This is a genomic window from Roseivivax halotolerans (assembly GCF_900115815.1).
In the GTDB taxonomy this organism is placed as follows: Bacteria; Pseudomonadota; Alphaproteobacteria; order Rhodobacterales; family Rhodobacteraceae; genus Roseivivax; species Roseivivax halotolerans.
Genome location: NZ_FOXV01000001.1, coordinates 110,400 through 167,922, shown reverse-complemented (window position 1 = coordinate 167,922; position 57,523 = coordinate 110,400). Strand labels below are relative to the sequence as shown.

The window sequence follows — 57,523 nt, the reverse complement described above, 5'->3', positions numbered from 1 at the left end:
TCAGGACGCAAAGGGCGCGGATTCCGTGGCGTGCCGCGAGATTGTACAGCTCCGCGGCCTCCATCTCGACCCCGAGAATGCCATGCCGCGTCATCTGTTCATTCAGATCGGGCCGCTCGTCGTAAAAGACATCTGCCGAATAGATCCCGCCCACATGCACGGGGGCGCCTTTCGCTTCGGCTGCCGCGACCGCATTCCGCAGCAGGGTCCAATCGGCGGGGGGGGCGAAATTGAACTCCTTGAAGATGCCGCGCGACGGCGTCGAAATTGACGATGCCGTCATCGCGACAATGACGTCTCGTATCGAGACGTGAGTCTGCATTCCACCGCAGGAGCCGATACGGATTAAGGTCTTCGCGCCATAATCTCGAATAAGTTCATTTGCATAGATGGAAAGCGAGGGCATTCCCATGCCGCTGCCGTGAATCGTGACCGGGTTGCCTTTCCAGGTTCCGGTATATCCAAGCATGCCACGCACCTCGTTCACGAGGCGCGGATTGTCGAGGTAGGTTTCCGCTGCCCAGCGCGCCCGATAGGGATCGCCGGGCATGAGAACGGTTTCGGCGATGTCGCCGGGTTTCGCACCGATATGGATGGACATCAGATAGCGAGGTCGTCCAGGCTTTTCCCGGCTGCCAGCGCGTCATTCACCCAATTGGGCTTACGGCCACGACCCGTCCACGTTTGCGTCGGATCGGCGGGGTTTGCATACTTGGCAACACCCTTGTTGCCTTTTCCGGTCTGTCCGGCAACGAGATCGTCGAGAGAGAATCCGTATTCCCGTGCGGCCTGTTCCGCCGCGCGTTTCGCTTCGGCTTTCTGGCGTGCATCAACTGTCTTCAAAGCTTTGTCGACATCTTTCTTGAGCTGTTCCAGCTCTTCCTTCGACATCTTTTCGAGATCCATTCGTTTTCTCTCCATTTGTTTCATAATTTATTTGACGATAAATCATTTAAACGCAAGTGGAAATAAAGGTGGATCCGGAACGCGTGATTCGTCGCGCAACTTGCGCGTTAACGAATTGGACGGAATTGTCGTTAAGGATTATTCGGCAGCGACTGCTTCGGGGTCGGCAAGGGTCACGATATCCGTCATGATCTTGTTCAGGACAAAATCTTTCGGAGTATAGACACGGGCAACACCCATCGCCCTCAGGCGCTGCGCGTCGACGTCGGGAATGATGCCTCCAACAATGAGAGGAATGTTGCCGAGCCCGGCATCGCGCAATTTCGAAAGCGTGTCTTCCACCAGCGGCAAATGGCTTCCCGAAAGGATCGACAAGCCGATCACGTGTGGATTGTTCTCCAGAGCCGCGGATACGATCTGATCGGGCGTAAGTCGAATGCCTTCGTAATCGATGTCCATTCCGCAGTCGCGTGCGCGAAATGCGATCTGTTCGGCGCCGTTCGAATGCCCGTCGAGGCCCGGCTTGCCGATCAGGAAACTGAGGCGGCGGCCGAGCTTGTCGGAGATCGCATCCACCGCGTCGCGGATATCATCGAGCCCCTCGGTCTGGTTCGAGACGGATTTCGACACCCCGGTCGGGCCGCGATATTCGCCGTGGGCCGCGCGCATTTCCTCGGCCCATTCGCCGGTCGTTACCCCTGCCTTGGCGGCGGCGATGGAGGCTTCCATCACATTGCGCCCCTCGCGAGAGGCGCGGCGCAGATCCGCGAGCGCGGCAGTCACGGCATCGGCGTTGCGCTGCGCGCGCCAATCCTCGAGCCGTCCGATCTGGTCGGCCTCGACGGCGGGATCGACGGTCATGATGCCGCCATCCTCGCCCAGAAGCGGCGAAGGCTCGCTTTCGATATACCGGTTCACGCCGACGACCACGGTATCGCCGCGTTCGACGCGGCCCACGCGATCGGCATTGCTCTCAACGAGGCGGGATTTCATGTAATCGATGGCTTCGATCGCGCCGCCCATACCGTCAAGCGTCGACAATTCCGCCCGTGCGCCTTCTTTCAGCGCTTCGACCTTGGCGTCGACCGCAGGGTTGCCATCGAACAGATCGTCGAACTCCAGAAGGTCGGTCTCGTAGGCCATGATCTGCTGCATCCGCATCGACCATTGCTGATCCCAGGGGCGCGGCAAGCCCAGCGCCTCGTTCCACGCGGGAAGCTGAACCGCGCGGGCACGGGCCTTCTTCGACAGCGTCACAGCGAGCATCTCGATCAGGATGCGGTAGACGTTGTTTTCCGGCTGCTGTTCGGTCAGTCCCAGCGAATTGACCTGCACACCATAGCGGAAGCGGCGGAACTTGGGATCTACGATCCCGTAGCGTTCCTGCAGGATCTCGTCCCAGAGATCCACGAAGGCGCGCATCTTGCACATCTCGGTCACGAACCGGATGCCGGCATTCACGAAGAACGAGATCCGGCCCGCGAGGATCGGGAAATCCTCGGCCGGCACGCGCGGTTTCAGCTCGTCCAGCACCGCGATGGCAGTGGCGAGTGCATAGGCCAGTTCCTGCTGGGGCGTCGCGCCTGCTTCCTGCAAGTGGTAGGAGCAGACGTTCATCGGGTTCCACTTGGGAACGTGCTTGTAGCAGTACTCTGCCACGTCCCCGATCATCTTGAGCGACGGTTTCGGCGGGCAGATATACGTGCCGCGCGAGAGGTATTCCTTGATGAGATCGTTCTGCACCGTGCCCTGAAGCTTCGAGACATCCGCTCCCTGCTCCTCGGCCACCGCGATGTAGAGCGCGAGCAGCCAGGGCGCGGTCGCGTTGATCGTCATCGAGGTGTTCATCTGCTCGAGCGGGATCTCGTCGAAAAGCGTCCGCATGTCGCCGAGGTGGCAGACGGGAACGCCGACCTTGCCGACCTCGCCCTTGGCCAGCACGTGATCGCTGTCGTAGCCCGTTTGCGTCGGCAGATCGAACGCCACCGAAAGCCCTGTCTGACCCTTTGCAAGGTTCCCGCGATAGAGGGCGTTCGACGCCTTCGCCGTGGAATGTCCGGCATAGGTCCGGATGAGCCAGGGCTTGTCGCGGGCGGTCGCTTGGGATGTCTCGGTCATGAAAACCTCGGATCGGTCTGGCAATAAAATTGCGTTTGAGCACGAATATGAGAAAGATTGTGGCAATGTCAATTCGCTGCGTCGCGGCGCGAAGGTGTGCTTTCGGCTTACGATGCCGCGTTGCCGCCACGTCGCGAAAGCGGGCCTTCCGCCGGGCTGAGGCTTGCCGATGCCCGAGGCGGCTGCAAGTCTCGCCGGCATGACCGGCTCCGTCACGCTTCCTGTCTGGCTATTCGTACTGATCCTGCTCTTTGCGGCGGTGACTTTCGCATCGCATTTCCTGTTTCCCTCCGTGCGCTGGTTCTTCCGGCGGCGCGCCGAGAAGATCGTCGCGCGGCTGAACGAGCGCCTCGAGCGGCCTATCCAACCGTTCAAGCTGGCGCGGAGATACGATCTCATTCAGCGATTGATCTACGATCCCGACGTCACGGAGGCCGTGCTCGCCCATGCCGCCGAATACGGCCTGCGCGAGGATGTCGCCTTCCAGGATGCCCGCCGCTATGCACGCGAGATCGTGCCCGCATTTTCGGCCACGGCCTATTTCGGCTTCGCGATCCGCGCGGCGCGGTGGCTATCGAATGCGCTTTACCGCGTGGACGTCGCGGATATCGACGAGCGCGCGCTCGAGGCCATCGATCGCGACGCGACGGTCATCTTCGTGATGAACCACCGCTCGAACATGGATTACGTGCTCGTGACGTACCTTGCGGCGAATCGTTCGGCCCTGTCCTACGCGGTGGGCGAATGGGCGCGAGTCTGGCCGCTTTCGGCGCTGATCCGGGCGATGGGCGCGTACTTCATCCGCCGCAAGTCGCGCACCGCGCTCTATCGCAAGGTGCTGGAGAAATATGTGCAGATGGCGACGCAAGGCGGGGTCGCGCAGGCGATCTTCCCGGAGGGCGGCCTCAGCCTCGACGGCGCGCTGCATTCTCCGAAAGTCGGGCTGATAAAGTACATCGCGGAGGGCAGCGATCTGAAGACGCGCGACGTGGTCTTCGTGCCGGTCGCGCTCAATTATGACCGCGTGCTGGAAGACCGCATCCTGATCGATGCCGACCAGCGCGGCGACCGGCGCTTTCGCGCGGGTCTGTTCTCGGCATTCCGCAACGCGCTGGCGCTTCTGTGGCGACGCGCGACCGGCCGGTTCCGCAGCTTCGGTTTGACGGCAGTCAGGTTCGGGCGTCCGCTTTCCATGCGAGCGCAGCCCGAACTCGTCGCTCGACCCGAAGCGCTCGGCCGGGAGATCATGTCACGCATCGCCGATGCGGTGCCGATTCTGCCCGTGCCGCTCGTTTCGTATCTCTTGCTGACGCGCGGGCCGTTGACGCGGACCGACCTCGAAGTGGCCTTCCGAAAGGTCGAGATCGCCACCGAGTACCGCTTGTTCCTGCCGCGCCGCAGCCGGGGTTACGCCGTTCAGTTCGCGCTAGAGCGGCTCAAGCTTCGCAAACTCGTGATCGAGGATGGGGAGACGTACCGGCCATCAGAAAACGCGGAGCCGATTCTCCGCTTCTATGCGAACTCCGTGCGTCATCTCCTGACTGATTTTGCAGACGCAGCGTAACTTTCTGCAATTGCTCGGTCATAAAATTACAAACCGAACCTAAATATGATTGCATTGTTGCGCGCCCGGCTCTATCTCGGGTGAAGACGAACACCGCCGCACTGCGGCACGCGCATGAACGACAGGAGGCAGCTCATGGCTCTCGATACGCAACCCGGCATCGCGCAATACGATGCACCCGAGAAGGACCTCTACGAGATCGGCGAAATGCCTCCGATGGGCTATGTGCCGAAGCAGATGTACGCCTGGACGATCCGTCGCGAGCGCCACGGCGATCCCGACAAGTCCTTCAAGGTCGAGGTCGTGGACACGCCGCTGCCCGACAGCCACGAGGTGCTGGTTCTCGTGATGGCGGCAGGCGTCAACTATAACGGCGTCTGGGCAGGCAAGGGCGTGCCGATCTCGCCGTTCGACGTGCACGGCGCCGAGTTCCACATCGCAGGGTCCGACGCCTCCGGCATCGTCTGGGCGGTGGGCGACAAGGTCCGCAACTGGAAGGTCGGCGACGAGGTCGTGATCCATTGCAACCAGGACGACGGCGACGACGAGGAGTGCAACGGCGGCGACCCGATGTTCTCGCCCACGCAGCGAATCTGGGGCTACGAGACGCCCGATGGCTCTTTCGCGCAGTTTACCAACGTGCAGGCGCAGCAGCTCATGCCGCGTCCGCGACACCTGACCTGGGAAGAGAGCGCCTGCTATACACTGACGCTCGCGACCGCCTACCGGATGCTTTTCGGCCACCATCCGCACGAGCTCAAGCCCGGCCAGAACGTGCTGGTCTGGGGTGCGTCGGGCGGGCTCGGCTCCTACGCGATCCAGCTTGCCAACACCGCGGGCGCGAACGCGATCGGCGTTATCTCGGAAGAGGACAAGCGCGATTTCGTCATGTCCCTTGGGGCGAAAGGCGTCATCAATCGGCGCGACTTCAAGTGCTGGGGCCAGCTTCCCATTGTAAACAGCCCCGAATACACCGAGTGGCTCAAAGAGGCGCGCAAGTTCGGCAAGGCCATCTGGGAAATTACCGGCAAGGGCGTCAGCGTCGACATGGTGTTCGAACATCCTGGCGAGGCGACGTTCCCGGTCTCGACGCTCGTGGTCAAGAAAGGCGGCATGGTCGTGATCTGCGCCGGAACGACCGGCTACAACACGACCTTCGACGTGCGCTACATGTGGATGCACCAGAAGCGCCTTCAGGGCTCCCACTTCGCGCATCTCAAGCAGGCGGCTGCTGCAAACAAGCTGATGATCGAGCGGCGCCTCGATCCCTGCATGTCCGAGGTGTTCCCCTGGGCCGAGATCCCCGAAGCGCACATGAAGATGATGCGGAACGAGCATAAGCCGGGCAACATGGCCGTGCTCGTACAGTCGCCGAAGACCGGCCTTCGCACGCTTGAGGATGCGCTCGACGCGCGCTGAGCGCGGAGCCGGCCCAGGAGACGAAATTGCCGCCGCGCGCCATCTGGTGCGCGGCGGCTCGCGTCTGTAGGGTCCGCCCATGACGCTGCCCGCACTGACCTTTTCCGACGACCAGGCCCAGGCCTACGACCGCGTGGCCGAGATGTTGCGCGAGGCGGGCGTGGATCTCGAGGAGGGGCTCTGCTTGCCCGCCAAGGAGGGCAAGACGCGCGTCATGGCGCTTCTGGGCAAGGCCGGATCGGGGAAGACCATGCTTCTCGCCGAATTGGCCCGCGCGCTCGGTGAAGCCGGGGTCGAGACCGTCTCGGGTGACTACGAGAGCCGCCGCCGCAAGGATCGCCGGACCCTCGCCATCCTCGCGCCCACGAACAAGGCCGCGAGCGTTCTTCGCAATCGCGGCGTGCCTGCGACGACCATTCACCGCATCCTCTATACTCCGGTCTATGACCCGGAATACGAGAAGATCGCCGAATGGCTCATGGGAAACGGCGAGAAACCCGTGATCGAGGATCTGACCGAGGATGCGCTCGACCGGGCCTTCTCGGCCTACCAGGGCCACAAGTCGGTGCCAGCGGCGCTCGCGGCGGCCGGTCTGCGGGGCTCGGACTTCATTACCGGCTGGAAGCGCCGGGAAGAGCCGCTCGATATCGGCTTCGTCGACGAGGCCTCGATGCTGGACGAGCGGCAATACGAGGATCTGCAGGAGATCTTCCCGAACCTTCTTCTCTTCGGCGATCCGGCGCAGCTCGCGCCGGTGAACCAGTCTGGCGCAATGGTGTTCGACCGCATGAAGGAGAGCCAGAAGATGGAGCTGGCCCGCGTGCATCGCCAGGACGCGGACAACCCGATCCTCGATCTGGCTCACGCGCTCTCGGACCCTGACCTCACCTTCGAGGATTTCGAGCGGATGGTCGAGGAGACCGCCCGCCGCGACGACCGCGTCGTCTGGGGCCAGCGGGTCGAGGTCGATCTGATGGCGCGCTCGCCCGTGCTGGTCTGGCGGAACGCAACGCGCATCCGGCTCATCAACGCGTTCCGCGCGGTCTACGGCGCGCCGGAGACCGAGCTCCTGGAAGGCGAGCCGCTCATTTGCGACGGTATCGAGCTGCCGATGAAGCACCGCAAGAAGCGGCTGGACCTTGAAGCACGCGGTCTCATCAAGGGCGCGCAGGTGGTCTATCTCGGTCCCGGCCGGAAGCCCGGCTTTTCCCGGCTGCACGTGATGGGCGCGCCCGATCCACGGATCTCGGCGGCCTCCATCGTGAAGATCGAGAAACCGGACGAGGAAGAGCCCTTCATCCCCTTCGCCGCGCGCATGGGCGCGACCTTCCTGCACGGTGCGGCGGTGACGATCCACAAGGCGCAAGGGTCGCAATGGGATGCGGTGCAGGTTTTCGCGCCCGATCTTTACGCCGCCGCGCGGGCCGGACGGTCGGAGGCGGGGCAGCCCCTTTGGAAACGGCTTGCCTATGTCGCGATCACCCGCGCACAGGAGCGACTCTATTGGGTCGTGCGGAATCGCCTCGCGAAACCTTCCGGGCCGCTCGCGGTCGACGATCTGCGCGAGGTGGCGCAGCCGATGCCGCTGGAGCTTGCCGCAGAGGAGGACGAGGCCTGAAAAGCATACTCATAACGGGGGCCAGCTCGGGCATCGGCGCAGCGACCGCGCGGGACTTCCTCGCGGAGGGTTGGCAGGTCGGACTTCTTGCCCGGCGCGAGGACGCGCTCATCGAGGTCGCGGGCGGTCACCAGAACGCGGTCATCCTGCCCGCGGATGTCTCGGATGCGGACGCGGTGGACGCGGCGGCGGCGCGCTTTGTCCAGAACGCGGGCCGCATCGACGTGCTTTTCAACAATGCCGGGCTTTTCGGTCCGGCAGCCGAGATCGACGCGGTCGACGTCGCGGAGTGGATGCAGGTCTTGCAGGTGAACCTGACCGGCATGTTTCTCTGTGCCCGCGCGGCCTATGCAATCATGCGTAAGCAGGATCCCAAGGGCGGGCGCATCATCAACAACGGTTCAATATCGGCCCATGTGCCGCGCGAGAACTCCGTCTGCTACACGACCACAAAGCACGCGATCACCGGCCTGACGAAATCGCTCAGCCTCGATGGACGGGCGCATAACATCGCCTGCGGGCAGATCGATATCGGAAATGCGCGGACCGAGCTTCTGGACGGCATCATCGAAGGCAACCGGGCCAAGGACCTGCCAGAGCCGCCCACGATGGATGTCTCCGAGGCCGTGCGCGCCGTCCGCCTCATGGCCGGGATGCCGCTTGAGGCGAACGTGCAGTTCATGACGGTGATGGCGACCGCGATGCCCTATATCGGACGCGGCTGAGCCCTAGAGCTTGACCACCTGCTTGCCGGTATTGCCGCCTTTCAGCATCTCGATGAAGGCTCCGGGCGCGTTCTCGAGCCCTTCGGCGACGTCTTCGAGATAGTTGATCTCGCCGCCCGCCACGCGCGGGGCGACATCCTTGAGGAAGGCTGGGTAGTGGTCCCAGTGGTCGAAGATGATGAAGCCATTGACCGACAGGCGCTTCGTCAGGATCGACCGCCAGGCCATCGGCAAAAGGTTCGTCTCGCTGACATCGCCGGAATACCAGGCGACCGCGCCGCAGAGCGGGATGCGTCCGTGCACGTTCATCAGGGGAAGCACCGCCTCGAGAAGCTTGCCGCCCACATTCTCCCAGTAGATGTCGACACCGTCGGGCGCGGCCTCGGCGATGGCCTTACGCAGAGCGCGGGCATCGTCATGTGCGCGGTGGTCGATGGCGGCGTCGAAGCCGAACGTCTCGGTCGCAATCCGGCACTTCTCTGCGCCGCCGGCAATGGCGATCGTCCGAAGGCCCATCGCCTTGGCGAGCTGCCCGACCATCGAGCCCACGGGGCCTGTCGCCGCGCCGACGACCAGCGTCTCGCCGGATTTGGGGCGGCCGTATTCGTGCAGGCCCCGCCAGCCGGTGAAACCCGGCATCCCCAGCACGCCAAGGACCGCCGATGGCGGCGTTCCCTCGTCGAGCTTGCGGACCTCCTTGCCCGAAAGCACCGCGTGGCTCGCCCAGCCGGTCATGCCGGTGACGATGTCGCCTTCCACGAGTCCTTCCGCTTTGGAGGCGATCACGCGGCCGACGCCCTGCGCGGTCATCGTGCCGCCGATCTCTACGGGTGCGGCGTAGCTCTTGGCATCGTCCATTCGCCCGCGCATGTACGGGTCGAGCGACATCCACTGCACTTCGACAAGGACCTCGCCATCGCCCGGCTCGGGCATCGGGTCCGTCTCGAACGAGAAATCCTCGGTGGTGGCTGCGCCGTCCGGGCGGCGGGCCAGGGCGATGCGGCGGTAGGTGTCGGACATTGTTTGCCTTTCCGTGGGGTCGTCGGGGCTTAGCTGTTGCGGAAGCGTCGCAGGCTTCGCAGAGTGAGGTGGTGTTCGACGCGCAGACGGCAAGGGAGGGCCAGATGCACGGAATGATGATGAACCAACCGCTCTCGATTATCGAGATCCTGCGCTACGCGGCCGGGGCGCATCCCGGCGGCGAAATCGTCTCGGTCCGCACCGAGGGCGATATCCACCGCGAAAGCTATGCCGAGGCCTATGCCCGCTCGGGCCAGCTCGCCCATGCGCTGGCCGGGCTCGGTATCGGCGAGGGTGACCGGGTGGCGACGCTCGCCTGGAACGGCTACCGGCATTTCGAGCTCTATTATGGTGTCTCGGGCATGGGCGCGGTGTGCCATACGATCAATCCGCGCCTGTCGGCGGAGCAGATGCTCTACATCATCGGCCATGCCGAGGATAAGGTGCTGTTCTTCGACGTAACCTTCACGCCGATCATCGAAGGGCTCGCCGAGCACCTGCCGCCGGGCATGACGCTCGTCGCGATGACCGACCGGGCGCATATGCCGGACAGCAAGCTCGATCTTATGTGCTATGAAGACCTCATCGCGGATCAGCCTACCGAGTACGACTGGCCCGATCTCGACGAAGAGGCCGCCGCGGCGCTGTGCTACACGTCGGGCACGACCGGCAATCCGAAGGGTGCGCTCTATACCCATCGCTCCACCGTGCTGCACGCGATGACCGTCGCGATCGGCCTCTCGAAATCGCTGACCGAAGGCGCGCGCGTGCTGCCGGTCGTGCCGCTCTTCCACGTCAACGCGTGGGGTCTTCCCTATGCAGCGCCGCTGACCGGCGCATCGCTCGTCATGCCGGGGCCGAAGCTCGACGGGCCGTCGCTGTTCGATCTGATGGATAGCGAACGCGTCACGTCCGCCTGGGGTGTGCCGACCGTCTGGCTGGGTCTGAGGGCCGAGATCGACAAGCGCGGCAAGAACCCGGACGGCTTCGCGCAGGTGGTGATCGGCGGCTCGGCCGCCGCGCGTTCGATGATCGAAGGGTTCGAGAAATCGGGCGTTGAGGTCTGCCACGCCTGGGGCATGACCGAGATGAGCCCGGTCGGCACGCACGGTCTGTTGTCCGCGCCCATGAAAGAGCTGTCCTGGGACGACCAGATGGCGCTCAAGGCCAAGCAGGGCCGGCGGCTTTACGGCGTTGAGCTGAAGATCGTCGACGAGGCCGGCAATCGTCTTCCGCATGACGGCAAGGCTGCGGGCGAATTGTTCGTGCGCGGCAACACCGTGATCTCGGGCTATTTCGCCAATCCCGAGGCGACCGAGAAGGCTTTCGACGATGATGGCTGGTTCGGCACGGGCGATGTGGCGTCCATCGACGCGCAAGGCTTCCTCGTCATCCAGGACCGCACGAAGGATCTCATCAAGTCGGGCGGCGAGTGGATCTCCTCGATCGACATCGAGAATATCGTGATGGCGCACCCGAAGGTCGCGTCCTGCGCGGTGATCGCCGTGCCGCATCCCAAATGGGACGAACGCCCGTTGCTCGTGGTCGTGCCGGAGGGTGATGACAAGCCGACCCTGGAAGAGATCCACGAGATGCTGCTCGAGCACCTGGCCAAGTGGCAGCTGCCAGACGACATGGTCTTCGCGGACGAATTGCCTTTGACCGCGACTGGCAAGGTCTCCAAGCTGACACTGCGCCAGACCTACGCCGATCACACGCTGCCCGATGCTGGCTGACGCGTTTCGCAGCACCGAGCCCAAGGCGTCGCGCTGGTACCAGATCACCGCCGAGAAGGTCGCGGCCTTCGCGGATGCCTCCGAGGATTGGCAGGGCATCCATCTTGAAAAGGGCGCAGCGCAGGTGGCTGGATTCGATGGTCCCGTCGCCCATGGTTTCTTCGCGGTCTCGATGCTCTCGGCGATGCTCTATGACGTTCTGCCCGACCTGCCGCCGGGCGCGTGGTCGGTGAATTACGGCTTCGACCGCATCCGTTTCGTAGCCCCGGTGGCAGTCGGTAGCCGCATCCGCGGGCATTTCCAGATATCCGAGACGCAAGAGCGCGAGAACGGGGTGCTTCTGCGCTGGGACGTGAGCGTCGAACGCGACGGCGAGGACAAGCCCGCGCTCGTCGCCGATTGGCTGAACCTCGTAAGTTGGAAGGAAGAGTGATGGACCTTGGTGTCACCGAGAAGGTGCGCCCGCTGATCGACGCGGTGCGCCAGATGGTCGAGGAAGATATTGCGCCTCTCGACGCGGAGTTCCACGGCGAGGTGGGCAAGCATCCAGATGGGCGTTTCGCGCATACCGACCGGCAGCTCGAGATCCTGAATGGGCTGAAGGCCAAGGCGAGGGAGCGCGGTTTGTGGAACTTCTGGCTGACGGACAGCGAGCGGGGCTACGGGCTGACGACTGTCGAATATGCCTATCTTGCCGAAGAGATGGGCAAGGTCTCCATCGCGGCTGAAGTGTTCAACTGTAACGCGCCCGATACCGGCAACATGGAAGTGCTGGAGCGCTATGGCGCGGACTGGATGAAGGAGCGTTGGCTCGGACGGCTGCTCGAGGGTGAGATCCGCTCGGCCTACGTGATGACGGAGCCGGACACGGCTTCGTCTGATGCCGCGCAGCTCGTCTTCGAGGCGAAGCGCGATGGCGAAGACTACGTTCTCAATGGCGAGAAATGGTGGATTTCGGGCGCGGGCGATCCACGCTGCGGTCTCTACATCCTCATGGCCTGCACCGATCCGGACGCGCCCAAACATCAGCGCCATACGATGTTCGTGATGGACCCGGATCTGCCGGGCATCGAGGTTTTGCGCCCGATGAAGGTCTTCGGTGCGGACGATGCGCCGCACGGGCATATGCATCTGCGCTTCACCGATGTGCGTGTGCCGGCGAAGAATGTCGTGCTCGGTGAGGGACGCGGCTTCGAAGTGGCGCAGGGGCGGCTCGGGCCGGGGCGCATCCACCATTGCATGCGCGCGATCGGTCAGGCGGAGAAAGCGCTCGACCTGATGTGCCGCCGCGGGCTCGCGCGAGAGGCCTTCGGCAAGCCCCTCGTCGAGTTGGGCGCGAATTACGACATAATCGCCAACGCGCGGATGGAGATCGAGATGGCCCGGCTTCTCTGCCTCAAGGCCGCGTGGATGATGGATACGGCCGGTGTGCGCGCGGCGCAGCCCTGGATCAGCCAGATCAAGGTGGTCGCCCCGCTGATGGCCGGCCGCGTCGTGGACGAGGCGATGCAAATGCACGGCGCCGCCGGGATCAGCCAGGACACCGACCTTGCCTCGATGTGGACCCATATCCGCACGCTGCGCTTTGCCGACGGGCCGGACGCTGTGCACCGCCGGCAGGTCGCGCGGGCGGAGCTGAGGAAATACACCCAGAGAGAGGTATGATGTCCGATCTCGATCTGAGCGCGGTTTCGGCCTGGATGGCCGAGAACGTGGAGGGCTATCGCGGCCCGCTTTCCGCGACGAAATTCGAGGTGGGGCAGTCGAACCCCACCTTCCGTCTGAATGCCGGTTCGGGTTCCTACGTTCTTCGGCGGAAGCCAGAAGGTGCGCTTCTGAAATCGGCGCATGCTGTGGATCGGGAGTTCCGGGTGCAGAAGGCGCTTTGGGCCACGGATGTGCCGGTGCCGCGCGTGCTGGCGCTTTGCGAGGACGAGAGCGTGATCGGCTCGATGTTCTACGTGATGGAGCATGTCTCGGGCCGCAACATCGCCGAGCCGTCCATGACCGACCTCGTCCCCGGCGAGCGGGCGGAGATCGCCCGCGAGATGGCGCGCGTTCTGGCCGCGATCCACGATGTCGATCTCGATGCGGCGGGGCTTTCGGATTATGGCCCTCCGGGACATTACTACGCGCGCCAGCTCAAGCGCTGGGCCGGGCAATACGAGGCTTCGGAGACCGAGCATTTGCCTCAGATGGACCGCCTCATCGCCCGGCTCGGCGAAGAGATGCCCGAAGATGACGGCACCCGCACGCTTGTTCATGGGGATTACCGGATCGACAACCTGCTTTTCGAGCAGGAAGGCACGTCCTGCCGCGCGGTCCTCGATTGGGAGCTTTCGACGCTCGGGCATCCCTTCGCCGACCTGGCGGCGGTCATCATGCAATGGCAGATGCCGCCCGGCGCCGAGGGGCGGGGTCTTGCCGGGCTGGACCGTGATGCGCTTGGCCTGCCGTCCGACGACGCGTTCATCGAGATGTATTGCGAGGCGCGCGGCATCGCGCGGCCCGAGCGGTTCGGCTATTACGTCGCCTTCTCCTTTTTCCGGATGGGCGCGATCCTGCAAGGAGTGAAGAGGCGCGCGCTGGACGGCAACGCCTCGAACCCCGAAAGCGGGCTGAGGCTCGGCGCCTACGTGCCGCGCTTCGCCGAGATGGGACTCGCCTGGCTCGATAGCTGAGGGGGCGCTGCCCCCTCAGACACCCCCGAGGTATTTGGGCCAACCCAAATTGGGGTTGGATGCTAAAGAACAAAGTGGGAACATGCAGCGGAAAGCTGCCTGATTCCCTCATGTCCGTCGAACTCAGCATCACATCGAACTTCACCTTCCTGACCGGCGCGTCGCACCCTGAGGAATTCATGGAGCGTGCGGCGCTGGAGGGGCTGGAGGCCATTGCCGTCGCCGATGCGAACTCGGTGGCCGGGATCGTGCGCGCGTGGCAGCGCGCGCGGGAGATCGCGCGGATCGTGGCCGAACGCGCCGAAGCCGAAGCGGCGGACGGCCTTATCGGCCCGCCTGCGCCAGAGGGCTGCGAGGCAGGCCCGTCCCTTGCGATCCGCAACGTGCCGCGGCTCATCCCGGCGGCGCGGCTCGTTCTGGCCGAAGGGCTCGAGATCACCGCGCTCGCGGCGACGCGGGATGGCTGGGCGCGGCTGTGCCGGCTGATCTCCAGGGGGCGGCTCCGGGCGGAGAAGGGGGCGTGCGATCTGCGGCTCGCGGACCTGATGGAAGGGGCGGACGGGCTGGAGCTCGTTCTCTCGGGGCCGGAGCCCGGAGAGTTGGCGCGCTGGCAGCCGCTCGCCCGGAGGATCGTGGCGGGGCATAAAGGACGCATCCACATGATGCTGAGCCCGCGCTATGACGGGCAAGATGCGGCGCGCTTCGACCGGCTCGCGCGGCTCGCGGGCGGTCTCGGCATCGAGACGGTGGCGAGCGCGCGGCCCATCATGCATCACGGGCGGCGGCGGCGGCTTGCGGACGTGATGACCGCGATCCGCACCGGCATCCGGGTCGACGATCTTGGCCGCGATGCCTTGGCAAACGGCGAGCAGCGGCTGCGGTCAGCGCCCGAGATGCGCCGCCTTCTGGGCCCTCATGCCCCGGCGCTGGACCGGGCGGTGCGGCTTGCGGCGCGCTGCGATTTCGACCTTGGCACGCTCCGCTACGAATACCCTTCCGAGATCACGGATGGAGAGACTGCCGATGCGCGGCTCGCACGGCTGGCGCGGGCGGGGCTCAAATGGCGTTATCCGGGCGGCGCGCCTGAGAAGGTGACAAAGCTGCTCGAGCACGAACTGGCGCTGATCGCGCAGCTGGCCTATGCGCCCTATTTCCTGACCGTGCGCGATATCGTGGCCTTCGCCCGCGAGCGGGGGATCCTCTGCCAGGGGCGCGGCTCTGCGGCCAATTCGGTGGTCTGCTATTGCCTCGGCGTCACATCGGTCAGTCCCGAGATCGGCACAATGGTCTTCGAGCGTTTCGTCTCGGAGGCGCGCGACGAGCCCCCCGATATCGACGTCGATTTCGAGCACGAGCGCCGCGAGGAGGTGATCCAGCACATCTATGCGCGCTACGGTCGGCACCGCGCGGGGCTCTGCGCGACGGTCATCCATTATCGCGGCAAGCGGGCCATTCGCGAGGTGGGCGCGGCGATGGGGCTTTCCCAGGATACGATCGGGGCGCTCTCGTCGCAGCTCTGGGGCTTCTTCTCCACGAACGGGATCGAGCCGCAGCGGATGCGGGAGATCGGGCTCGACCCCGAGGATCCGCGGCTGATGCTGACGATGGAGCTGATCTTCGAGATCATCGGCTTCCCGCGGCATCTCTCGCAGCATGTGGGCGGGTTCATCGTGACCGAGGGGCGGCTCGACGAACTGGTGCCGATCGAGAATGCGTCGATGGAGGATCGCACGGTCATCTGTTGGGACAAGGACGATATCGATGCGCTCGGTATCCTCAAGGTCGACGTGCTGAGCCTTGGAATGCTGACCTGCATCCGCAAGGCGTTCGACCTGATCGCGCGGCATCACGGGGCGCGGCACGACCTGGCGACCCTGCCGCCCGAGGATCCGACCGTCTACGACATGCTCTGCCGCGCCGATTCCATCGGGGTCTTCCAGGTGGAGAGCCGGGCGCAGATGAACTTCCTGCCCCGGATGCGGCCGCGCAGTTTCTATGACCTGGTGATCGAGGTCGCGATCATCCGGCCGGGGCCGATCCAGGGCGATATGGTCCATCCCTATATCCGCCGCCGGAACGGAGAGGAGGACGTCTCCTTTCCCTCGGATGCGCTGGGGCAGGTTCTGGGCAAGACGCTGGGCGTGCCGCTCTTTCAGGAGCAGGCGATGCAGATCGCCATCATCGGGGCGGGGTTCACGCCCTCCGAGGCGGACCGGCTGCGCCGGGCCCTCGCCACCTTCAAGAAGCTCGGACATATCGGCGATTTTCGAGAGCGGTTCCTTAGGGGGATGCGCAAGAACGGCTACGAGGCCGATTTCGCGGAGCGCTGCTTTTCCCAGATCGAGGGGTTCGGCTCTTACGGGTTTCCCGAAAGCCATGCGGCGAGTTTCGCGCTCCTCGTCTATGCCTCGGCCTGGATCAAGTGCCACCATCCCGGCATCTTCGCCTGCGCGCTGCTGAACGCGCAGCCGATGGGGTTCTATGCGCCCGCGCAGATCGTGCGGGATGCGCGCGAGCACGGGGTCGAGGTCCGGCCCGTGGCGATCAATGACAGCTACTGGGACAACGTGATGGAGCCCGACGGACGCGGCGGACTCGCGCTCCGGCTCGGGTTTCGGCAGATCAAGGGGCTGTCCGAGGAGGACGCGGTCTGGCTGACCGCCGCGCGCGGCAACGGCTACCAGAGCGTCGGCGATGTCTGGCGGCGGGCCGGGCTCGCGCCTGCCCGCGTGGCGCGGCTCGCGGAGGCGGATGTCTTCGCCCCGCTCGGGCTCACGCGGCGCGCGGCGCTCTGGGAGGCGAAGGCGCTGGGCGGCGCGAAACCCCTGCCGCTGTTCTCGGGAGATATGGACGGGGAGGGGATCGTGGAGCCAGCGGCGCTCCTGCCCGAGATGAGCGAGGGCGAGGAGGTGGTGGAGGATTACGTCGCCATGCGCCTGACGCTACGGCGGCATCCGGTGGCGCTCTTGCGGCATGTGCTGACGCCGGGATGAGGGCGGCAAGTCCAGGGGCATAAGCGGCGCCTTCCCGCGCGGCATGGAACACATTATGACACCCTGCGAGGAGGCCGCCCATGATCGCGATCATTTTCGAAGTCATCCCCGCCAAAGGGCGCAAGGACGAATATCTCGACATCGCCGCAGAAATGCGCCCGATGGTGCATGAGGTCGAGGGCTTCTTAAGCGTCGAGCGGTTCCAGAGCCTCACCGATCCTGACAAGCTCCTGTCGATCTCATTCTTCGAGGACGAGGATGCGGTCGAACGCTGGCGGCAGCTTGCAGCCCATCGCGGCGCGCAGTCGAAGGGGCGGCGCGGCGTCTTTTCGGACTACCGGCTCAAGGTCTGCCACGTTCTGCGCGATTACGGCATGTTCGACCGTGCCGAGGCGCCGGACGACAGCCGCGCGGCGCACGACGCTCAGGAATAGGCGTAGACCAGAAGGGCGAGGCCGAGGATCACGCGGTAGATGACGTAGGGTGTGAAGCTGACGCTCCTGAGGAGCCGCATCATCAGCGCCAGAGCGGCGAGCGCGGCCAAGAAGGCTAGCGCCGCGCCGATGGCGGCATCGCGCCAGGGGAAAACGTCCGGCTCCATGAGCGCCTCTGCGCCGAGAAGCGCGCCAGAGGCAAGGATCGTCGGGATGGACATCAGCATGGCAAGCTTGGCCGCGTCGTGCCGGCCGTAGCCGAGTTGCCGTCCGCCGGTGATGGTGATGCCTGAGCGCGACGTGCCGGGAATGACTGCCAGAACCTGCCAGAGGCCCATGATCATCGCGTGTTTCAGCGTCCATTCGGGCGCGGTGCGAGTCTCAGCGCCGGTGCGATCCGCCCAGTAAAGAACGAGGCCGAAGACGATCATCGCCCAGCCGATCACCGCGACGGAACGCAGCGCGTCGTCGAGGCCGGTGAGGCGCAAGGCCAGGCCCGCGGCCATGACGGGGATCGTCGCGATCAGAAGGCACAGTGCGAGAAACGCGCCCTTGGTGTCGATCTTTCCTTGCGCCAGTCGCAGCGTGCCGCCGAGCGCCACCCGCACATCGGACCAGAAATAGAGGATCACCGCACCGAGCGTGCCGATATGCACCGCCACGTCGAGCGCCAGTCCCTGATCCTCGGCCCCGGTCAGGCCGGGCAGGAGAATCAGGTGGCCCGAGGAGGAAACCGGCAGAAACTCGGTGATGCCCTGGATGAGGGCCAGAAGGACGAGGTGCCAGAGGGACATGAGATGGCCTTGGATAACGGGACGCCTGCCTTCCCTATAATCAGAGTGATTCCAGAGGGAAGGGGGAATATATATCGCAAACCGGACCTAAATATGCTGTGTGCTGGTGTGCTTTTCGACTTCCCGAAGGCCGTTTTTTGAATATATGTCAGTATTGCTGACTTTTATTATTCCGAACGCAGCTATATGACGCCGACGAGAGGAATTCCGAGGACATTATCGACATGGCCAAGCAGCCGATGCTGAAATTCGTGACCGTTGGTCGCGACATGCCCGACAAGCGCACCGCAGAGGAGCGCCGCGAGGACTTCCAGGAGATCTATGCCGAGTTCGCGGAGCAAAAGGCCGCGGAGCAAGCCGGTCGCTGTTCGCAGTGCGGTGTGCCCTATTGTCAGTCGCACTGCCCGCTCCACAACAACATCCCCGATTGGCTGAAGCTGACCGCCGAAGGACGCCTGCAAGAGGCCTACGAGGTCAGCCAGGCGACCAACACCTTCCCTGAGATCTGTGGCCGGATCTGTCCGCAGGACCGTCTTTGCGAAGGCAATTGCGTGATCGAGAAATCGGGCCATGGCACCGTGACCATCGGCGCGGTGGAGAAGTACATCACCGACACCGCTTGGGAGGAGGGCTGGGTCCAGCCGATCGAACCTGCCGCCGACCGTCCCGAAAGCGTCGGCATCATAGGTGCAGGACCGGGCGGGCTTGCCGCTGCCGATGTCCTGCGCCGCGCCGGTGTGCAGGTCACGGTCTATGACCGATATGACCGCGCGGGCGGGCTGATGACCTACGGCATTCCCGGCTTCAAGCTCGAAAAGCCCGTCGTCATGCGCCGGAACGAGCAGCTCGAAGCGGGCGGCGTGACCTTCGTGATGAACTGCAATGTCGGCGAGACCATCGGTTTCGACGAGATCCGCGAGAAGCATGACGCGGTCATCATAGCGACCGGCGTTTACAAGAGCCGTGATCTCAAGGGGCCGGGGGCCGGTGCGGACGGGATCGTGCGGGCGATCGACTTCCTCACCGCGTCGAACCGCGCGGTGAATTTCGGCGACCACGTGCCGGAATTCGAAAGCGGTGAGCTCAACGCGAAGGGCAAGCGCGTGGTGGTCATCGGAGGCGGTGACACCGCGATGGATTGCGTCCGCACCTCTATCCGGCAGGGCGCGACCAGCGTGAAGTGCCTCTACCGCCGCGATCGTCAGAACATGCCCGGCTCTCAACGCGAGGTTGCCAATGCCGAGGAGGAAGGCGTCGAGTTCGAATGGCTGACCGCGCCGAAGGCCTTCAAGGGCGACCCGGTCAATGCGGTCGTCGTTCAGAAGATGCGCCTGGGCGCGCCCGACGCGACAGGTCGCCAAAGCCCCGAGCCCATCGAGGGTGCGGAATACGATGAGCCCGCCGACCTCGTGATCAAGGCGCTCGGATTCGAAGCCGAGGAGTTGCCGACGCTGTGGGGGCAGGAAGGGCTCGAAGTCACCCGCTGGGGCACGGTCAAGGCGGAGTTCACCAGCGGCAAGACCAGCCTCGATGGCGTCTATGCCGTCGGTGACATCGTGCGCGGCGCAAGCCTTGTCGTCTGGGCGATCCGCGATGGGCGCGACTGCGCCGAGGCGGTGTTGAGCCAGTTCGACGGCGCCAGCGCCATCGCTGCGGAATAGGATGGTCGGCGCCGAGACCTCCATGACCGGCGCGTGCCTGTGCGGCGCCGTGACCCTGAGCGTTGCCCACCACGAGGGCGGCGTTCACGCCTGTCACTGTCGCATGTGCCAACGCTGGACGGGCGGGGTCTATGTCATGGTGCCGGTCGCGCCGGAAGACGTGAAGATCGAAGGGCCGGTGCGCCGCTATCGCAGCTCGTCCTTCGCCGAACGCGCCTTTTGCGGTACCTGTGGCAGCCATCTCTGGCTGCGGGATGACGGGGCCGAATACGAATTGATGCCGGGGCTCTTCGACGCGGCCGCGTCGTTGCCGCTCACGAGCGAGATATATGTGGACCGGGCGCTGAAGGCGCTGAGCCTCGCGGGGGATCACCCGCGCCGCACCCGGGCCGAATACGAAGCTGAGAATGCCTTTGTGCCGAAGGAGAACCTGCCATGACCAAATACGACGCCAACTGGGCCGCCGAGATGGAGGCCGAGCGCCAATGGCTGGCCGAGAACGGGCTCTATTCCGAAGCCGAGGAGCATTCCTCCTGTGGCGTCGGCCTTGTCGTCTCCATCGATGGAACGCCCTCGCGCAAGGTCGTGGATGCCGGGATCACCGCGCTCAAGGCGATCTGGCATCGGGGCGCGGTCGATGCGGACGGCAAGACCGGCGACGGCGCTGGCATCCATGTGCAGATCCCGGTTTCCTTCTTCTACGACCAGATCGAGCGGACGGGCCATGACCCGCGCAAGGATGAGCTGATGGCCGTGGGCCAAGTCTTCCTGCCGCGCACCGATTTCGGCGCGCAGGAAACCTGCCGGACCATCGTAGAGACCGAAGTCCTGCGGATGGGCTATTATATCTACGGCTGGCGACACGTGCCGGTGAACGTCGACTGTCTTGGCGAGAAGGCCAACGCAACCCGCCCCGAGATCGAGCAGATCCTGATCTCGAACGCGCGCGGCGTCGATGAGGAAACCTTCGAGCGCGAGCTTTACGTGATCCGCCGCCGGATCGAGAAAGCCGCCGCCGCCGCGGGTGTGGCGCAGCTCTATATTGCGTCGCTCTCCTGCCGGTCGATCATCTACAAGGGCATGATGCTCGCCCAGGATGTCGCGGAGTTCTATCCCGACCTCCAGGATCAGCGCTTCGAGAGCGCGTTTGCAATCTACCACCAGCGCTATTCCACGAACACCTTCCCGCAATGGTGGCTCGCGCAGCCCTTCCGGATGCTCGCCCATAACGGCGAGATCAACACGCTCAAGGGCAACACCAACTGGATGAAGAGCCACGAGATCCGCATGGCGTCGGCCACGTTCGGAGACATGGCGGGCGACATCAAGCCGATCATCGCGAACGGCGCGTCGGATTCGGCGGCGCTCGACGCGGTGTTCGAGGTGCTGGTGCGGGCGGGCCGCAATGCGCCGATGGCCAAGACAATGCTGGTGCCCGAAAGCTGGTCCAAGCAGGCCGAGGAACTGCCGCAAGCGTGGCGCGACATGTATTCCTATTGCAACTCGGTGATGGAGCCCTGGGATGGCCCGGCGGCGCTCGCCATGACCGATGGTCGCTGGGTCTGCGGCGGCCTCGACCGGAACGGCCTTCGGCCGATGCGCTACGTGGTGACAGGCGACGATCTGCTGATCGCAGGTTCCGAGGCCGGGATGGTGCCGATCGAAGAGGCCAGCGTGAAGGAGAAGGGCGCGCTCGGCCCCGGTCAGATGATCGCCGTCGACATGAAGGAAGGCGCACTCTTCCACGATGTCGAGATCAAGAACAAGCTCGCGGCCGCGCAGCCGTTCGGCGACTGGGTCGGCAAGATCACCGAGCTTGACGAGCCGCTTTCCAAGGTCGAGGAGGCGCCGCTCTTCGAAGCCGGTGAGCTTCGCCGCCGCCAGATCGCGGCAGGCTATACCGTCGAGGAGATCGAGCAGATCCTCGTGCCGATGGCCGAGGATGCGAAGGAGAGCGTGGCCTCCATGGGCGACGACACGCCCTCCGCGGTCCTGTCAAAGCGCTACCGGCCACTGTCGCATTACTTCCGGCAGAACTTCAGCCAGGTGACGAACCCGCCGATCGACAGCTTGCGCGAATTCCGCGTGATGAGCCTCAAGACGCGCTTCGGGAACCTCAAGAACGTGCTCGACGAGAGCTCGGCGCAGACCGAGATCCTCGTGCTCGATACACCGTTCGTCGGTAACGCCCAGTTCGACGCGCTCAAGATTCATTTCAACGCCGAGATGGTGGAGATCGACTGCACCTTCCCTTCGGGCGGCGGGCGCAACACGCTCAAGGAAAACCTCGAGCGGATCCGCGCTGAAGCGGAGGACGCGGTGCGCTCTGGCGCGGGTCATATCACGCTGACCGATCACCATGCCGACGAGAGCAAGGTCGCGATGCCGATGATCCTGGCCACGAGCGCGGTGCACAGCCACCTGACGCGCAAGGGCCTGCGGACCTTTTGCTCGCTCAACGTGCGCTCGGCGGAATGCATCGATCCGCATTACTTCGCGGTTCTGATCGGTGCGGGTGCGACCGTGGTGAACCCCTATCTTGCCGAGGACACGATCGCGGACCGCATCCGGCGCGGCCTTCTCGACGGCTCGCTGACCGACGCGATGAAGCGTTATCGCGACGCGGTCGACCTTGGCGTCCTGAAGATCATGTCGAAGATGGGCATCTCGGTCGTCTCGTCCTATCGCGGCGGCCTCAACTTCGAGGCCGTGGGTCTCTCCCGCGCGATGTGCGCCGAATACTTCCCCGGCATGATTTCCCGTATCTCCGGGATCGGCGTCTCCGGCATCCAGAAGAAGGTCGAGGAGATCCACGCGCTCGGCTTCCGCGGCGGGCGCGACGTCATGCCCATCGGCGGTTTCTACAAGGCGCGCAAATCCGGCGAAACCCATGCCTGGGGCGCGCAGACCATGCACCTGATGCAATCGGCGTGTGACCGGGCCTCCTACGAGACATGGAAGCAGTATTCCAAGGCGATGCGGGCAAATCCGCCGATCCACTTGCGCGATCTGCTCGACATCAAGCCGATGGGGCCGAAGCTTCCCATCGAGGAGGTCGAGAGCATCACCTCGATCCGCAAGCGGTTCGTCACGCCGGGCATGTCCCTCGGCGCGCTGTCGCCTGAGGCGCATCGCACGCTGTCCATCGCGATGAACCGGATCGGCGCGAAGTCCGATAGCGGCGAAGGTGGCGAGGATCCCAAGGATTCAACGCCCGACGCGAACGGCGACAACCGCTCGGCCAAGATCAAACAGGTTGCATCGGGCCGTTTCGGCGTGACGGCGGAATACCTGCTGAATTGCGAAGAGCTCGAGATCAAGGTCGCGCAGGGCGCCAAGCCCGGCGAGGGGGGCCAGCTTCCGGGCATGAAGGTCACGCAACTCATCGCGAAGCTGCGCCATTCGACGCCCGGCGTGACGTTGATCTCGCCGCCGCCGCATCACGATATCTACTCGATCGAGGATCTCGCGCAGCTCATCTACGACCTGAAGCAGATCAATCCGGTCGCGAAGGTGACGGTAAAGCTGGTCGCCTCCTCGGGCGTCGGGACCATCGCGGCGGGTGTCGCCAAGGCCAAGGCCGACGTCATCCTGATCTCGGGCCACAATGGCGGCACGGGAGCGAGCCCTGCGACCTCCATCAAGTATGCGGGTCTGCCTTGGGAGATGGGCCTCACCGAGGCGCATCAGGTTCTGTCCATGAACAACCTGCGGAGCCGCGTGACCCTGCGTACCGATGGCGGTCTCAGAACGGGGCGCGACATCGTCATGGCGGCGATGCTCGGCGCGGAGGAATACGGCATCGGCACCGCCGCGCTTATCGCGATGGGCTGCATCATGGTCCGTCAATGCCAGTCGAACACCTGCCCGGTTGGCGTCTGCACCCAGGATGATCGCCTGCGCGAGAAGTTCACCGGCAATGCCGACAAGGTCGTGAACCTCATCACCTTCTACGCGCAGGAAGTGCGGGAGCTTCTGGCTGAAATCGGTGCGCGCTCGCTCGACGACGTGATCGGGCGCGCGGATCTTCTGAGCCAGGTCAGCCGCGGCTCGGATCATCTGGATGATCTCGATCTCAACCCGCTCCTGATCCGCGTGGACGGGGCCGACGAGGTGCGCCTCGACCGCAACGGGCCGCGTAACGAGGTCGACGACACGCTCGACTCCGAGATCGTGAAGGACGCCGCGCGCTTCCTGAACGAAGGCGAGAAGATGCAGCTGTCCTACGCGGTGCAGAACACGCACCGCACCGTCGGCACGCGGACATCGAGCCATATCGTGCAGAAATTCGGAATGCGGAATGCCCTGCAGCCCGATCACCTGCATATCAAGCTGACGGGGTCCGCCGGTCAGTCGCTGGGTGCTTTCGCTGCGCCGGGCCTCAAGATCGAGGTATCGGGCGATGCCAACGATTACGTCGGCAAGGGCCTTTCCGGCGGGATCGTCGTCGTGCGTCCGCCGATGGCCTCGCCGCTGGTGGCAGCCGAGAACACGATCATCGGCAACACAGTGCTTTACGGCGCGACGGCGGGGTATCTTTTCGCCGCGGGCCGGGCGGGGGAGCGCTTTGCGGTGCGAAACTCGGGCGCGCATGTGGTGGTCGAAGGCTGCGGCTCCAACGGTTGCGAATACATGACCGGCGGGGTCGCTGTGATCCTTGGCTCGATCGGTGCGAATTTTGGGGCCGGGATGACCGGCGGCATGGCCTATCTCTACGATCCCGACGGCGTCGCGCGGGATTATATCAACCCCGAGAGCCTCGTGATGGGGCCGGTCACGGTCGAGCATTGGGAAGCCGAGCTGCGCGGCTTGATCGAGCGGCACCATGCCGAGACGGGCAGCCGCAAGGCCGCCGATATCCTCCAGCATTGGGAGGAAGAGCGTGGCAACTTCCTGCAGGTCTGCCCGACCGAGATGCTCGACAAGCTCTCGCATCCCGTGGGGCTCGAGGCCGAGGCGGTGCCGGCCGAATAACCAGAAGGGGCCGGACACTGCGTCCGGCCCTTTTCACGGTCCGTCGCGGGTTTCCGGTGGTTATTCGGCGGCTTGAGGCTGCGGCGCGATGTCGGCAAACCGCGCCTTGAGCAGTGCTTCGTCGTATTCCGCCTCTGCGGTGCTGTCGTAGACGATACCGCCGCCCACATCGAACCGCATCGTGCCGTCTTCGTGGCAGGTGAGCGTCCGGATCGCGACGTTGAATTCCATCGTGCCGTCAGGGGCGATCCAACCTATTGAGCCGCAATAGACCCCGCGCGGCCCTGCCTCCAGCTCGGCAAGGATCTGCATCGCGCGGATCTTTGGCGCCCCGGTGATCGACCCGCAGGGAAAGAGCGCCTGAATGAGTTCGGGTAGCGTGACACCCTCGCGCAGCTCAGCTGTGACGGTCGACGTCATCTGGTGCAGTGTCGCGTAGGTCTCGATCTCGAAGAGCTGAGGCACGGCGACGCTTCCGATCCGTGCGATCCGGCCGAGATCGTTCCGCAGAAGGTCCACGATCATGAGGTTTTCGGCACGGTTCTTTTCGGAGCTTTGCAACCACGCCGCCTGCGCCGTGTCCCCCTCGGCGGTCGCGCCGCGCGGGGCAGTGCCCTTCATCGGTCGCGCGGTCAGGCTGCCGGACGCATCGCAGCGAAAGAACAGTTCGGGCGAGCGGGACAGGATCACCGGTCCACCAAGATCGACAAAGGCTCCGTATCTGACCGGCTGATGATGAAGAAGCGCGGCATAAAGCGCCTCGGGCGTGCCGTAGAGCTCAGTCTTGAAGGGGAAGGTCAGGTTGGCCTGATAGATGTCGCCCGCCGCGATGTAGTCCCGCACCTGATCGAACCGCGCGCGGTACTCGTCTTGCGACCAAAGCGGCACGGTCGCGCCGAGACCGAAGGGCAGCATCGCGCTGTGTTGCGACGGTGCCCGCGGCGCATCGAAGACACCGAACTGCAGAAGCGGCCCCGACCTCTCAGCGGGCATCGCATCGGCCAGTTTCGGCGTCAGCGCATATCCGGCCTCGTAGGCGACATGACCCGCCAGCCAGTAGCCCGCGCGTCGCCAACTCTCCATCTCTGCCAGCAGAGGTGCAACGTCTTCAGCATTCCACGCGGACAGAACGCGGAGCGGCGCGCGGAATTCCGTGCCGTGCCCCAGCGGGCCGGTATCGAAGCGAATGCTGCGGGCCGACATGCGGCTTAGAAATCCGCGGCGACCCGGGTGTCCCGAAGGGGCCGCACCGCGTCTATGGAGGATTGGTAGATCGGATGCGCCTTGTAGGCGTCGAATGCCGCCCGATCGGCGAACTCGGCATAGACGACGACGTCGACGTCATTCGCTATCTGGTCCATGCGGGCGCATTCGCGGACCTCGAAATGCGTGACGTGCGGGATATCGCCCAATTGTTTCAGCCCCTCGATGATACGGGGGATATCGGCTTCGTCCCTGGCGGTGAAAAAGACGACGTGACGGATGAAATCTCGCTGTGACATGTGATTCTCGGCACTCATTCAAAAGCTTGCCGTAAAAGGCACGTGCGGCGGCGGCAAGACCTGTCCCGTCCCGACTGCGCGTGACCTGTTCGCGTCAGACTTTCCCACGTCATGCAGAGCCGCTTTCCCGGTCGCCTACGGGGCGGTATCACGGCGTTATGGCGAAAAAGTCGAGCAAGACGAAAACGAAGATTCGGCCTGGCCGCTTCCTGGCGAAGTGGCTCTTCCGCGCCGTGCTGGCGCTGGCGGTGCTGATCGCTCTGGGGATCGGGCTCTATCGGGTCGTGGCCCCGCCGACGACGCCCTACATCATGTCCGAAGCGCGGCGTCTCGGCGGGGTGGAGCGGCAATGGGTGAATTCCGATGCCATCGCGCCCGTGATGTACCGATCCGCCGTCGCGGCGGAGGATGCCAATTTCTGCCGGCATTGGGGCTTCGACATGAGCGCTATCCGCGATGCGATCGAGGATGGCGGCAATCGTGGCGCCTCGACGATCTCGCAGCAGGTGGTGAAGAACGTCTATCTCTGGCAGGGTCGAAGCTGGCCGCGAAAGGCGCTCGAGGCTGTCATCACGCCCGGCATGGAGGCGGTCTGGCCGAAGCGGCGTATCCTCGAGGTCTATCTCAACATGATCGAATTCGATGAAGGCGTGTTCGGCGTCGAAGCGGCGGCGCGGCACTATTTCGGCGTCTCGGCGGCGGATTTGACTCCGACGCAAGCGGCGCGCCTCGCGGCCATCCTGCCGGACCCCAAGGGCCGATCCGCGTCCGACCCCTCGAATTTCGTGCGGCGGCGCGCGGCCTCGATCATGGACGGGGCCGCGACGATCCAGCGGGATGGCCGCGCATCCTGCTTCGAGCCGGCGTGAGCTTGCCCGCGCCCCGCGCTGACTGTTGAAGTCGGAGCGGTTGCGGGTCTAGAGACGATCACGCGTTCGCTTTCATTCATTGGATCTGCCCCAGATGGCCAAGCTCTATCACGTTCCCCTGTCCCCCTTCTGCCGCAAGGTCCGACTGAGCCTTGCCGAAAAGAAGATCGAAGTGGAACTCGCCGAAGAACGCTATTGGGAAAAGGATCCCGATTTCATCCGACGCAACCCGGCGGCGAAGGTTCCGGTCCTGAAGATCGACGGCAAGACGATGGCGGAATCCGCCGCGATCTGCGAGTGGATCGAGGAGAAATATCCCGAGCCCGCTCTGATGCCCAAAAGCGCCGATGCGCGCTTCGAAGTGCGCCGGCTGGTCGGGTGGTTCGATGACAAGTTTCACAGCGAAGTGACGTCGAAGCTGCTTTATGAGCGGGTGAACAAGAAGGTGATGAAGGCCGGCTTCCCGGACAGCACCAACGTGAAAGCCGGGGCCAAGGCGGTCAAATATCACCTCGATTACATGGCCTGGCTGCTCGATCATCGGCGCTGGCTTGCGGGCGACGTGATGACGCTCGCCGATTTCGCCGCCGCGGCGCATCTGTCTTCCCTCGATTATATCTCGGACGTGGACTGGAACCGGCAGGCGGCGGTGAAGGACTGGTATGCGAAGATCAAGTCGCGCCCGGCCTTCCGTTCGATCCTGGCCGATCAGCTTCCGGGCTTCCCGCCGCCGCCGCATTATGCCGATCTCGACTTCTGAAATCGCGGCGCCTCGTGGCATCGGACGGCCGCGGTATTTGGGCCAACCCAAAGAGCGTAGCTTTCGCGCATGTCCCTGACGGCGCGCCTCAAGGCCGAGGCGGAGGCCGCCGGGTTCACCATGTGCCGGATCTGCGGGCCGGGTGACATCCCGAAGGTGCCGGAGCGGCTGGGCGCGTTCCTGGAGAAGGGGCGGCACGGCCAGATGGGCTGGCTCGAGGATCGCGCCTCCTGGCGCGGCGATCCGCAGGTGCTCTGGCCCGAGGCCCGGTCGATCATCATGCTTGGGGAGAGCTACACGCCGGATCATGACCCTATGGCGATCCTGGGCGCGCCCGAACGTGCCGCGATCTCGGTCTACGCACAGAACCGGGACTATCACGACATCGTCAAGAAGAGGCTGAAGCGGCTCGGGCGATGGCTCATCGCCGAGGCCGAGGCGGCCGGCGAGGAGGCCGAGATCAAGGTCTTCGTCGACACCGCGCCGGTGGCCGAGAAACCTCTCGGGGAAGCCGCGGGCCTTGGATGGCAGGGCAAGCATACCAATCTCGTCAGCCGGGAGATGGGATCTTGGTTCTTTCTCGGCTCGATCTTCACGACGCTCGATCTGGAGCGTGACGCGCCCGAAACGGATCACTGCGGCTCGTGCCGCCGGTGCCTCGACATCTGCCCGACCGATGCGTTTCCGGCACCCTACCAGCTCGATGCGCGGCGCTGCATTTCCTATCTGACCATCGAGCACAGGGGACCCGTGCCCGAAGAGCTGCGCGAAGGGCTCGGCAACCGGATCTATGGCTGCGACGATTGCCTGGCGGTCTGCCCGTGGAACAAGTTTGCCGCCGAGGCCAGCGATATCCGCTATGCCGCGCGGGAGGACCTGCTGGCACCGGATCTTGCGGAACTGGCGTCGCTCGACGATGCCGGTTTCCGGGCGCGGTTCTCGGGCTCGCCGATCAAGCGGATCGGGCGCGATCGCTTCGTGCGTAACGTCGCTTATGCCATCGGGAACTCGGGCAGCGCGCGGCTGCGTCCCGCGGCGGCCGCGCTGGCCGAGGATCCCGACGAGACCGTCCGCGATGCGGCGCTTTGGGCCTTGGCGCGGCTGCCGGCGTGAGATGTGGCCTCCGCTGGGGAGATGCGGAGGCCACGCTCGACCCCCCGCCCGTCAGGCGCGGTCGTCGACCAGAAGCTCGACCCGGTCCGGGGCAGCGGCAAAGATGCCGATGACATCCTCAGCGGCGAAGCCCTGCGCTTCGAGCAGGTCCGCAAGCATGTCGTTTGCCGCGATTTCGTCCTGCATCGCGGCGAGTTCGCCCTCCACATCGGCCAGCGCGAGATCGAGACTTTCGCTTTCACCTGCCGCTTGATCCGGGATGTCGGAGAGAGTCAGCGTGTCGATGACATATCCTGTGTCGATCACGGCGGGATCCGCCATCTCCGGCATCCCCTCCTCGAAGATGGAGACGAGTTCACTGAAGGTGTCGGGCGCACCGCTCGTCATGCCCGGCGCGGCGGTGTCAGGGGTCATCCCGACCTCCGGGGCGGCTTCGAGTGCGGGCTCCGTGGGCGAGCCGCCTTCTTCGGGCGCGGTCTGAGCCACCGCCGCGACCGAAGTCGAGGCGGCCAGCAGGGCGGTCATGCTGAGGGTCTTGGTGCGCGTGCTCATCGAGGTCTCCTTTTCGCAATCTCGCACGGGGGTCGGCGGGCATTGCTGGGCGCGCCGACATGAGAGACATGGGGGCGTTGCGCGGCTTTGTCTGCGCGCTGCGCGCGGCGCACGAAGTATCGGCGGCGCCCGGCTCGACGGGGCGTCCGGGGCGGGCGATCCACCGCCGGTTCCCTGCCTCGAGTGGCATGCCGCGCTCCTCCGCTCATCGAGACGTCAGGGATGGGCGAGGGGTCGCCTGTCGCAGGACCGTTGTCTTTGTCGTCTGCATCCCCATCTTGAACCACAGACATTCCGAGCATGGAGAGCCACATGAGCGAGTATCGCAAAGACCCGGACGCGGTGGCCGCACTCGATCCCGAGAGCTATCGCGTCACGCAGGAAAACGGCACCGAGCGCCCCGGCACCGGGAAGTATCTCGAGAACAAGGCGCCGGGGATCTATGTCGACATCGTTTCGGGCGAGCCGCTCTTCGCGTCGTCGACGAAATACGAATCGGGCTGCGGCTGGCCGAGCTTCGTGAAGCCGATCGAGCCGGACAACATCACCGAGCTGCGCGACACCACGATGGGTATGATCCGCACCGAGGTGCGCTCGCGTCACGGGGATAGCCATCTTGGACATGTCTTCCCGGACGGACCGCCCGATCGCGGCGGATTGCGCTACTGCATCAACTCGGCCGCGTTGCGCTTCGTGCATCGCGACGACATGGAAGCCGAAGGCTACGGCAAGTATCTCGACCAGGTGGAGGAAAGAGCATGAGCGATCTGACACGCGCCGTTCTGGCAGGCGGCTGTTTCTGGGGTATGGAAGACCTCTTCCGCAAGCTCGACGGGGTCGAGAAGACACGTGTCGGCTATACCGGCGGGGACGTGCCGAACGCGACTTACCGCAATCACGGGACCCACGCGGAGGGTCTGGAGCTTTGGTTTGATCCCGCGCGGATCTCCTATCGCCGGATCCTTGAATATTTCTTCCAGATCCATGACCCGACGACGCTGAACCGCCAAGGCAACGACATCGGCATGAGCTATCGCTCGGCGATCTATTACGTCGACGAGGACCAGAAAGCGGTTGCCGAAGACACGATCGCGGATGTCGAGGCCTCGGGTATCTGGCCGGGCAAGGTCGTGACCGAGGTCGAGCCCGTGGATGACTTCTGGGAGGCGGAGCCGGAACATCAGGATTATCTTGAGCGGTTCCCGAACGGCTATACCTGTCACTTCCCGCGCCCCGACTGGGTGCTGCCACGGCGCGACGCCGCGGAATAAAGCTCTTGAACGCGCGCCGCGGTGTCGGGGAATCGCGGCGCGCGCCTCGCTTGGGGAAACGAGCGACCTTGCCTTTGGAGGTCGCGACAAATCTGCGCCGAAGACGTAAAGACTTGGTGAACGTCGAGCAGGCAAATGGACGGATGGCGTTAACGCCGAATTAAGCCTGCGTGCGCTAGCGTCCAGGCCATGATCCAGACCGGTTTTTCAGACGCGCAAGGCGCGCTTTTCGATCCGCCGCCGCGCGATACTGGCGGGCCGGTGGCACTTCCTTCCTACATTCGCGATCACCGCCAGCGTCTGCGCGACAGGTTCGTCTCCGGCGGCGCCGATGCCGTGCCCGACTACGAGATGCTGGAGCTTGTGCTCTTCCGTGCCATCCCGCGCCGCGATGTGAAGCCGGTCGCGCGCCGGCTTCTGGACGCTTTTGGCGATTTCGCGGGGGTTCTCTCGGCGCCGCGCGCGCGGCTTCTCGAGATGGACGGGGTCGGCGCTGCGGTGATTTGCGAGCTGAAGATCGTGGAGGCCGCCGCGCAGCGTCTGGCGCGTGGCAAGGTCATGCATCGTCCCATCGTCTCGAGCTGGCAAGCCTTGATCGATTACTGCCACGCGGCGCTCTCTCACAAGGATATCGAGGAATTCCGCGTCCTCTTCCTCGACCGCAAGAACGTGCTGATCGCGGATGAGGCACAGGCGCGTGGCACGGTGGATCACGTGCCCGTCTACCCCCGCGAAGTCATAAAGCGCGCGCTCGAGCTGAACGCCTCGGCGGTCATCCTCGTGCACAACCATCCCTCCGGTGATCCATCGCCCTCCGACGCCGATATCGCGATGACGAACGAGGTCGCGCGCGCAGGCGAGGTGATGGGCGTGACCTTGCACGATCACCTGGTGATCGGAAAATGCCGTGAACTCAGCTTTCGCTCTGAGGGGTATCTGTAGAGCGGATCAGTCGAGCCAGACCTCGACGCGGCGATTGGCCTTCCGGCCCCAGACCGTATCGTCGCAGGCCATCGGCATGGCCTCGCCGAAGCCGTCCGTGCGGATATCGAGCCGCTCGGGATCTGCGGCTTCGGCAGCGGAGATGACCGCGTCGCGAACGGCCTCCGCGCGGTTTCGCGCGATCACGAGATTGGCCGAAGCGGGTCCGGCCCCGTCGGAGAAACCGGCGAAAAGAATGGTCCTCGAATCGTAAAGGCCCGCCTCTATGTCGGCGGCCAGCCGCGCGACATTGGCGCGGGATTGCGCGTCGAGCTGTGTCGAGCCGGGTTCGAAACGGAACGACAATGTCAGGCGGTTGAGCGGGGCAAGCTCGGTACGCAGACGCTTGAGCTCTGCAAGACCTTCCTCGCCATCCGCGACGGCAATGGCGTTCGCAAGGCGCGAGCCCTGATGCGCGATGGGCACATCCTCCACGGCCTGATCGGTGAAGCCGACGCGCCGGATGACGTTCTGCGCGGGCTCCGATGCGGTATAGGCCAGAAAGTCGCGGCCGAGTTTCGGTAACCTGCGCGCAGGCAGGTAGAGGAACATCGGCGCGGTCAGCGGCCAGTCCTCGGTCTTGATCGTTCCGCGCTCGGCCGACAGGCTGAAGCCGCACGGACCGTCCACGGAAAGCGGCTTGGACAGACCGATCTCCGAAAAGCTCGCAATCCCAAGCCCGAAGGGGTCCACGGCCACGGAAGCCGCAAGCGCCTCCTGACTGTCATGGCGCAGCACCTGGCCTTCGGCGGCCTCGGGCAGAGCCCGCGCCAGCCGGTCTCCGATCGACTGGGCAAGTCCGGAGCTTTCCGTTGGCAGATGCAAGACGACAGGTGCATCGGGCCCGCCGAGTGCCTGCCAGTTCCTTGTCCGCCCGGCGAGGATGTCGGTCAGCGTCCGCAGGGAGATGGTCTCCACCGGGTTTTGCGATGAGACGACGGGCACCATCGCGTCTAGGGCCAACACGCGAGACCATTTCGCCTCCGTCAGATCGCCGAGCCCGGCGTCGCGCGCCGCTTCTGCCTCCTCGGCCCGGATCTCGCGCAGCGACATGACGAGGTCCGCTTCGTCCGCCAGAAGATCCGCAAATCCCGAATCGGAGGTAGTGCTCGAGATGTAGAACCGTGCGACGGCGCGCTCCGTCTCGGTGCTGGTCAGCGTGTAAAGCGTGGCATCCGGGCCGGTTTCCTCGCGCGAGGACACGTAACCTTCCCGCAGCGCGAAGCCTTCGATGAGAGCCGGCAAAAGAACCCGTCCAATCGTGGCGGAACCGGAGATCCGCAACTCTGCGACGAAATCTGTCAGCGATGGGCAGGCCACGCCCGCACAGGAGACGCCAGAGGCATCCACTGTCAATTCGCCATATTCGGAGTCGATGCGGTAGAACTCGCCGTCAAAGCCCAGAAGCGTGCCGGACAGCGAGACGCCCCCGTCATAGGAGCGTAACGTCACATCATCCGATTGCGCCACGGCAGGCAGAGACAGCGCAGTCAGCCAGAGACTGGCCGCAGCCAGGATGCGGCACGCAAGAACTCGTGTCGGTAGAATGACGGACCCCTCCGGTGCATGAAACACGCCGCGCGACTGTTCGTGCCGCGCGGCGAAATTTCAATAGCCGGAGCGTCGAGGGTCAGTTCGATGCGACCTCGATGTCGCGGACCATGGCGTCCAGCACCAGGAAGTCACCCACGGCATCGCATTCGGGCATGGCCAGTTCGATGTCCTGCACGCTGAGTGCCGCCTCGCCTCGCCGCTCGATCATCTGCGCGTCGAGATCCTGACCGCAATTCGATGCCGTGATTTCGGCTTCTACCGACAATGCGACCTCTGCCTCGGCCGGCGCCGTGCCAGCGGGGAAGGAATAAATCTCGGCGATCAAAGCTTCGGGCGCGTCGGTGTCGCCCAGTCGCGCCAGGAAGCCACCTTCGCCGCGCGCCGCAGCTTCGATCGTGCCGCGCGATCCCGCCCAGACATGGCCGTCGGCAAAGTAGTCGGCACCGGCTTCGCGGGCGTGAAGTCCAAGCCCCGAATCGCCCCGCCATTGCAGCGCCACGCGGTCGTAGAACGCCAGCGAGGAGACCTGAGCCTGCGCGATCGCGCCATCGCCGGAGCCGAAGGAGAAGATGAAAACCGCGGTTTCCGCGAGTGCGGGCACATCGAGGCTGAGCGTACCATCGGGCTGCACGGTCTCGGTGAACATCAAGCCGTTGTGGTGGACAGTCACGCGTTCCGACCCGTGGCATGGCGCATCAAGCGCGAGCGCGACCATCGCGGCCGCACCCGGTTCAGCGGTAGCACTGATCGCGCAGTCGAACCCGGCGCTCGGCACGTCCTTGGGCAGGATCGCGTCGCTTGCGCTCTGGCCTTCGACCGCCGCGACTTCGACACTCGCCCGCTGAAGTGCGGGGGCAGGACGCGACTCTTGCGGAAGGGTGGGGAACGCGCCCGCGGTCGCCAGGGCAGGCGCGCTGTCCTCAAGCCCTGCAGGCGCGGCGGTGTCCACGATCCCGCTGACTTCAATGGGTTCGGACGGGTCGCTTAAGCCGGGCAGGCCAAATTGCATCACGTAGCCGATCGCGAACGCGGTAAAGACTGTTCCGGCAGCGAGCGCATAGGTCTTGGGTTGGGCCATTAGAGCCTCCACCATACGGTTTCTTTCAACAATCGTATGATCCGCAAACTTGGCGAGCTTGCGGCAAAGGCGTGGAGAGCCCGAGGCGTTTCCGGGATAGGAACAATGCGACGGAAACTGCCCGCGACGACCGCGCCGTCACGGGCAAGGATCATTTAGGCGAGGCGACCGTGGCAATGCTTGAACTTCTGGCCCGATCCGCAGGGGCAGGGCGCGTTGCGTCCCGGATTGCCCCAGGTGGAGGGATCTGTCTCGTCGAAGCCGTCGATCAGCGGCTCCTTCGCGGCGACCGCCGGACCTGCCGCTTCGCTTTCGGGATTCGTCGCGCCCGCAGGGGCCTGTGCAGCCGCCATCTGGGCCTGCGCCTGTTCGCGGCGTAGCTGATCGAGGAGTTGTTTGCGCTGCTCCTCGCTCATCGGCTGGATCTGGGCCAGCTTCTGCGTGACCTCGCTACGCAGGCTGTCCAGCATCGATTCGAAGAGCTGGAATGCCTCGGTCTTGTATTCGTTCAGCGGGTCGCGCTGAGCATACCCGCGGAAACCCACGACCGAACGTAGATGCTCCAGTGTCAGGAGGTGATCACGCCATTTGGAGTCGATGGTCTGCAAGAGAACCTGTTTCTCGATCTGGCGCAGCGCCTCGGGGCCGAATGCCTCGGCTTTTTCCGCCATGAGCTTGTCCGAGGCTTCGGCGATGCGTTCACGCAGCACATCCTGGTCGACGCCGTCTTCTTCTGCCCACTCCGCGACCGGGAGCGCGATATTGAGCTTGTCCTTGATATCGGCATCAAGTCCTTCGACGTCCCACTGATCCGCGTAGCTCTTGGGCGGGGCGTAAGTATCGACGATATCGTCGATCACTTCTTCCCGCATATCCTCGGTGACTTCCGAGAGATCCTCGGCTTCCATGATCTCGCGGCGCTGACCGAAGATGACCTTACGCTGGTCATTCATCACGTCGTCGAACTTCAAAAGCTGTTTGCGGATGTCGAAGTTGCGCGCTTCCACTTTTGACTGCGCGCGCTCGAGCGACTTGTTCACCCACGGATGAACGATCGCCTCGCCTTCCTGCATCCCGAGCGAGGAGAGCACCTTGTCGAGCCGTTCGGAGCCGAAGATCCGCATCAGGTCGTCGTCGAGCGAGAGGAAGAAGGACGAACGCCCCGGATCGCCCTGACGGCCCGAGCGGCCGCGCAGCTGGTTGTCGATCCGGCGGCTTTCGTGCCGTTCGGTCGCCAGAACGAACAGACCGCCGGCCTCTTTCACCTTGTCCTCGGCCTCGGCCTGCCCGGCTTCGATCCGCGCGCGGATCTCTTCGGGATTGCCATTGGGGTCGGCATCGAGCGCGGCCTGCACCTTCATCTCGAAATTGCCGCCGAGCTTGATGTCGGTGCCGCGCCCGGCCATGTTCGTCGCGATCGTCACGGCGCCCGGCAGGCCGGCATCGCCGACGATCTGGGCTTCCTGCTCGTGCTGGCGCGCATTCAGGACATTGTGCTTGAGCCCGGCCTTCTGGAGCAGCTGGCTCAGCATCTCGGACTTCTCGATCGAGGTGGTGCCGACGAGGACGGGCTGGCCCTTCTGGTGGGCGAGGCGGATCTCCTCGACGATGGCTTCGTATTTCTCTTGCGCGGTGCGGTAGACCTTGTCGTCTTCGTCGATCCGCGCGATCGGCCGGTTGGTCGGCACTTCGACCACGCCGAGCCCGTAGATTTCCGCGAATTCCTCGGCTTCGGTGGTGGCGGTGCCGGTCATGCCCGACAGCTTGTTGTAAAGGCGGAAGTAGTTCTGGAAGGTCACGCTTGCGAGCGTGACGTTCTCGGGCTGGATCTGGCAGCCTTCCTTGGCCTCGATGGCCTGATGCAGACCGTCAGACAGGCGGCGGCCCGCCATCATGCGGCCCGTGAATTCATCGATCAGCACGACCTCGTTGTCGCGCACGATGTAGTCCTTGTCGCGCTGGTAGAGCTTGTGTGCCCGAAGCGCCTGCGTGACGTGATGCACGAGCGTGGTCGATTCGGGGTCGTAGAGCGTCTGACCCTCGGGCATCAACCCGGCCTCGCGCAGCCGCTCTTCGAGGAACTCGTTGCCCTCGTCGGTGAAGGAGATACTGCGCGTCTTCTCGTCGAGCTCGTAATGTTCCTCGGTAAGATCCGGCAGCAGCTTGTCGATCCCGGTATAAAGCTCCGAGCGGTCCTGGCTCGGACCCGAGATGATGAGCGGCGTGCGCGCCTCGTCGATCAGGATGGAATCGACCTCGTCCACGATCGCGAAGTTGTGCCCGCGCTGATACATCTGGTCCAGTTCGGACTTCATGTTGTCGCGCAGGTAATCGAAGCCAAGCTCGTTGTTCGTGGCGTAGGTGATATCGGCCTGGTAGGCAGCTTTCTTCTCGTCTTCGGGCTGGCGCGGATAGACCACGCCCGTCGTCAAGCCGAGCGCACCGTAGACCTTGCTCATCCAGTCGGCATCGCGGCGGGCGAGGTAGTCGTTCACCGTGACAATGTGCACGCCCTTGCCGGAAATCGCGTTGAGATAGGCGGGAAGGGTGGCGACCAGCGTCTTGCCCTCGCCGGTCTTCATCTCCGAGATGTTGCCCTGGTGCAGGAAGATCCCGCCCATGAGCTGCACGTCGAAGGCGCGCAGGCCGAGCGCCCGCTTGGCGGCCTCACGGCAATTGGCGAAGGCATCGGGGAGAAGATCGTCGAGGCTTTCGCCACCTTCGAAGCGCTTGCGGAACTCGTCCGTCTTGGCCCTCAGGCCCGCGTCGTCCAAAGCCTCGTACTCGGCCTCCAGAGCGTTGATCTTCTCGATCAGGGGCCGGGTCGACTTGATCTTCCGGTCGTTCGCCGTGCCGAAGACCTTTTTCGTGAGTGTTCCGAACCCTAGCATACGCTCTCTTTCGCCTGTCACCGTCTCGTGTGGCGGCATCTGCTTGCCCGTCCTGCACCGAGCCCATAGACAAACGGGGGAAAGACTGGCTGCACAGAGCCACGAGCGATGTAAGGGCCGGTCCTCACAGTGTCAACGCTGCCCGCACGGGTGGCAGAAAGAGGTGAAGATGTCCCGACCGAGCCTGAAACTCACCGCCGTTGCCGCGCTCCTCGCGTTTGCCGGCCCGGCATGGTCCCAGGATGAGACCGCCGGATCCGAAACCGCGCCCGACGCGGACCTGTCCGAAGTCGTCGCGACGGTGAATGGCGAAGAGATCACGCTGGGCCACATGCTCATGGTGCGCGCGGGTCTTCCCGAGCAATACCAGCAGCTTCCCCCGGATGTTCTGTTCGAGGGCATCCTCGATCAGCTGATCCAGCAGGAAGCGCTGGCGCAATCGGATTCCGCCGAAGAGACGACCGGCGTGCGCCTGACGCTCGAAAACGAGCGCCGCGCGCTTCTCGCATCCGAAGCCGTCGCCGGGCTGTCCCGTGACGCAGTGAGCGAAGAAGACATCCAGAACGCGTATGACGAGCAATTTGGCAGCGAGGGCGGTGCGACCGAATACAACGCGGCGCATATCCTCGTCGAGACCGAGGAAGAGGCGCAGGCCCTCATCGAGGAGCTGAACGGCGGCGCCGATTTCGCGACGCTCGCGCAGGAACGCTCCACCGGCCCGTCCGGCGCGAATGGCGGCGATCTTGGATGGTTCGCGGCCGGCCAGATGGTGCAGCCCTTCCAGGACGCCGTCGAAACGCTTGAGCCCGGCGCGATCTCGGAGCCGGTCGAGACACAGTTCGGTTGGCATGTCGTGAAGCTGAACGAGACCCGGCAGCAAGAAGCGCCCGCCCTCGAGGAGGTACGCGACCAGATCGAACAGCAGCTCGCACAGGCACGTGTCGAGGCCGCAATCGAAGAGCTGGTCGCTGGCTCCGAGGTCACGCGCCCCGGCGAGGATCTCGATCCGGCGGTTCTGGGCCGCACCGATCTTCTGATGAGCGAGTAAGATGGCGAAGATCACCAGCCGCTCGCCGCTGGCCCCCGATGCCTTCCCGGCGCTGCCGGTGATCAAGGGCGTCCGCTTTGCCACTGCGGCGGCGGGCGTTCGCTATGCCGGGCGCACCGATGTGATGCTCGCGCATCTCACGCCGGGCTCGACCGTGGCGGGCGTGTTCACGCGCTCGGCCACCCGCTCGGCCAATGTGCTCGATTGCCAGGCCAAGATCGCGCTCGAGCCCGAGGCGGGCGACGGCGCGGCGATCCTGGTCAATTCCGGCAATTCCAACGCCTTCACGGGGCGCGCCGGGGATGCGTCGGTTCAGGCGCTCTGCGAGGCGGTCTCGACCGCGATGGACCTGCCCCCAAGCCGCGTCTTCACCTCCTCTACCGGCGTGATCGGGGAGCCTCTGCCGCACGAGCGCATCGTGGCGAAGGTGGCCGACCTTGTGGCGGGGCTCGACGAAGAGAATATCGCGGGCGCGGCAAATGCGATCACGACGACCGATACCTTCCCGAAAGGCGCGTCTGCGGAGATCGAGATCGATGGACAGACAGTCAGGATTGCTGGCATCGCGAAAGGCTCCGGCATGATCGCGCCCGACATGGCGACGATGCTGGTCTACGTCTTCACCGATGCGGCCATCGCGAAGGATGATCTGCAGGCGCTGGTCTCGGGGATCAATGAGCGCAGCTTCAACTGCATTACTGTCGACAGCGATACCTCGACCTCGGACACGCTTCTGATGGGGGCGACCGGCGCGTCGGGTGTGCGCGTCGCCAAGTCCGACACCGCTTTTGCCACGGCGCTCGAAAGCGTCTTCCTCGATCTGGCGCATCAGGTCGTCAAGGACGGAGAAGGCGCGACGAAATTCGTGACCGTCCAAGTTACCGGCGCCGCCTCCGACAACGATGCGCGCACCCATGCGATGGCCATCGCCAATTCGCCGCTCGTCAAGACCGCCATCGCCGGCGAAGATCCGAATTGGGGCCGCGTCGTCATGGCGATCGGCAAATCGGGCGCGGCGGCAGACCGCGACCTTCTGTCGATTCGCTTCGGCGACGTTCTGGTCGCGGAGAAGGGCTGGGTCTCGCCCGAGTATCGCGAAGAGATGGGAGCGGCCGTGATGAAGGAGCCGGAGATCACGGTCGCCGTCGATCTCGGCCTCGGGGACGGCGCGGCGACGGTCTGGACCTGCGATCTCACGCACGGCTACATCTCGATCAACGCCGATTACCGCTCGTGACGCGCATGTGTCTTTGGGTTGGCGAAAATACCGCGGGGAGCGCGAGGGGCTGGCCCCTCGCTCCTGCCCGATCCGCAGGCGCGCGGCCATGAAGGTGGTGCTCGTCTCCGCTGTTGCCCTCATTGATGCAGAGGGCCGCATCCTTCTCGCGCAGCGGCCCGAGGGCAAGTCGATGGCCGGGCTCTGGGAGTTCCCCGGCGGCAAGGTCGAGCCAGGCGAGACGCCCGAAGCGGCGCTCATCCGAGAGCTGTCCGAGGAGCTTGGCATCGGCACATGGTCCTCCTGCCTCGCGCCGCTGACCTTCGCCTCGCACAGCTATGACGACTTTCATCTGCTGATGCCGCTCTTCGCCTGCCGCAAATGGGAGGGCATTCCGCAACCGAAGGAAGGGCAGACCCTGAAATGGGTGCGGGCCAATGCGCTTGCGGAATATCCTATGCCGCCGGCCGACGTGCCGATCGTGCCGATCCTGCGCGACTGGCTCTAGCGGCGTCCAAGCTGCCCGGAGAAACGAAAAAGGCCCGCCGATTGGCGGGCCGTTTTGTTTTCTCCGAAAGACAATCAGCTCAGCGTGCGGGCGATTTCCTCACGCTCGAAGATCTCGATCACGTCCTCCTTGCGGACGTCATCGTAGTTCTCGAACGCCATGCCGCATTCCTGGCCCGAGATGACCTCGGCCACCTCGTCCTTGAAGCGCTTGAGCGTCTTCAGCGTGCCTTCGTGGATCACCACGTCGTCGCGCAAGAGACGCACACCGGCCGAGCGGCGCGCCACGCCTTCGGTCACGAGGCAGCCCGCTACGGTGCCGACGCCCGAGACGCGGAAGGTCTCCAGGATCTTGGCATAGCCGATGAAGTTCTCGCGGATCTCGTTCGAGAGAAGGCCGGAGGCCGCAGCTTTCACGTCGTCCACGAGGTCATAGATCACGCTGTAATAGCGCAGCTCCACGCCCTTCTGGTTGGCCGAGTTGCGCGCCGAGGCATTGGCTCGAACGTTGAAGCCGAGGATCGGCGCTTCGGAGGCTTCGGCGAGGCCCACATCGGTTTCGGTGATCGCACCGACGCCGTAATGCAGGACGCGCACGCGCACCTCTTCGTTGCCGACCTTCTCGAGCGCCTGAACGATCGCCTCGGCCGAACCTTGCACGTCGGCTTTTACCAGCACGGGCAATTCGGTGACGTTCTCGTCGTCCTTGGCTTTCTGCATCAGCGCTTCGAGCGTCGTCGCCGCACCGGCTGCGGCGCGCTTGTCCTTGGCGACCTGCTGGCGGTACTCGGCGATCTCGCGGGCCTGCGCCTCGGTCGAGACGACGTTCAGAACGTCGCCCGCCTCGGGCGTGCCGTTGAGGCCAAGAACCTCCACCGGAACCGAGGGACCGGCTTCCTTGACGCGCGCGCCCTGATCGTTCTCCATCGCGCGGACCTTGCCCCACTGCTCCCCGACGACGAAGATGTCGCCTTGGCGCAGCGTGCCGTTCTGCACGAGAACGGTCGCGACGGGGCCGCGGCCGACGTCGAGCTTGGCCTCGATGACGGCGCCTTGCGCGGCGCGGTCGGGGTTGGCCTTGAGCTCGAGAATTTCCGATTGCAGTGCGATGGCTTCGAGCAGCTCGTCGAGGCCCTTGCCGCTCTTCGCGGAGACCTCCACGTCCTGCACGTCGCCGGACATCTCTTCGACGACAACCTCGTGCTGGAGCAGATCGGTGCGGACCTTGGTCGGGTTCGCATCGGGCTTGTCGCACTTGTTGATCGCAACGATCATCGGCACTTCGGCGGCTTTGGCGTGATTGATCGCCTCGATGGTCTGCGGCATGACCGCATCATCGGCAGCGACCACGAGGATCACGATATCCGTCACCTGTGCGCCCCGCGAGCGCATCGAGGTGAAGGCTGCGTGTCCCGGCGTGTCGAGGAAGGTCAGCGTCGTGCCGCCTTCGGTCTGCACCTGGTAGGCGCCGATATGCTGGGTGATGCCGCCGGCCTCGCCCTGGGTCACCTTCGCGTTCCGAATCGCGTCCAGAAGCGAGGTCTTGCCGTGGTCGACATGGCCCATGACGGTTATGATCGGTGCGCGGTCCTTCAGATCCTCGGGATTGTCCTCGACCTGTTCGATGACCTGCTCCACATCCGCGTCCGACACACGCGTCACGGTGTGGCCGAATTCCTCGATGATGAGCTCTGCGGTATCGGCGTCGATGGTCTGGTTCTGCGTCGCCATGACGCCGTTCTGCATGAGCGCCTTTACGACGTCACCAACCCGTTCTGTCATGCGGTTGGCCAGCTCGGCCACGGTGATCGCCTCGGGCAGCTTGACCTCGCGCATCACCTTCTCGCGGTTGACGGGACCGCCCATAGCCTTCTGGCGCGCACGCTCCTGCTTGCGCTTCATCGCGGCCATGGATTTCTGGCGTCCGCCTTCCCCGCCCGAAAGGGCCTGGCTGACGGTCAGCTTGCCGGAGCGGCGGCCGCCGTCACGAGCCTTCGGCGCGCGGTTGCGATCTTCGCGCTCACGCTCGGGCTTGTTCGTGGTCTTGGGCGCTGCCTTGCCACGTGCACTCTGTGGATCGGCGTCGGGCGCGGGCTGGGCGGGCGCGGCCTTGGCGCGTTCGGCCGCTTCGGCCTCCTCGCGCTTGCGGCGTTCCTCGTCCTCGGCCTTTGCCTTGGCGCGCTCTTCGGCCTCACGCTGTTCGCGCTCTTTCTGTTCCTTCTCGGCGCGCATGCGCTCGCGCTCTTCGGCGCGGGCCTTTTCCTCGGCTTCACGCTGGGCCTGTTCGTCGGCCTCGCGTGCCTTGGCGGCCTGCAGCGCTCTCAGACGCCGTTCCATCTCCGCATCGGAAATACCGGCGGGGCGCTTGGCCGAAGCCGCGGCTCGCTGCGCGGCGCTTTGCCCGGCATCACCGGAGCCGGACTTGGATGCCGGTCCCGTGCTGCTCTTGGGCACCACGACGCGTTTGCGCTTGGTCTCCACCACGACGTTCTTGGTGCGTCCGTGGCTGAAGCTCTGCTTCACCGATCCCGAACGGGGACCACCGCGTACACCCAATGTCTTCTTGCCGTCGTTTTCGCTCATGAAGCTCTCTTATCCTTTCCGGCAGCCCCTGCTGCCGCGTCTTGCGCCAGTCCGGCTGTGCGCATGCCCTTCAGGCGTCGGGCATCCTCTACAACACGTTTCGTGAGTCCGCCAGCGCCGAGCGCGGCATGAATCACTTTATCTCGCCCGAAGGCGCGCCCGAGCTCGTCAGCCCCGAGCCACCCGATATAGGTGCCGAAATGGGGAGTCGACAGCTTCGTCTTGCCGCGGGCTGAGCCATCCTCGGCCTGGATCAGGACTTCGGCCTCTTCCTTCTGAAGCCAGTCCTTGACCTTCTCGTAGCCCGCCACGGCATCACCCGACTTGCGGGCGAGGCTGATGAGGTTGACCACGCGTTCGGCCAGCATATCCGTCACATTATCGGCCAGTCCCTCGGGCACCGATACCTTTGTCTTGGCGGCGCGGGCAAAGAGGTTCTTGCCCGCCGCCTTGTCGATATCCCCGCGCGTCGCAGAGACCCAGATGCCCCGGCCCGGCAGCTTGCCGGCAATGTCGGGCACGATCGAGCCATCGGGACCCACGACGAAGCGGATCAGCCGCTCGACAGGCAGAACCTCTCCGGTCGCGATGCAGCGCCGTTCGGGTCCGGCACTGCGGTCTTTGCTGCGTCCGCCTCGGGTCAATGGCCGCTTATGCCTCCTCGGTCTCTTCGGAGCCTTCGTCGGCGGCGTCGTCGCCTTCCGCCTCGGTCTCGATCTCGGTCGGGTCGACCCAGCCCAGAAGAACGCGCGCGGTCATGACCATGTTCTGCGCTTCCTCGAGGCTGACCTCGAAGGGCTCCAGAACGCCGTCATCCTTGGTGCGCTGTCCGTCGACCGTGGTCCAGCCGCCGGCCAGTTCCCAATCCGCGCAGGTCGCGAAATCCTCGAGCGTCTTCACGTCGTCCTTCGCGAGTGCCTCCACCATTTGGGGTGTCAGCCCCTCGAATTCAATGAGGCTGTCCTCCGCACCGAGCGCGCGGGCACGCTCCAGCGCTTCGGCGGCCTGCGCCTCGAGGACGTCGCGGGCACGGGCCTGCAGCTCCTCGGCGGTCTCGTCGTCCACCCCGTCGATGACGGTCAGCTCGTCGATCTCCACATAGGCGACCTCTTCGAGATTGGTGAAGCCTTCGGAGACCAGGAGCTGGGCGAAGAACTCGTCCACGTCGAGCGCGTCCACGAAGAGCTGCGTGCGCTCCTCGAATTCCTTCTGCCGGCGCTGGCTCTCTTCCTCCTCGGTCATGATGTCGATGTCGAGACCGGTGAGCTGAGAGGCGAGGCGCACGTTCTGGCCGCGCCGGCCGATGGCGAGCGACAGCTGCTCATCGGGCACGACGACCTCGATCCGCTCGGCATCCTCGTCGAGAACCACCTTGGAGACCTCGGCGGGCTGCAGCGCGTTCACGAGGAAGGTCGGCACATCCTCGTTCCACGGGATGATGTCGATCTTCTCGCCCTGAAGTTCGTTCACGACCGCCTGCACGCGGGAGCCGCGCATACCGACGCAGGCGCCCACGGGGTCGATCGAGCCGTCATAGGAGATCACGGCGATCTTGGCGCGGCTGCCCGGATCGCGGGCGACGGCCTTGATCTCGATGATGCCGTCGTAGATCTCGGGCACTTCCATCTTGAAGAGCTCGGCCATGAATTCGGGCGCGGTGCGCGACAGGAAGATCTGCGGCCCGCGCGTCTCGCGCCGCACATCCTTGATGTAGCAGCGGATGCGGTCATTGGCGCGGTAGGCTTCGCGGCCGATCTTCTCGTTGCGGCGCAGGATGCCCTCGCCGCGGCCGATATCGACGATGACGTTGCCGTATTCCTCGCGCTTGACGACGCCGTTGATGATGGTGCCGGCGCGATCCTTGAATTCCTCGAACTGGCGGTCGCGTTCGGCTTCGCGGACCTTCTGCAGGATCACCTGCTTGGCGCTTTGCGCGGCGATCCGGCCCAGCTCGACCGGCGGAACTTCCTCTTCGTAGGTGTCTCCGATCTGCGGGTCCGCGAGGTATTGCTTGGCCTGCTCGACGGTCATCTCGGCCTGATAATTCTCCAGCTCTTCCTCGTCGACGACGGTACGAACGCGGGTGAAGGTCGCCCGGCCGGTGCGACGGTCGATTTTCACGCGGATGTCCATCTCGGAGCCGTAGCGCGACTTGGCGGCGCGGGCGAGGCTCTCTTCCATCGCTTCGACCACGAGACCGGGGTCGATCATCTTCTCGCGCGCGACCGCCTCGGCGGTCTGCAGAAGCTCAAGCTGGTTGGCAGAGGTGATTGCCATTCGTCTTACTCCTCCTCGGGGCCGCCATCATCGGCCAGGATTTCGTCAAATCGGGATTGGTCGAAGTCGTCGGGCTCGGTGCCCGCGTCCTTGCGCGCTTTCAGCATCTCGCGGATCAGCTCGTCGGTGAGGACGAGCTTGGCATCGGCGAGCCAGTCGAATTGCAGCCCCACCGTGCCTTCTTCGATATTGATGAGCACTTCGGAGCCCTCGACACCGGCCAGAACGCCCTTGAAGCGCTTGCGCCCGTCGATGAGGTCGTGCGTTTCGAGCTTGGCCTCGTAGCCCTCGAAGGTATCGAAATCCTTCAGGCGGGTCAGGGGGCGGTCGATACCGGGCGAGGAAACTTCGAGCGTATAGGCGTCGAGAATCGGATCTTCCACGTCGAGCACGGCGGAAACGGCCGTCGAGATCTCGCCGCATTCATCGACTTCGATCCCGCCATCGGGGCGCTCGGCCATGATCTGCAAGAGCGGCGACTTGCCGCCCTGGAGACGCACGCGCACCAGCTCGAAGCCGAGATCCTCGATCACGGGGCCGGCGATCTCGGCGATCCGGCGGTCCATCGAGGTTTTTGCGATCAGGTCAGACATAAGGTCCTGCTTGGCGTAGTTTGGGACGCGGACACAAAAAAACCGGCCCGCGGCCGGTCATGTGATCCGGTGGGCGCCGGGTGTGGACCCCAGCACGCCGCTGTTGGATTGGGTATACGGAGCTTGCCCCGAGTCTGCAAGGGGCAATGTATCGAGCGCTACAGCGCGAGGGAGCGAGGGGCCAGCCCCTCGCGCTCCCCGCGGGTATTTGGGCCAATCCAAAGAAAGGGGGCGTGGCGCGCCACATTCACGTGAGGATGGAAACCTAGTCGGCTGGCCGCGTTGAGCGGGGACAGATAATCAAGGAGCAGTTCATGTCCGCCGACATTCAGACGATCAATCCGGCCAATGACGAACCGATTGCCGAATATTCCTACATGAGTGATGCCGAGGCGCGCGATGCCGTCGAGGCGTGCCACAACGCCTTTCTCGACTGGCGCCTCCAGAGCCTCGAGGCGCGCGCGGAGAAGATCCGCGCGGTCGGCCAGGCCTTGCGGGACAACAAGGAAGACTTCGCCCAGCTGATGACCCGTGAGGTCGGAAAACTCATTGGCGACAGCCGCGACGAGATCGAGCTATGCGCCGCGATCTGCGACTTCACTGCCGATAACGGCCCGAAAGAGCTCGCTGAGGAAGAGCGCGACATTCCGGGTGGCACGGGCGTGATCACCTACGCGCCGCTCGGCGTGATCTACGGTATCCAGCCTTGGAACTTCCCCTGTTACCAGGTGGTCCGCTATGCCATCGCGAACCTGATGGCCGGCAATGGCGTCCTGCTGAAGCACGCGGAGAACTGCACCGGCAGCGGCCTCTTCCTCGAGGATCTGATGCAGAAGGCGGGTCTGCCGGAGAACCTGTTCACCGTTCTGCGGATCAGCCACGAGCAATCCGACAAGGTCATCGAGAACGCTCGCGTGCGCGGCGTGACGCTCACCGGCAGCGATGGCGCGGGCCGCAAGGTGGCCGAGAAGGCCGCGTCGGTATTGAAGAAAAGCGTGCTCGAGCTCGGCTCGAACGATGCCTACCTGGTCCTTGACGACGCCGACCTCGATCTTGCGGTCGAATCCTGCGTCGCGGGCCGTATCTACAATAACGGCGAGACCTGCGTGAATGCCAAGCGCTTCATCGTGACCGAGAAGAATTACGATGCCTTCGTCGAGCGCTTCTCGGAGAAGATGGGCGCGATCGAGACGGGCGATCCGTCGGACGAGACCACCAAGCTCGGGCCTATGGCGCGGATCGATTTGCGCGACGAGCTGGCCGATCAGGTGAAGGACAGCGTCGCGAAGGGCGCGCGCGCTCTTTGCGGCGGCGAGGTGCCGGACGGGCCGGGCGCGTTCTACCCCGCCACGGTTCTCGTCGACGTGGCACCCGGGCAGCCGGCCTATGACGACGAGCTCTTCGGTCCTGTCGCCTCGGTCATCAAGGCCAAAGATGACGAGGACGCGATGCGTATCGCGAATGATAGCCGCTACGGGCTCGGTGGCGGCATATTCTCGAAGGATGAGGACTATGCCCGCAAGCTCGCCGCGACCTATTTCGATACCGGCATGGTCTGCGTGAACGGGTTCAACGTGGCGATCCCCAACATGCCGTTCGGCGGCGTGAAGGATTCAGGCTATGGCCGCGAGCATGGCGGCTTCGGCATGAAGGAATTCGTCAACGCGAAGTCGGTCTACATGAAAAAGGCTGCGTAAGGCGGCCGAGGGCGAGTGGGGGCTCTGCCCCCACACCCCCGCGGTATTTGTCCCAACCCAAAGATAGGGCGGCGTCAGCCGATCATGGCCTTGATCGCGCTGACATGGGAGGTGCCTGCAGCAAGCACATCGGCCACAAGCGCTTCCGCCTCCTTGGCGGGGGCGTCCACGATCCGGTCTACGAGGCCCCAGCTCAGGGCTTCGTCTGCCGTGATCTTTTGCCCTGCCATCAGGATCATCTTCGCCCGCGCCGGCCCGATCAGAGCGGCGAGGCGCGCAGGGTCCGAGGGTTGCGGCAGGTAGCCGAGTCTCATCACCGGGTAGAAGAATTTCGCCTCGGACACAGCCAGGCGGATGTCGCAGGCGAGAACCATTCCCATCGCGCCGCCGGCGGCCGTGCCGTTCAGCGCGGCGACGGTGAGACCGGGATGGGCGGCAATGGCGCGCGACAGCCGCTCCCAATCGGGCGAGACGGCCATGCCCGCTTTCGCGGCGTCGAGATCGGCACCGGCAGAGAAGACGCGGCCGGTGCCGGTCAGGATGAGCGCCGGTATCTCCTCTGCGGCTTCCGCGGCATCTGCGAGATCCGACAGCATCTCGGGCGTGAGCGCGTTGGCCTTGTCCGGGCGGTCGAGCGTGATGCGCCGGACACCGCCTGCATCCTCGACACGGATCACGTGAGGCCGACCTTCGCGCGTATACCGGGATCGCGCAGCGAGATTTCGTCGCCTTTCCAGTCATCGGCCTCGGACCCGCACATCCACAGAAGCGCCTTGGCGACCCATTCGGGCGGGATGTGATCGGACCAGTCGAGCTTGCTGACCGGATTGACGCCGGACGCCTTGATCTCGCGCTGCATCTCGGTCGCCACCGTGCCGGGCGAGAGCGAGAGCGCGCGGATCCCCGCTTCGGAATTCTCCTTGTCGGCCATCCGCGTGAGCATCAGCGCGCCAGCCTTCGACGCACAATAATGCGACCATGCTTCGACGGGTCCATGTGCCGCGCCGGAGCCGATCGTCAGGATCGTGCCGGAGCCTTGCGCGCGCATCACCGGCAGCGCGGCGCGCATGCCGTGAAAGACACCCTTGAGATTGATGTCGATGACATTGCCCCAGGCATCCGGGTCGGCGTTGGCCAGACGGGAGATCGGCTCGATCACGCCGGCATTGTTGATGACCACATCGAGGCTTCCGAAGGTGCGGACGGTGTTCTCGACCGCTTGCTCGACTTCCCAGAAACGGGAGATGTCGCAGGGAATGGCGATAGCGTTCTCGCCGATCTCGCCCGCGATCTCGGCGATGCGGTCGGCGCTGCGGGCTATGAGGGCGACGCGCGCCCCTGCATTGGCGAATTCGCGCGCGGCGGCCTCGCCGATGCCGCGGCTCGCGCCGGTGATGAAGACGGCCTTGCCGGTCATGTCCATGGGAGGGCCTCCTGAAAAACGGATCGGGCAAAGGCGTAATCCGGCCGGCCCGGACGGTCCAGCCCCTTGACCTCTCACCGGGCAGGAAGGATGCTCCGGCCAACCGCAAGATCGCCCCGAGGGAAAGACATGCCCATGCAGACCGACCGCATTCGCCATATCGCCGGGGTCAGTGCCTTGGCTCTTGTCGCCTCCGGCGCGCCCGCGCTGGCCGACGTCACCCCAAGCGAGGTCTGGGACGGGTTTCGCAGCTATCTCGAGACATCGGGCTACGAGGTGACGGCCAATGTCTCCGAGAGCGGAGACGCGCTCACCGCCGCGGGCCTCGTGGCCCGGATGGACATGTCCGACAGCGATGGCAGCCTCGTCTGGGAAGGCGGCGACGTCACCTTCGCGGATCAGGGCGACGGCACGGTGCTCATCACATTCCCGGAGACCATGCCGATCACGGTCTCCTTCACCGAAGAGGGGCAGGAGACGGTCCTGTCACTCGATTACACGCATACGGACATGTCGCTCGTCGCCTCGGGGGATGACAGCGAGATGACCTATACGGTCGATGCGCCCGAGCTCGGCATCGTCCTGCGCGAGGTCTCGGTGGACGGCGAGGCCCTTCCTGACGATCAGGCCAGCGGTCAGGTCGCCTTCACCGCGATGAGCGGCGGCTTCGATCTCGTCTATTCCGATCCGATGACCTTCGATCAGGACATCCGGGCGGAGGAGATGAGCATCGACTTCAATTTCACCGATCCAGAGACCGGCGACACCGGCAGCTATTCGAACGCTCTAACGGACGTTGCGATGACGGGCAGCGGCGCGGTGCCCGAGCTCGACGATCAGATGATGGCCGACGAGATGATCGAGGCGGGGCTCGACGTGACCGGCGAGATCGCCTTTGAAAGCGGGCAATCGCAACTGTCCGGCACGAGCGATGGCGCGCCGTTCGAAATGGCGTCGTCCTCGGGCGGCGGCAGCCTCACGGTATCGATGTCGGGAGCCGGGCTTGCCTACGGTGTCGCGGCGCAGGAGCTGCAATTCGACATTTCCTCGCCGGACGTGCCCTTCCCGATCTCGGCTTCCGCCGCGTCCACCGAAACGTCTCTCCTGATGCCGGTCATCGCATCGGAAGAGCCGCAGGATTTCGAGGCGCTGATCCGGCTCGACGGGCTCGAAGTATCCGAAATGCTGTGGTCGATGTTCGATCCGCAGGGCAACCTGCCACGGGATCCTGCGACCTTGGTGATCGATCTGTCGGGGCAGGCGACCCCGACAGCAAGCTTCTTCGATCCCGAAGCGATGGAGGCGTCTGACGAAGCCCCCGGCGAGATCAACGCGGTCTCGATCGACGAGCTGCGCCTCTCGGCAGCCGGTGCCGAGCTGACCGGCGATGGGGCCTTCACCTTCGACAACGAGAACACCGAAGCCTTCGGCGGCATGCCCGCGCCTTCGGGAGAGGCCACGCTGAACCTGACCGGCGCGAATGCGCTCATCGACAGCCTGATCTCCATGGGTATCCTGTCGAACGAGGACGCGATGGGTGCGCGGATGATGATGTCGATGTTCACCGTGCCGGGTGACGGCGAGGACAGTCTGAGCTCGACGATCCGCGTGACCGAAGACGGCCAGGTTCTGGCCAACGGTCAGCGCATCCGCTGAAACGAAGGCGGGCCGGCCTCAGCCGGTCTGCCGTACTGCTTTTTCGAAGAAGACATCCGGGTAGGGATCACTGTTGAAGCGAGGAATCTCGCTCCAACCGGAATTGCGATAAAGCGCGACGGCCTCGGGCAACGCGCTGTTCGTGTCGAGTCGGAGCGTAGACATGCCAAGGTCGCGCGCCCTGTTTTCAAGCGCGTCCATCAGGCGGCGGGCAAGCCCTGCGCCGCGCGCCTCGGGCGAGACCCAGAGGCGTTTGATTTCTCCGACAACAGTTCCGTCGCCCTTGAGACCGACGCAGCCGAGATCGCGACCCTCGCGCGCGGCGATCAGGAAGCTGCCGAGCGGGGGCATCATCTGTGGCGCTTCGGGATCTGCAGAGAGCGTCACGTCGAAGCCGCCATCGAAGCGGGCATCGAGTTCGGCGTAGTAGCGCTGCAAACAGGCCAGCGCCTCGGGAGCGCGCGGATCGGCCTCGCGGACCGTTATCGTCATGCGCGCAAGCCGGGCAGATCGACGCCGCGCGCGGTTTTTCTTTCGCCCATCTGATCCTCCTGTCGCTGTCGAGATCAGAGGTTAGGTGGAGCGGCAGAGGAACGCCAGATGCGCTAGAGCAGGTTCAGAAGCCCCGCCTCCGACTGCCGGAGTCCGCGCGTCTCGGGAGCGGTCTCGATCAGGCGGCGACGCTCCGCGAGAGGTGTTTCCGCGAGTGCGATCACATCGGGATGGATGTAGCTCGATCGGCAGATCGCGGGCGTGTTGTGCAGGCGCTCCGCAGCGGCTTCGGTCATGGATTTGATCGTCAGGCTCTCCTCGCGCATTGCGACCTCGAAGGCGGTCACGGTGCCGTTCCACGTGCGGAAGGTCTTCGCGGTGATGGCATCGCTGTCCGTCTGCCCGGCGAGATAGGCGTTCACCTCCGCAGAGGTGACGGCGCGCGCGGTGCCGGTTTCGTCTTCCCAGGACACAAGCGTCGGCCCGCCCAGATCGTCGAGCCGGTCGAGCACGCGGTTCAGCGTCTGATCCCGCAGCTCCTTCTCCACGAGATCGCCGCCCTTGGCCCGATAGGTGAGGTGCACCTTTCCGCCTTCGAGCGACAGGTGGCGGGGGCGCAGGGTCGTGGCACCGAATGTTCGGTTCTGCCGGGCGTAGTCGGGATTGCCGACCCGCAGGTTCGCCCGGTCGAGCAGTGCCAGGATCGCGGCGATGGCGAAGCTCTGATCGCCCGCCTCACCGTCGCGCAGGTTGCGCTGGATGCGTCGGCGGATCGACGGCAACGCGGTGCCGAATGCGCGCAGGTGATCGAATTTCTGCCGAGCCCGAAAGGCGGTCCAATCGGGGTGGTAGCGATATTGCTTGCGCGCCCGCGCATCCCGCCCCGTCGCCTGCAGATGGCCGAGCGGGTCGGGACACATCCAGACATCGGTATAGGCCGGCGGCACTGCCATCGCATCGAGCCGGGCGCGTTCCTTCTTGTCCGCGATCAGGGTGCCGTCGGGCGCGGTATAGCTCCAGCCACGTCCTCGCTTCCGGCGAGTGATGCCGGGGCGGTCGTCGGGGAAGTAAACGAGATCGGGGATGGTCTGCATCTGCGGCAAACCCCGGCGATCGGCCCGGGGTTCCGCCGATGACGATCAGCCTTGCTTGATCCCGCGATGCGCCGGTGTCAGTTTGCGCGCAATCGATCGCGTGAGGACAGGATGCAGGATTTCATGGGTGGTGTTGAACTGGTCACCCCGACAGTGCCGGAAGAGGCCACGTTCGACGACCCCGCCGCAGCGGTGGCGCGTCTTTGCGAGCTTTACGATATCGCAACCGGATTTTTGTGCGACCGCTTCCAGGCGGCGATGGAGGAAGGGCATCCGGGCGTGCGCTACCGGGCGTTCTATCCAGAGGTGCGTATCGCCACGGCGACCTTCGCCAAGGTCGACAGCCGGCTTGCCTTCGGACATGTCGCGGCGCCCGGCATGCATGCGACCTCGATCACCCGGCCGGATCTGTTCCGAGCCTATCTTGAGCAGCAGATCGGTCTTCTGATCGAGAACCACGGCGTTCCGGTTCGGATCGGCCTGTCGGCGACGCCGATGCCGGTGCACTTCGCCGTCTCCAGCCGCGCGGGCGTTACCGTCCCTCAGGAAGGCGCGGCGGATTTTATCCTGCGCGATGTCTTCGACGTGCCCGACCTCACGACAACGAACGACGATATCGTCAACGGCGTCGCCAAGGCGGCCGAGGACGGTACCGAGCCCCTTGCCCCGTTCACCGCGCAGCGCGTGGATTACTCGCTCGCCCGTCTCGCGCATTACACCGCCACGGACCCGGCGCACTTTCAGAATCACGTGCTTTTCACGAACTACCAGTTCTACGTGACGGAGTTCGAAGCCTATGCCCGTGCCGCGCTCGCCGATCCGGAAAGCGGGTATACGAGCTTCGTTGCGACGGACAACCACGAGATCACGACGCCCGACGGCGATCTGCCCCTATCACCAAAGATGCCGCAGATGCCGACCTATCACCTCAAGCGTGCAAACGGGTCGGGTATCACCCTGGTGAACATCGGCGTCGGTCCGTCGAACGCCAAGACCGCCACGGACCATATCGCGGTTCTGCGTCCACATGCCTGGATCATGGTCGGGCATTGCGCGGGGCTTCGGAATTCGCAGTCGCTCGGCGATTTCGTGCTGGCCCACGCCTATCTCCGCGAGGACCGCGTTCTCGATGACGATCTGCCGGTCTGGGTGCCGATCCCAGCGCTCGCCGAGATCCAGACCTCTCTCGAGGAGGCGGTGGCGACCGAGACGGAACTCAAGGGGTACGATCTCAAACGCATCATGCGGACCGGCACTGTCGCCAGCGTCGACAACCGCAACTGGGAGCTGCGCGACAAGCATGGGCCGGTTCAGCGTCTCAGCCAGAGCCGGGCGATCGCGCTCGACATGGAAAGCGCGACCATCGCGGCAAACGGCTTCCGCTTCCGCGTGCCCTACGGCACGCTTCTCTGCGTTTCGGACAAGCCCTTGCACGGAGAACTCAAGCTGCCGGGCATGGCTTCGGACTTCTACCGGACACAGGTTGCCCGCCACCTGATGATCGGCATCCGCGCGATGGAGATCCTCCGCGAGATGCCCCTCGCCCGCGTGCACAGCCGAAAGTTGCGTAGTTTCGATGAAACGGCCTTCCTTTGACGGCGTGTAATGCTAAAAAAGAGCTTGTTTTGTTGGGGAAAGCGAACCCTAATTGTTGTGTTCTCACGCAATATGCGGTTCATATAACGAATTGAGCCCCCAATAGGGGATGACGAAGGAGACAGGAATGGCGAAGCCGATGACCAAGAGCCAGCTCGTGACCGCGCTGGCAGAAGAGATGGACAGCGACAAGAAGACCGCGACGGCCGCGCTCGACTCGCTGGTGAATATCATCACGCGCGAAGTGTCCGGCGGCGGTGCCGTGACGCTCCCCGGTGTCGGCAAGTTCTACTGCCGCGAGCGCCCCGAGCGCATGGTCCGCAACCCCGCGACCGGCGAGCAGTTCAAGAAAGAGGCTGACAAGCAGGTCAAGGTGACCGTTGCAAAGGCTCTCAAGGACAGCGTGAACGACTGATCGGCGTTACGCGCCGAGCAAGCTGAAGGCCGTGCCACCGGGCACGGCCTTTTGCGTTTGGGCCGCCTGAAACATCGCATCCTCGGTGGAGATGCGTGTATCGTTCGGCGGCGGGTATCGGCTGACGCGACGCTAGAGCCCGGACTGCCTGATCCCTCCTTGGCGAATGTGCGGGCCCGCTCATCCCGTTCGCTATCCCGAAAACGCGGCTGGTATGGGCTTTCAATGTAGGCCGTGTCTTCATCGCAGCGTCGTCGTGAAACGGTCCAACGACCGGCCGGGCTCGATAAGATGGTGAATTTGCAGCCCGAGACACGGGCCGGTGCGACAAAAGGCTACCCGCGTAGATCTTGAAATTCGCTGAACTCTAACGGGAACCAAATCTGTTTCCGTGGCGTAAGACCTTATCACTCACTCCAAAGTGGCGGGCGGTTCCGCCGCAGGAAGGATGTGCGATGGAATCCCTCGCCCGCCGTTGCGGTCTCAGGACCGACCCGACTATTTTCTTTTTCTCAGCTATTTTCATGGTGGTCTTCGCCCTGGCGCTGATCATCGCTCCAGGTCCGATCGGATCCGCCTTCGAAGCGGCGCGCGCCTGGATCGTCACCAATCTCGGCTGGTTCTTCGTACTTGGCGTGAATGTCTGGCTTGGCTTCCTGATCTGGGTCGCCTCATCGCGGTACGGGCATATTCGGCTTGGCGGGCGAAATTCGAGACCGGAATATACGTTCGTGTCGTGGTTCACGATGCTCTTCGCGGGCGGGATCGGGACCGTGCTGATGTTCTGGGGCGTGGCCGAGCCGATGAGCCATTTCGCGACGCCACCGCTGCCTGGCGTCGAGGCGCATTCGGCCGAGGCCGCGCAGGACGCGATCTCAATCGCGCTCTATCACCTCGGGCTGCACACCTGGACGATCTTCACGCTTCCGGGCCTCGCCTTTGCCTATTTCATCTATCGCTATAAGCTGCCGGTGCGCGTGAGCTCGGTGTTCTATCCGCTTCTCGGTGACAAGATTTCCGGGCAGATCGGCAAGACCATCGACGTCGTCGCGATCCTCGGCACGCTGTTCGGCGTCGCCGTCTCGCTTGGTCTCGGCTCCAGCCAGGTCGCTGCGGGCCTTAATGAGCTTTTCGGAACCGGCGACGGGCCGTTCGTGCAGATCCTCATCATCGTTGCGCTGACCGCAGTTGCGGTCGGCTCTATCGTGGCGGGCCTCGACAGCGGCGTTAAGCTTTTGTCGAACATCAATATCGGCATGGCGGTAGCCCTGATGATCTTTGTTCTCGTAACGGGGTCGACCCTGTTCCTGTTGCGCGGGATCGTGGAGACCGCAGGGCTCTACTTGCACAACCTGCCGCGTCTCGCGTTCTGGAACGACATGCTGTCCGATGTGCGGCCCGATACGGATGAATGGGGCTGGCAGGGTTCCTGGACGGTCTTCTACTGGGCCTGGACCGTGACCTGGTCGCCGTTCATGGGCCTTTTCGTGGCGCGTATCTCGAAAGGCCGGACGATCCGCGAATTCGTGCTCGGCGTTCTTCTGGCACCGTCGCTCTTCACGCTGATCTGGTTCGCGATCTTCGGCTGGCAGGCGATGGAGCTCGACGGCATCGGCGCCGCAGCGCGCGATCAGATGGGCGACGCGGCCGGTCAATTGTCGGAGGCGGTGTCCAACTCTATCCCGCTGGCGATGTTCGCCTTTTTCGAGAACTTCCCGTTCACGACGCTGATCCAGGGCTTCGCGGTCATCATTGTGGCGATCTTCTTCGCCACCTCGTCGGACTCCGCATCGCTCGTCGTGGATATGCTCTGCACCGGCGAGGCCCATGCCGGCCCCGTTCAGCAGCGCCTGTTCTGGGGTATCTCGGAAGGGACCATCGCGGTGCTGCTCATCATGCTGGCGGGTGAAGCGGGCCTGACAGCCTTGCAACAGGTCATCACCGTGGTCGGGCTCCCGATCTTCTGTCTGGTGTTCATGATGATCCCGTCGCTCGCGATCGGGCTGGCGGCAGAGGATATCGACTACATCACCGTGGGCACGCGGCCGACAGCGGAGGATCTGCACGGCGAGGGCGCAACCCTACCGACGACCGACCGTATCGACGGCAGGCGCGACGGGGGCGCAGAACCGTCACCGGCGGAATAGATCGGAGAGGGGCGTCATTTGGCGCCCCTTTTCATCGAAGTTTCCCGGATCCAGCCAGGCGGTGAGGCCGCGCTTGATCCGGGGCCATTCCTGATCGAGGATCGAGAACCACGCCGTGTCACGGTTGCGCCCTTTCACGACGGTCGCCTGTCGGTGCGTTCCCTCATAGGTGAAGCCCAGCCGTTCGGCTGCCGCACGCGACGGCGCGTTCAGCGCATCGCATTTCCACTCATAGCGCCGGTATTCCAGTTCATCGAAGGCGCGCGTCATCATCAGCGCCATTGCCTCGGTAGACATGATCGTCCGCTGAAGGCGCGGCGAGAAGCTGATCCACCCGACCTCGATACTGCCCGCTTCGGGGTTGATCCTGAGGTAACTGGCGGTGCCCAAGGGCTGCCCGTCGCCGTCCAGAACCGTATAGAACTGGGGATCGTCGCTCTCGGCCATCTCCTCGAGCCGGGCGCGCATCTCCGCAGCGTCACGCGGAGCAGGATTGGGCAGGTAGGTCCAGTTCCACCCGTCTCTATCCTCCGCATACGCTGCGAAAAGTGCCTCCGCGTGGTCCGGAACGGACGGCACCAAGGCACAGGTTCGGCCTTGCATCGGTTCTCGCGGCGGACGCGGCCGGGGCAGGGCGATCTCGACCCTGTCCCCGACCGGCTGGCCGAACGTGTTCGCCTCGCTCACCCGAAGACGCGGCTCAGCGCGCCGTCCACGCCCTCGATGATCTCGTCGATATCGTCCTTCCTGGCGATCAGCGCGGGCGAGAAGCAGAGCGTGTTGTTCTTGCCGGGCACGGAGCGGTTCGTCGCGCCGATGATCAGGCCCTGCTTCATGCAGTCGCCGACGACGGCTTTGACGCGGGCTTCCTCGACCGGCTCTTTCGTGTCGCGGTCGGTGACAAGCTCGGCACCGAGAAACAGACCCTTGCCGCGCACATCGCCGATGATGCGGTGCTTGTCCTTTAGCTCGTTCAGGCGGCCGAGCATGTAGTCGCCCATCCGCGTCGTGTTCTCGAGCAGATCCTCGCGCTCGATGATCGCCATGTTCTCGAGCGCGGCGGCGGGACCGGCAGTACATCCCCCGAAGGTGGAGATGTCGCGGAAGTAGTCCATAGGATCGGTCTCGTCCGACTTGAAGAGATCGAAGACCGCCTCCGTCGTCGTCAGGCAGGCAATCGCCGCGTATCCCGAGGCGACGCCCTTGGCCATCGTGACCATGTCTGGCTCGACCCCGTAATGCTGGTAGCCGAACCAATGCGTTCCGGTGCGCCCGACGCCGCAGACGACCTCATCGATATGCAGAAGGATGTCGTATTTGCGGCAGATCTCCTGCACGCGGGGCCAGTAGCCTTCGGGCGGGGCGATAACGCCGCCGCCTGCGGTCACTGGCTCGAGGCAGAGCGCGCCCACGGTGTCCGGACCTTCTCGCAGGATAACTTCCTCGATCTGGTTCGCGGCCCATTCGCCATAATTCTCGACCGGTGCGCCGTCCTGTTCGTGGCGGCGATACTCGAGGCAATGCGGCACCCGTACGAAACCCGGCGCGAAGGGGCCGTATTGCGC

Annotated in this window: 48 protein-coding genes (2 of these 48 only partly in view); 27 read left to right on the top strand and 21 right to left on the bottom strand. The window is 64.5% G+C overall.

Annotated elements, in window-relative coordinates:
* The 3 genes from deoD to BM171_RS00795 all read right to left on the bottom strand — a co-directional run.
* On the bottom strand, positions 1-601 hold the 5' portion of the coding sequence (gene deoD / locus BM171_RS00805) for a purine-nucleoside phosphorylase (protein ID WP_093008894.1). 104 nt of this gene lie to the left of the window's left edge; the window shows 601 of its 705 coding nt (coding positions 1-601); its start codon is at positions 599-601; its stop codon lies beyond the left edge, outside the window.
* Positions 601-906 (bottom strand): H-NS histone family protein, encoded by a 306-nt coding sequence (locus BM171_RS00800; protein ID WP_093008893.1) that lies wholly within the window; start codon positions 904-906, stop codon positions 601-603. The genes deoD and BM171_RS00800 overlap by 1 nt, the downstream gene beginning before the upstream one ends.
* A gap of 138 nt (positions 907-1,044) precedes the next feature.
* Positions 1,045-3,024, bottom strand: coding sequence for a protein meaA (locus tag BM171_RS00795; protein WP_093008892.1), 1,980 nt, complete (start codon positions 3,022-3,024; stop codon positions 1,045-1,047).
* A 199-nt stretch (positions 3,025-3,223) separates the two neighbouring features.
* Between BM171_RS00795 and BM171_RS00790 the strand changes: the two genes are divergently transcribed.
* The 4 genes from BM171_RS00790 to BM171_RS00775 all read left to right on the top strand — a co-directional run bounded on the left by BM171_RS00790 (position 3,224) and on the right by BM171_RS00775 (position 8,350).
* Positions 3,224-4,588, top strand: coding sequence for a 1-acyl-sn-glycerol-3-phosphate acyltransferase (locus tag BM171_RS00790; protein WP_093009259.1), 1,365 nt, complete (start codon positions 3,224-3,226; stop codon positions 4,586-4,588).
* Positions 4,589-4,723: 135 nt separating this feature from the next.
* On the top strand, positions 4,724-6,007 hold the full coding sequence (gene ccrA, locus BM171_RS00785; RefSeq protein ID WP_093008891.1) for a crotonyl-CoA carboxylase/reductase: 1,284 nt from the start codon (positions 4,724-4,726) through the stop codon (positions 6,005-6,007).
* 79 nt (positions 6,008-6,086) lie between these two features.
* A complete protein-coding gene (locus BM171_RS00780) occupies positions 6,087-7,625 on the top strand; it encodes an ATP-dependent DNA helicase (RefSeq protein WP_093008890.1) in 1,539 nt (512 codons plus the stop codon).
* A complete protein-coding gene (locus BM171_RS00775) occupies positions 7,622-8,350 on the top strand; it encodes an SDR family oxidoreductase (RefSeq protein WP_093009258.1) in 729 nt (242 codons plus the stop codon). The genes BM171_RS00780 and BM171_RS00775 overlap by 4 nt, the downstream gene beginning before the upstream one ends.
* Positions 8,351-8,353: 3 nt before the next feature.
* Here the strand turns inward: BM171_RS00775 and BM171_RS00770 are convergent, their stop codons facing one another.
* A complete protein-coding gene (locus tag BM171_RS00770) occupies positions 8,354-9,370 on the bottom strand; it encodes an NADP-dependent oxidoreductase (RefSeq protein WP_093008889.1) in 1,017 nt (338 codons plus the stop codon).
* Between the two features lie 104 nt (positions 9,371-9,474).
* Between BM171_RS00770 and BM171_RS00765 the strand changes: the two genes are divergently transcribed.
* The 6 genes from BM171_RS00765 to BM171_RS00740 all read left to right on the top strand — a co-directional run bounded on the left by BM171_RS00765 (position 9,475) and on the right by BM171_RS00740 (position 17,214).
* Positions 9,475-11,106 (top strand): long-chain-fatty-acid--CoA ligase, encoded by a 1,632-nt coding sequence (locus BM171_RS00765; RefSeq protein WP_093008888.1) that lies wholly within the window; start codon positions 9,475-9,477, stop codon positions 11,104-11,106.
* Entirely contained in the window at positions 11,096-11,539 is a 444-nt protein-coding gene (locus BM171_RS00760) for a MaoC/PaaZ C-terminal domain-containing protein (protein ID WP_093008887.1), read from the top strand. The genes BM171_RS00765 and BM171_RS00760 overlap by 11 nt, the downstream gene beginning before the upstream one ends.
* Complete coding sequence (locus BM171_RS00755; protein ID WP_093008886.1) at positions 11,539-12,771, top strand: acyl-CoA dehydrogenase family protein; 1,233 nt, start codon at positions 11,539-11,541, stop codon at positions 12,769-12,771. Before BM171_RS00760 ends, BM171_RS00755 begins: the two co-directional genes overlap by 1 nt.
* Positions 12,771-13,787 carry a phosphotransferase family protein gene (locus tag BM171_RS00750; RefSeq protein ID WP_425438927.1) on the top strand — a complete coding sequence of 339 codons (1,017 nt, stop codon included), beginning with the start codon at positions 12,771-12,773 and terminating at the stop codon, positions 13,785-13,787. Before BM171_RS00755 ends, BM171_RS00750 begins: the two co-directional genes overlap by 1 nt.
* A gap of 110 nt (positions 13,788-13,897) precedes the next feature.
* A complete protein-coding gene (locus BM171_RS00745; protein ID WP_093008884.1) occupies positions 13,898-16,780 on the top strand; it encodes an error-prone DNA polymerase in 2,883 nt (960 codons plus the stop codon).
* An 80-nt stretch (positions 16,781-16,860) separates the two neighbouring features.
* Positions 16,861-17,214 carry an antibiotic biosynthesis monooxygenase family protein gene (locus BM171_RS00740; protein ID WP_093008883.1) on the top strand — a complete coding sequence of 118 codons (354 nt, stop codon included), beginning with the start codon at positions 16,861-16,863 and terminating at the stop codon, positions 17,212-17,214.
* On the opposite strand, the gene BM171_RS00735 is transcribed toward BM171_RS00740, so the two are convergent.
* Positions 17,205-18,008, bottom strand: a complete 804-nt coding sequence (locus BM171_RS00735) for an undecaprenyl-diphosphate phosphatase (RefSeq protein ID WP_093008882.1) — start codon at positions 18,006-18,008, stop codon at positions 17,205-17,207. The genes BM171_RS00740 and BM171_RS00735 overlap by 10 nt on opposite strands.
* 224 nt (positions 18,009-18,232) lie before the next feature.
* Here BM171_RS00735 and BM171_RS00730 point away from each other — a divergent pair, with 224 nt between their 5' ends.
* Genes BM171_RS00730 through gltB form a run of 3 tightly spaced genes read left to right on the top strand, consistent with a single transcriptional unit; the run spans position 18,233 to position 24,643 of the window.
* The gene (locus tag BM171_RS00730; RefSeq protein ID WP_093008881.1) at positions 18,233-19,669 is read left to right on the top strand and encodes an NAD(P)-dependent oxidoreductase; all 1,437 of its coding nucleotides are present in this window, start codon (positions 18,233-18,235) and stop codon (positions 19,667-19,669) included.
* Between the two features lie 22 nt (positions 19,670-19,691).
* The gene (locus tag BM171_RS00725; RefSeq protein ID WP_093009257.1) at positions 19,692-20,108 is read left to right on the top strand and encodes a GFA family protein; all 417 of its coding nucleotides are present in this window, start codon (positions 19,692-19,694) and stop codon (positions 20,106-20,108) included.
* A complete protein-coding gene (gene gltB, locus BM171_RS00720; protein WP_093008880.1) occupies positions 20,105-24,643 on the top strand; it encodes a glutamate synthase large subunit in 4,539 nt (1,512 codons plus the stop codon). The genes BM171_RS00725 and gltB overlap by 4 nt, the downstream gene beginning before the upstream one ends.
* A 60-nt stretch (positions 24,644-24,703) precedes the next feature.
* On the opposite strand, the gene BM171_RS00715 is transcribed toward gltB, so the two are convergent.
* On the bottom strand, positions 24,704-25,846 hold the full coding sequence (locus BM171_RS00715) for an aminodeoxychorismate synthase component I (RefSeq protein WP_093008879.1): 1,143 nt from the start codon (positions 25,844-25,846) through the stop codon (positions 24,704-24,706).
* 5 nt (positions 25,847-25,851) lie between these two features.
* Positions 25,852-26,145 carry a Dabb family protein gene (locus BM171_RS00710; protein ID WP_093008878.1) on the bottom strand — a complete coding sequence of 98 codons (294 nt, stop codon included), beginning with the start codon at positions 26,143-26,145 and terminating at the stop codon, positions 25,852-25,854.
* Between the two features lie 158 nt (positions 26,146-26,303).
* Between BM171_RS00710 and mtgA the strand changes: the two genes are divergently transcribed.
* From mtgA to queG, 3 genes are all read left to right on the top strand, one after another.
* Positions 26,304-27,014 (top strand): monofunctional biosynthetic peptidoglycan transglycosylase, encoded by a 711-nt coding sequence (mtgA, locus tag BM171_RS00705; RefSeq protein WP_093008877.1) that lies wholly within the window; start codon positions 26,304-26,306, stop codon positions 27,012-27,014.
* A gap of 94 nt (positions 27,015-27,108) precedes the next feature.
* The gene (gene fzlA, locus BM171_RS00700; protein ID WP_093009256.1) at positions 27,109-27,774 is read left to right on the top strand and encodes an FtsZ-binding protein FzlA; all 666 of its coding nucleotides are present in this window, start codon (positions 27,109-27,111) and stop codon (positions 27,772-27,774) included.
* A 69-nt stretch (positions 27,775-27,843) separates the two neighbouring features.
* Positions 27,844-28,887 carry a tRNA epoxyqueuosine(34) reductase QueG gene (gene queG, locus BM171_RS00695; protein WP_093008876.1) on the top strand — a complete coding sequence of 348 codons (1,044 nt, stop codon included), beginning with the start codon at positions 27,844-27,846 and terminating at the stop codon, positions 28,885-28,887.
* Between the two features lie 51 nt (positions 28,888-28,938).
* On the opposite strand, the gene BM171_RS00690 is transcribed toward queG, so the two are convergent.
* The gene (locus tag BM171_RS00690) at positions 28,939-29,439 is read right to left on the bottom strand and encodes a hypothetical protein (RefSeq protein ID WP_093008875.1); all 501 of its coding nucleotides are present in this window, start codon (positions 29,437-29,439) and stop codon (positions 28,939-28,941) included.
* A gap of 312 nt (positions 29,440-29,751) precedes the next feature.
* On the opposite strand from BM171_RS00690, the gene msrB reads away from it, so the two are divergent.
* The 3 genes from msrB to radC all read left to right on the top strand — a co-directional run bounded on the left by msrB (position 29,752) and on the right by radC (position 31,652).
* Positions 29,752-30,201: a peptide-methionine (R)-S-oxide reductase MsrB gene (msrB, locus tag BM171_RS19090; protein WP_093009255.1), complete on the top strand. Its 450-nt coding sequence runs from the start codon at positions 29,752-29,754 to the stop codon at positions 30,199-30,201.
* Positions 30,198-30,710: a peptide-methionine (S)-S-oxide reductase MsrA gene (msrA, locus tag BM171_RS19085; protein ID WP_217646669.1), complete on the top strand. Its 513-nt coding sequence runs from the start codon at positions 30,198-30,200 to the stop codon at positions 30,708-30,710. The genes msrB and msrA overlap by 4 nt, the downstream gene beginning before the upstream one ends.
* Positions 30,711-30,899: 189 nt before the next feature.
* Positions 30,900-31,652, top strand: a complete 753-nt coding sequence (gene radC / locus BM171_RS00675; protein WP_093008874.1) for a RadC family protein — start codon at positions 30,900-30,902, stop codon at positions 31,650-31,652.
* Between the two features lie 6 nt (positions 31,653-31,658).
* Here the strand turns inward: radC and BM171_RS00670 are convergent, their stop codons facing one another.
* The 3 genes from BM171_RS00670 to secA form a co-directional block, all read right to left on the bottom strand.
* Entirely contained in the window at positions 31,659-33,266 is a 1,608-nt protein-coding gene (locus BM171_RS00670) for a phosphate ABC transporter substrate-binding/OmpA family protein (RefSeq protein WP_425438926.1), read from the bottom strand.
* Positions 33,267-33,321: 55 nt separating this feature from the next.
* Positions 33,322-34,323, bottom strand: a complete 1,002-nt coding sequence (locus BM171_RS00665) for a translocase (RefSeq protein WP_093008873.1) — start codon at positions 34,321-34,323, stop codon at positions 33,322-33,324.
* Between the two features lie 155 nt (positions 34,324-34,478).
* Positions 34,479-37,214 (bottom strand): preprotein translocase subunit SecA, encoded by a 2,736-nt coding sequence (secA, locus tag BM171_RS00660; protein ID WP_093008872.1) that lies wholly within the window; start codon positions 37,212-37,214, stop codon positions 34,479-34,481.
* Positions 37,215-37,383: 169 nt separating this feature from the next.
* Here secA and BM171_RS00655 point away from each other — a divergent pair, with 169 nt between their 5' ends.
* The 3 genes from BM171_RS00655 (at position 37,384) to mutT (ending at position 39,986) form a co-directional block, all read left to right on the top strand.
* A complete protein-coding gene (locus BM171_RS00655; protein ID WP_093008871.1) occupies positions 37,384-38,262 on the top strand; it encodes a peptidylprolyl isomerase in 879 nt (292 codons plus the stop codon).
* Position 38,263: 1 nt separating this feature from the next.
* The gene (argJ, locus tag BM171_RS00650) at positions 38,264-39,499 is read left to right on the top strand and encodes a bifunctional glutamate N-acetyltransferase/amino-acid acetyltransferase ArgJ (protein WP_093008870.1); all 1,236 of its coding nucleotides are present in this window, start codon (positions 38,264-38,266) and stop codon (positions 39,497-39,499) included.
* Positions 39,500-39,587: 88 nt separating this feature from the next.
* A complete protein-coding gene (mutT, locus tag BM171_RS00645) occupies positions 39,588-39,986 on the top strand; it encodes an 8-oxo-dGTP diphosphatase MutT (RefSeq protein ID WP_093008869.1) in 399 nt (132 codons plus the stop codon).
* 74 nt (positions 39,987-40,060) lie between these two features.
* Here the strand turns inward: mutT and infB are convergent, their stop codons facing one another.
* The 4 genes from infB to rimP are packed head-to-tail and all read right to left on the bottom strand — an operon-like array spanning position 40,061 to position 45,438.
* Positions 40,061-42,568: a translation initiation factor IF-2 gene (infB, locus tag BM171_RS00640; RefSeq protein ID WP_093008868.1), complete on the bottom strand. Its 2,508-nt coding sequence runs from the start codon at positions 42,566-42,568 to the stop codon at positions 40,061-40,063.
* A complete protein-coding gene (locus BM171_RS00635) occupies positions 42,565-43,212 on the bottom strand; it encodes an RNA-binding protein (protein ID WP_093008867.1) in 648 nt (215 codons plus the stop codon). Before BM171_RS00635 ends, infB begins: the two co-directional genes overlap by 4 nt.
* A 7-nt stretch (positions 43,213-43,219) precedes the next feature.
* Positions 43,220-44,845 carry a transcription termination factor NusA gene (nusA, locus tag BM171_RS00630; RefSeq protein ID WP_093008866.1) on the bottom strand — a complete coding sequence of 542 codons (1,626 nt, stop codon included), beginning with the start codon at positions 44,843-44,845 and terminating at the stop codon, positions 43,220-43,222.
* Between the two features lie 5 nt (positions 44,846-44,850).
* Positions 44,851-45,438: a ribosome maturation factor RimP gene (gene rimP / locus BM171_RS00625; protein WP_093008865.1), complete on the bottom strand. Its 588-nt coding sequence runs from the start codon at positions 45,436-45,438 to the stop codon at positions 44,851-44,853.
* A gap of 314 nt (positions 45,439-45,752) precedes the next feature.
* On the opposite strand from rimP, the gene BM171_RS00620 reads away from it, so the two are divergent.
* Positions 45,753-47,135 (top strand): NAD-dependent succinate-semialdehyde dehydrogenase, encoded by a 1,383-nt coding sequence (locus tag BM171_RS00620; RefSeq protein WP_093008864.1) that lies wholly within the window; start codon positions 45,753-45,755, stop codon positions 47,133-47,135.
* Positions 47,136-47,209: 74 nt separating this feature from the next.
* On the opposite strand, the gene BM171_RS00615 is transcribed toward BM171_RS00620, so the two are convergent.
* Both BM171_RS00615 and BM171_RS00610 read right to left on the bottom strand, forming a co-directional pair.
* Positions 47,210-47,812, bottom strand: a complete 603-nt coding sequence (locus tag BM171_RS00615; protein ID WP_093008863.1) for an enoyl-CoA hydratase/isomerase family protein — start codon at positions 47,810-47,812, stop codon at positions 47,210-47,212.
* Positions 47,809-48,558: an SDR family oxidoreductase gene (locus BM171_RS00610; protein ID WP_093008862.1), complete on the bottom strand. Its 750-nt coding sequence runs from the start codon at positions 48,556-48,558 to the stop codon at positions 47,809-47,811. Before BM171_RS00610 ends, BM171_RS00615 begins: the two co-directional genes overlap by 4 nt.
* 135 nt (positions 48,559-48,693) lie before the next feature.
* Here BM171_RS00610 and BM171_RS00605 point away from each other — a divergent pair, with 135 nt between their 5' ends.
* On the top strand, positions 48,694-50,214 hold the full coding sequence (locus BM171_RS00605; RefSeq protein WP_139218652.1) for a DUF2125 domain-containing protein: 1,521 nt from the start codon (positions 48,694-48,696) through the stop codon (positions 50,212-50,214).
* 18 nt (positions 50,215-50,232) lie between these two features.
* Here the strand turns inward: BM171_RS00605 and BM171_RS00600 are convergent, their stop codons facing one another.
* Together BM171_RS00600 and BM171_RS00595 are read right to left on the bottom strand one after the other, a co-directional pair.
* Positions 50,233-50,706 (bottom strand): GNAT family N-acetyltransferase, encoded by a 474-nt coding sequence (locus BM171_RS00600; RefSeq protein ID WP_093008860.1) that lies wholly within the window; start codon positions 50,704-50,706, stop codon positions 50,233-50,235.
* Positions 50,707-50,819: 113 nt separating this feature from the next.
* Entirely contained in the window at positions 50,820-51,800 is a 981-nt protein-coding gene (locus tag BM171_RS00595) for a DNA topoisomerase IB (RefSeq protein ID WP_093008859.1), read from the bottom strand.
* A gap of 123 nt (positions 51,801-51,923) precedes the next feature.
* Between BM171_RS00595 and BM171_RS00590 the strand changes: the two genes are divergently transcribed.
* From BM171_RS00590 to BM171_RS00580, 3 genes are all read left to right on the top strand, one after another.
* On the top strand, positions 51,924-53,396 hold the full coding sequence (locus tag BM171_RS00590; protein ID WP_371418200.1) for an AMP nucleosidase: 1,473 nt from the start codon (positions 51,924-51,926) through the stop codon (positions 53,394-53,396).
* A gap of 127 nt (positions 53,397-53,523) precedes the next feature.
* The gene (locus tag BM171_RS00585; protein WP_093008857.1) at positions 53,524-53,811 is read left to right on the top strand and encodes an HU family DNA-binding protein; all 288 of its coding nucleotides are present in this window, start codon (positions 53,524-53,526) and stop codon (positions 53,809-53,811) included.
* Between the two features lie 455 nt (positions 53,812-54,266).
* On the top strand, positions 54,267-55,958 hold the full coding sequence (locus tag BM171_RS00580) for a BCCT family transporter (RefSeq protein WP_093008856.1): 1,692 nt from the start codon (positions 54,267-54,269) through the stop codon (positions 55,956-55,958).
* Here BM171_RS00580 and BM171_RS00575 read toward each other — a convergent pair.
* Both BM171_RS00575 and BM171_RS00570 read right to left on the bottom strand, forming a co-directional pair.
* Positions 55,944-56,645, bottom strand: a complete 702-nt coding sequence (locus tag BM171_RS00575) for a GNAT family N-acetyltransferase (RefSeq protein WP_245760144.1) — start codon at positions 56,643-56,645, stop codon at positions 55,944-55,946. The genes BM171_RS00580 and BM171_RS00575 overlap by 15 nt on opposite strands.
* Positions 56,642-57,523: the 3' portion of an aminotransferase family protein gene (locus BM171_RS00570; protein ID WP_093008855.1), read on the bottom strand. The gene runs 513 nt beyond the window's last position; 882 of the gene's 1,395 nt are visible here — the last part of the coding sequence; its start codon lies off the right edge, out of view; it ends in the stop codon at positions 56,642-56,644. Before BM171_RS00570 ends, BM171_RS00575 begins: the two co-directional genes overlap by 4 nt.

Coding starts and splice junctions, on each gene's coding strand:
- BM171_RS00740 (WP_093008883.1), top strand. CDS start 16,861: ATGATCGCGATCATTTTCGAAGTCATCCCCGCCAAAGGGCGCAAGGAC.
- BM171_RS00585 (WP_093008857.1), top strand. CDS start 53,524: ATGGCGAAGCCGATGACCAAGAGCCAGCTCGTGACCGCGCTGGCAGAA.
- BM171_RS00605 (WP_139218652.1), top strand. CDS start 48,694: ATGCAGACCGACCGCATTCGCCATATCGCCGGGGTCAGTGCCTTGGCT.
- BM171_RS00620 (WP_093008864.1), top strand. CDS start 45,753: ATGTCCGCCGACATTCAGACGATCAATCCGGCCAATGACGAACCGATT.
- BM171_RS00780 (WP_093008890.1), top strand. CDS start 6,087: ATGACGCTGCCCGCACTGACCTTTTCCGACGACCAGGCCCAGGCCTAC.
- BM171_RS00795 (WP_093008892.1), bottom strand. CDS start 3,024: ATGACCGAGACATCCCAAGCGACCGCCCGCGACAAGCCCTGGCTCATC.
- BM171_RS00725 (WP_093009257.1), top strand. CDS start 19,692: ATGACCGGCGCGTGCCTGTGCGGCGCCGTGACCCTGAGCGTTGCCCAC.
- infB (WP_093008868.1), bottom strand. CDS start 42,568: ATGAGCGAAAACGACGGCAAGAAGACATTGGGTGTACGCGGTGGTCCC.
- msrB (WP_093009255.1), top strand. CDS start 29,752: ATGAGCGAGTATCGCAAAGACCCGGACGCGGTGGCCGCACTCGATCCC.
- BM171_RS00790 (WP_093009259.1), top strand. CDS start 3,224: ATGACCGGCTCCGTCACGCTTCCTGTCTGGCTATTCGTACTGATCCTG.
- rimP (WP_093008865.1), bottom strand. CDS start 45,438: ATGTCTGACCTGATCGCAAAAACCTCGATGGACCGCCGGATCGCCGAG.
- gltB (WP_093008880.1), top strand. CDS start 20,105: ATGACCAAATACGACGCCAACTGGGCCGCCGAGATGGAGGCCGAGCGC.
- BM171_RS00730 (WP_093008881.1), top strand. CDS start 18,233: ATGGCCAAGCAGCCGATGCTGAAATTCGTGACCGTTGGTCGCGACATG.
- BM171_RS00760 (WP_093008887.1), top strand. CDS start 11,096: ATGCTGGCTGACGCGTTTCGCAGCACCGAGCCCAAGGCGTCGCGCTGG.
- secA (WP_093008872.1), bottom strand. CDS start 37,214: ATGCTAGGGTTCGGAACACTCACGAAAAAGGTCTTCGGCACGGCGAAC.
- BM171_RS00655 (WP_093008871.1), top strand. CDS start 37,384: ATGTCCCGACCGAGCCTGAAACTCACCGCCGTTGCCGCGCTCCTCGCG.
- BM171_RS00610 (WP_093008862.1), bottom strand. CDS start 48,558: ATGGACATGACCGGCAAGGCCGTCTTCATCACCGGCGCGAGCCGCGGC.
- BM171_RS00580 (WP_093008856.1), top strand. CDS start 54,267: ATGGAATCCCTCGCCCGCCGTTGCGGTCTCAGGACCGACCCGACTATT.
- nusA (WP_093008866.1), bottom strand. CDS start 44,845: ATGGCAATCACCTCTGCCAACCAGCTTGAGCTTCTGCAGACCGCCGAG.
- queG (WP_093008876.1), top strand. CDS start 27,844: ATGTCCCTGACGGCGCGCCTCAAGGCCGAGGCGGAGGCCGCCGGGTTC.
- BM171_RS00765 (WP_093008888.1), top strand. CDS start 9,475: ATGCACGGAATGATGATGAACCAACCGCTCTCGATTATCGAGATCCTG.
- radC (WP_093008874.1), top strand. CDS start 30,900: ATGATCCAGACCGGTTTTTCAGACGCGCAAGGCGCGCTTTTCGATCCG.
- BM171_RS00665 (WP_093008873.1), bottom strand. CDS start 34,323: ATGGCCCAACCCAAGACCTATGCGCTCGCTGCCGGAACAGTCTTTACC.
- BM171_RS00745 (WP_093008884.1), top strand. CDS start 13,898: ATGTCCGTCGAACTCAGCATCACATCGAACTTCACCTTCCTGACCGGC.
- BM171_RS00590 (WP_371418200.1), top strand. CDS start 51,924: ATGGGTGGTGTTGAACTGGTCACCCCGACAGTGCCGGAAGAGGCCACG.
- ccrA (WP_093008891.1), top strand. CDS start 4,724: ATGGCTCTCGATACGCAACCCGGCATCGCGCAATACGATGCACCCGAG.
- BM171_RS00600 (WP_093008860.1), bottom strand. CDS start 50,706: ATGACGATAACGGTCCGCGAGGCCGATCCGCGCGCTCCCGAGGCGCTG.
- BM171_RS00595 (WP_093008859.1), bottom strand. CDS start 51,800: ATGCAGACCATCCCCGATCTCGTTTACTTCCCCGACGACCGCCCCGGC.
- mtgA (WP_093008877.1), top strand. CDS start 26,304: ATGGCGAAAAAGTCGAGCAAGACGAAAACGAAGATTCGGCCTGGCCGC.
- BM171_RS00710 (WP_093008878.1), bottom strand. CDS start 26,145: ATGTCACAGCGAGATTTCATCCGTCACGTCGTCTTTTTCACCGCCAGG.
- BM171_RS00750 (WP_425438927.1), top strand. CDS start 12,771: ATGTCCGATCTCGATCTGAGCGCGGTTTCGGCCTGGATGGCCGAGAAC.
- fzlA (WP_093009256.1), top strand. CDS start 27,109: ATGGCCAAGCTCTATCACGTTCCCCTGTCCCCCTTCTGCCGCAAGGTC.
- BM171_RS00800 (WP_093008893.1), bottom strand. CDS start 906: ATGGATCTCGAAAAGATGTCGAAGGAAGAGCTGGAACAGCTCAAGAAA.
- BM171_RS00735 (WP_093008882.1), bottom strand. CDS start 18,008: ATGTCCCTCTGGCACCTCGTCCTTCTGGCCCTCATCCAGGGCATCACC.
- mutT (WP_093008869.1), top strand. CDS start 39,588: ATGAAGGTGGTGCTCGTCTCCGCTGTTGCCCTCATTGATGCAGAGGGC.
- BM171_RS00715 (WP_093008879.1), bottom strand. CDS start 25,846: ATGTCGGCCCGCAGCATTCGCTTCGATACCGGCCCGCTGGGGCACGGC.
- BM171_RS00755 (WP_093008886.1), top strand. CDS start 11,539: ATGGACCTTGGTGTCACCGAGAAGGTGCGCCCGCTGATCGACGCGGTG.
- BM171_RS00770 (WP_093008889.1), bottom strand. CDS start 9,370: ATGTCCGACACCTACCGCCGCATCGCCCTGGCCCGCCGCCCGGACGGC.
- msrA (WP_217646669.1), top strand. CDS start 30,198: ATGAGCGATCTGACACGCGCCGTTCTGGCAGGCGGCTGTTTCTGGGGT.
- argJ (WP_093008870.1), top strand. CDS start 38,264: ATGGCGAAGATCACCAGCCGCTCGCCGCTGGCCCCCGATGCCTTCCCG.
- BM171_RS00690 (WP_093008875.1), bottom strand. CDS start 29,439: ATGAGCACGCGCACCAAGACCCTCAGCATGACCGCCCTGCTGGCCGCC.